The following is a 56,162-nucleotide window of genomic DNA, read 5'->3' as shown; positions in this document are numbered from 1 at the left end:
ATCAAGGCGACGGCCGCCGGCTCGTGCGCGGGATCGCCCGGCTTGACACCCCCCGGTCCGTCACCGCAGCCGCCGTCGGTACACGTCACGAGAACCGTGCGGATGCCCTCCGCCGCGTACCGCGCGAGGACCCCTCCGGTTCCGGTGGCCTCGTCGTCGGGGTGGGCGTGTACTGCCATGAGCGTCAAGGGCCGGTCAGTCATGAAGCGTCCTCCTGTAGACATGCGTCTTGGTCCGAGTCGGCAGTGGGCGTACCGCGATCCTGGGGCCCGGCTCCTGGCAGGGCGGACGACCTTGTGGCCTCCGTCTTCCCCGTCCGTGCGGGCGCCGGTCCCTCGGTCGATGCAACCGTGCCGACCGGATCGGTTGTTCCCGGCGCGACCGCTGAAGCGAGTGAGACGGGGCCGGCTCGGCGATTGCGTTCAGTCGACGACTGCGCCGCCGGTGACATTGAACTCTGTGGCGGTCATGGTCGGCGCGCGGTCGGAGGCGAGGAAGGCTGCGGCGTGGGCGACGTCGTCGAGACGAGGACGGCGGCGGAGCAGAGTCGCGCTCGCCTCAGGGTCGTCCTCGGGCGGGCTGGACGGATCGGGCGAGCCGGGAGAGAGCAACCAGGCTGCTCGGATGCCGTGCGGGCCGAGTTCGCCGGCGAGCTGGCGGCACAGACCCGCGAGGGCGGACCAGGCGATGTGGGAGCCGCCGAGGCCAGGGATGGCTTCACGGCCGCCACCCATGGCCAGGATCACCCCGGTGCGGCGGGGGATCATGTGGCGGGCGACGGCGGTGGCCAGAGTCAAGTGGGTGGTGACCGCCTTGGTGACGGGGCGCAGCACGTCTTCGTGGGCCATGTCGACCAGCGGGGTGCCGTGCAGGTCGTCGTTGGAAGTGGCGTTGAAGGCGATGTCGATCCCCACGGAGTGCCGGGCGACGGCGTCGGCGTGCTGCTCGACCGCGGCGGGGTCCGTCGCGTCGAGGGTGGCGACCTCGACGCGACCCCCGAACTCGCCGATGGCGCCAGCCAGTTCCACCAGAGGTGCGTGGGTACGTCCGACCAAGTGGACCGCGGCGCCTTCGCCGGCAAAGACGCGGGCGACCGCGGAGCCGATCGCTCCAGCGCCGCCGTAGACGATGGCGGTCTTGTTCTCCAGCAGCATGACTTCCCCTACTTCATCGAAGCTCGATCAGCCCGGACCCCTCAACTACACCGCGCTCGCAGGCCAGTGCTCATCAACCGCATGAACTTCCGGGCCGATTCACCTGTCTGGTCCGATCCCGCCACGCCTCCGTCTGCCCCGGCGTCGACGCAGTCGCCCGAACGTCACGGAACGCGGTCCGTCACACCGAGGTTCGCTACGCGCCCTCGGGGCCGAGCAAGGTTCAGAAGCAGGCTCTACCAATTCCACGTGCGCGGGTTGCGGGCAGTCTCGTCGACCTCTTCGATCTCGACCCACTCGGTGTCCGCGCATCCCGCAAGAACCGCGGCAGCGACTGCCCACAGACAGGTGACCGCCGGTCCATGCCGCTGTCGCCACACTCCGGCCGCGGTGCGCCTCAAGGCGTAGCGGGGATCCACCTGTGGATGCAGTTCATCGGCGGGGAGTCCAACCTGTGGGCTCACGCGCCCGGCGGGCGGCGAAATCTAGCTTGGGAGTCATCCAGCTACCGCCCCCGACGAGGACGTTTCGATGATCGAAGCTCACGCGCTCACCAAGCGCTATGGAGACAAGACCGCCGTCGCCGATCTCAGCTTCACCGTAAGGCCCGGCGCCGTCACCGGCTTCCTCGGGCCGAACGGCGCCGGGAAGTCCACCACGATGCGGATGATCCTGGGCCTGGACGCCCCGACCGCAGGTCACGTCACGGTCAACGGAAAGCACTACGCCGCGCACCGCGCACCGCTGCACGAGGTCGGCGCGATGCTGGAGGCACGCTCGGTCCACACCGGCCGTTCCGCGTTCCATCATCTGCTCTCCCTGGCGGCGACCACGGGCATACCCCGTAGCCGGGTGGAGGAGGTGATCGACATCGTCGGCCTGCGGGAGGTGGCCGCCAGACGCGCCGGCGGCTTCTCGCTGGGCATGGGCCAGCGGCTCGGCATCGCGAGCGCCCTGCTCGGCGACCCGGCCACCCTCGTCCTCGACGAGCCGGTGAACGGCCTTGATCCCGAAGGCATCCTCTGGATCCGCAACCTCCTCAAGCAGCTCGCGGCCGAAGGCCGCACCGTGCTGGTCTCCTCGCACCTGATGAGCGAGATGGCGCTGACCGCCGAGCACCTCATCGTGGTCGGGCGCGGGCGGCTGATCGCGGACACCTCGGTCGAGGAGTTCACGCGGAACGCGGCGCACAGTTCGGTGCACGTACGCACCGACGAGACGGATCGGCTGCGCACCTTGCTGGCAGGTCCGGAGGTGACCGTCGCGTCGTACGCCCGCGGAGCACTGGAGGTGACCGGTCTGAGCGGCGAGCGGATCGGCCGGATCGCCGCCGACAACGGGATCGCACTCTCCGAACTGACCCCGCGGCAGGCCTCGTTGGAGGAGGCGTTCATGGAACTCACCCGCGACGCCGTCGAGTACGCGACTGCCCGGCCGGTCACGGCTGGGGCGACACGCCGGACCGGCGCCGAAGCAGGTGCGGCATGAGCACGAGCACCGGTGCGTTCCCCCGCCCCCGGCCGGCCCACGGCCATGTCACCCAGGCACGGATTCTGATCTCCGAATGGGTCAAACTCCGCACCGTGCGCTCCACGTTCTTCACGCTCGTCGCCGCGACGATCGCGATGATCGGGCTGGGACCTCTCTTCGCGAACGTCACCGCCGGCCGCTGGCCGGACCTGACCGCGGCGGAGCGGGCAGCGTACGAACCGGCCGCACTGAGCCTGATCGGCTACTACCTCGCCCAACTCGCAGTCGGCGTACTGGGTGTTCTCGTGATCACGGCCGAGTACTCGACCGGCATGATCCGTGCCACGCTCACCTCGGTACCGCGCCGTCTGCCGGTCCTGTGGGCCAAGGCCGCCGTGTACGGAACGGTGGTCTTCGTCCTGATGACCGCCGCTTCCCTGGCGGCCTTCCTGGTCAGCCAGGACCTGCTGAAACCCACGGGCATCGGGGTCTCACTGGGCGATCCCGGTGTCGCCCGTGTCGTCCTCGGCAACGGTCTTTATCTGACGATGCTGGGGCTGCTGAGCGTCGGCATCGGCGCGCTGATCCGCAACACAGCGGGCGGCACGACCACCGTCTTCGGATTGCTGCTGGTGGTGCCGGAAGTCGTCAAGACGCTCCCGGCCTCCTGGGCCGACAGCATCGGCAAGTACCTGCCGAACAACGCCGGACGCGCTGTCGCCACCCTTGATCCGGGCCCGGCGTCGCCGGCCCCGTGGGCCGGCTTCGCGGTCCTGTGCCTGTACGCGGCCGTGGCGCTCGCCGCTGCCGCCGTGGTGCTGAAACGGCGGGACGCGTAATGACGGCCTCGGCACCGCACCTACTGTCGCGGGGCACCCTGACCAGGTGTCTCCATCTGCTGCGGGCGCGTGCCCGGCTGTCGCCGACGGCGGTGGACGCGCTGCTGGTTGCCCTGCTCTTCGTCCCGACCGCCGTCGTCATCCGCGACGACCTGAGGGACCAACCGTGCATCCTGGCCCTCCTGGCGGGGCTGCTGGTGCCCCTGGTGTGGCGGCGACGGGCACCGCTGGCCGTGTTCGGTGCGGTGGCCGCCACGGCGTTCGTCCAGTGGCTCACCGACGTTCAACTCTCCGCTGATGTCGGGCTGTTGATCGCCCTCTACTCGGTGGCCGCGTACTGCGACCGGCGCCGCACGTTGCTGGCCGGTGCCGTCCTCGAAGTGGGCATCGTGCTGAACTCCCTGAGTTGGGCGCCCGAGGACGGAGTCGTCGGCGACATCATCAGCCTCACCGCCATGGCCGTCGCCGCCGCCGTCATCGGTACGAACGTCCGGACCAGGCGTGCCTACCTCGCGTCCGTGGAGGACCGAGCCGTACGTCTGGAGCGTGAACGCGACCAGCGGGCCCAACTCGCTGTGGCGGACGAACGGGCCCGTATCGCCCGCGAGATGCACGACATCGTCAGCCACAACCTGTCCGTGATGGTCGCACTTGCCGACGGCGCGGTCTTCGCCCAGTTCCGCTCCCCCGACACGACGACCGCCGCCATGCGGCAGATCTCCCGTACGGGACGGCAAGCCCTCACCGACATGCGGCGGTTCCTCGGAGTCCTGCGGGCGGACGAACCGGACTCACTGCGCCATCCGATGCCCGGCATCGCGCAGTTGGAGTCTCTCGCCGACCAGGTGCGGGCCGCCGGACTGCCGACCCGTCTCGATCAGACGGGTGATCCGTCTCCCGTCTCCGCCGCCGCGCAACTGACCGTCTACCGCCTGGTGCAGGAGGCGTTGACCAACACCCTCAAGCACACCCCGGTAGGCACCCGCGCCGAAGTCCGGGTGCGGTGCTCCGCCGAGGCCGTCGCCGTCGATGTCACAGACGACGGCGCGGGCACCGACCGCAACGCGGAGGCAGACGGCTCACCGTCCGGGCACGGCATCCCGGGTATGCGGGAGCGCGCGGCCGCGTACGGGGCGACGTTGGAGGCGGGCCCTCTCCCGCACGGCAGTGGTTGGCGGGTGTCGGCCCGCCTCGGTCTCGGCACGGCGGGAGCCGGTGCCGCGTGACGATCCGCATCCTGCTCGCCGATGACGAACCGCTGCTGCGCCTGGCCTTCACCATGGTGCTGGAGGCCCAGCCGGACATGGAACCGGTCGGCGAGGCCGGTGACGGCGCCGAAGCCGTACGCCTGGTACGGCAGTTGAACCCCGATGTCGTGCTGATGGACGTGCGCATGCCCGGCACCGACGGAATCGAGGCGACAGCACGCATCACCCGGGACTGCCCAGAGACCCGGGTGCTCATCCTCACCACCTTCGACCTCGACGAACACGCCTTCGCGGGACTCAAGTCCGGGGCGTCGGGCTTCCTCTTGAAGAACGCACTGCCCGAGGAACTGCTCGCCGCGATCCGCAGCGTCGCCGCGGGGGACGCGGTGGTCTCCCCGCGGATCACCCGCCGTCTGCTGGAGACCTTCGCCCACCAACTGCCCGCCGACCGCGGCACGGTGGAGGACGACCGGCTGGAGAGGCTCACGACACGCGAGCGCGAAGTGCTCATCGAGGTAGCGAGCGGCTTGTCGAACGCCGAGATCGCCGCCGCGCTCCACCTGGCCGAGGCCACCGTCAAGACCCATCTCAACCGGATCCTGGCGAAGTTGGAGCTGCGCGACCGGGTGCAGGCCGTGGTCCTCGCCTACGAGACGCGGCTCGTCCGCCCCGGATGACAGCGGACGGACCGCCGCGCGGTGTCAGCACCTTCCGTCAGCCCACCACCCATGGGTCGCCCAGCCACTGGGCTTCCACCAAAAGACCCTTACCGGGCGGCCCTTGAGGCCGTGCACTCTGGAGCCGTCATGCCAGCATCGAGCAGCAGTACTCAGCCGATCTCCCTTGCCACCGCCTCTGTGAACGAGACGATCGGCGGAATCGGCATGACCCCGATCGAAGCAGTCCTTGTCGTGAGCGCACTCGCGCTGGTGTCGGCCCGCTGGCTGCCACCGCGATTCCGGCGCCGGGTCGCGATCGGTGCTACAGCAGTGTCGTTGGTGTCCGCGGCGGTGCTCGCGGTGGCCGGTCTTCGCTGGCAGATGGTCCCGGTGCTGGTGGCGGTCGTGGTGGTGCTGCCGTTCACGGCCCGGACCATGTCGGGGAAGCCCGGCGGTCGGCGCATGCGCTGGTGGCTGGCCGGACCAGGTTCCGCGGCCGGCGTCCTGGCGATCGTCGCCGGTGTGGGCACGGCGATCACCTTCCCCGCCCCGGACTTCCCCACGCCGACCGGAAAGCACGCGGTCGGCACCACCGTCATCGAGTGGACCGACCCCGACCGGCCCGAGAAGTGGACGTCCGATCCCGATGATGGGCGTGAGCTGCAGGCCCAGATCTGGTACCCGGCCCAGGCAAGCCCGGACAAGGTGGAGCGGGCGCCCTACCTGGGCCGCTCGGAGGCCGAGGTGAACGCCGTCGCCGAGGGCTTCGGAGACTTTCTCGGGATCCCCCGATTCGTTCTCGACGGCCAGGCGAAGGCCCGCACCAACTCGGTGCCCGACGCGCCGGTCGCCTCCGGCAAGGAACAGTTCCCGGTGGTGCTGTTCTCCCCGGGTGGAGGCATGGGGCGCACCACGAACACCGCCTGGGCCGAGGAACTGGCCAGCAAAGGCTACGTGGTCGCCGCGCTCGACCACCCCTACGTCTCGGCAGCGGTCAGGTTCGCCGACGGCCGGACGGTTCGCTGGGCGGAGCAGAAATTCAGCTCCGATGCCGAAGCCCGACAGTTGAGCGAGAAGTTGGCAGCGGTGAAGGCCCGCGATCTCAGCTCGGCCCTCACCCACCTCGGCCGCCTCGACAGCGGCCAAGTGAAGAGCGTCCTCACCGGCCGGCTGGACACCGACCGCGCCGCGGCCGTCGGCATGTCGGCCGGCGTAGGCGGCGCCTTCCAAGCCGCCCGCACCGATGAACGCTTCTCCGCGGTGATCGCCCTCGACGGCCGTCCGTACGACGCCCATCCCGGGCCATACGACCAGCCGGCGCTGGCGATGACCAGCCAGATCGGGCTGGAGGACAACCCCACCTATCTCCCCGAGCTGGGACAAGGGCTCGAGCGCAGCACGACGACCGCCTACATGCTCACCATCCCCGGCACCACCCACCCGACCTTCACCGACGCGCCCCTGTGGATGCCGCCGGTGCCGTCGCTGGTCGGCACCCGCGGACGCACCGAACCCAACCGCATCATCACCGAGCTGACCATCGGCTTCCTCGACGCCGAGCTTCGCAACCAACCGACGGACCTCCCCCGCCTCTTCTCCAGGCACGGCTTCTCCAAGCATCGCGAGCTGACCGTCTACGACGCCGACGAATAGCCTTGGCACGACGGGAGCGAGCCGGCCCCGTCGTTGCCGCATCCTCGTTGTCTCGCACGCTGTCCTCGGGGCGCTCGTGCCAACTGGCCGGTGGGTCTTGTTCGATGACTACCGGTCGGCCAGTGCGATCGCGACGATCGAGCCGGCCGTCGAAACGCCGTCGCCACTGGCGAGACCGACGCCCTGCAACGTCCGGCGCGGTCGACCAGTAGCGCCTCCTGGCTCACCCCTGGAGGGGTGGCAGACCGCGTTCCGAGGTCTACACGATCCGGCTGCTGGACGTCCTGGAGGACAGCGGGCCGCATGTCCGCAGCCACGACGGACGCCGCCTCCTGACGGCTTGACCAGTACCTTGAGCTGAATCACTTGCGTGGTTTGACGGTTGTCGGGCCGAACAGCCGAAGTAAACGGAAGGGGCCGGGCGAAGATGCACGCCTCAGAGGTTCAGCGTGCGGTGGCCGCCGCCATGTCGACCGCCTCATCACTCGGCCTGGCAGTCGACGACGCCACCGTTCTTCATGACTCGAACAAGCTCACTCTGCGTCTGCTGCCTTGTGACGTCCTGGCCCGGGTGGCACCTGTAGCGCATCAGGTCGCACAGTTCGAGATCGATCTCGCTCAACGGCTCGCCGAATCCGGGTGCCCTGTGGCTGCTCTCGAACCTCGAGTGGAGCCGCGCGTCCACGAGAGCGACGGCTTCGAGGTCACGCTGTGGACCTACTACCAACCCGTGACACCGCGAGAGGTCTCACCTGCCGACTACGCCAGCGCGCTCGAGCGGCTTCATGCCGGCATGCGCAGGCTTGATGTCCCGACGCCGCGATTCACGGATCGAGTCGAGCAGGCTCAGCAACTCGTGGCGAACCGCGACCGCACTCCGGCGCTCGCCGGCGCGGACCGGGAGTTGCTCGGCGACACGCTACGAAGCCTGAGACGAGTGATCGGCGAGCACGACGGAGCCGAGCAGCTGCTGCACGGCGAGCCTCACCCGGGCAACGTGCTCGCCACGAAGAACGGGCTGTTGTTCATCGACCTTGAGACGTGTTGCCGTGGGCCCGTCGAATTCGACCTCGCCCATGTGCCCGAAGAAGTCAGCGGGCACTGTCCGGGCGTGAATCAGGACCTGCTGCGCGAGTGCCGGGTCCTCGTGCTGGCGATGATCACGACGTGGCGCTGGGATCGAGGCGACCAACTCCCGAACGGGCGCCGGCTGGGCACGGAGTGGCTCAGCCAGATCCGGGCGGCCCTCGATCGCAACGGCCCGGGTACCCAGGGCTGAACGCGGACTTCGAGTCGGGTGTGGTGGCCGCTAGGTGCCCGTCCCGTCGCCGCGCTCCTCACGGCAGGCGACGGCGCGGCGGGTGTTGCGTGGCGACGGTGACCGCCGGTCCGGTTGGCTCGCCCCCTTCGCTACGACATCCCCCGCATGCGATGGATCTCGCTCGTCTGCTGCGCGATCACGTCGTTCGCCATGTCCCCGACGAAGGCGTTGCGGCCCTCCATGGAGACCTCCGTGGCCATGGTGACCGCGCCTTGGTGATGGGTGATCATCAACTTCAGGAAGAGCCGGTCGAAGTCCTCGCCCTCGGCGTCACGCAGCTCATCGAGTTGCCGTTCGGTCGCCATGCCGGGCATCGACCCGTGGTCGTGCGCGCTGCCGTGCTCGTGCCCACCGTGAGAGCCGGACTTGTGATCGCCGCCCTGCTTCTTCAACCAGGCGCGCATGGCTTTGATTTCGGGCCCTTGCGCCGCATCGATGCGGCCGGCCATCCGCTTCACCTTGGCGGAGTCCCCCTGCTTCGACGCGAGTGAGGTCATCACCAGCGCCTGCCCGTGATGCTTGATCATGCTCTGGACGTAGCCGAAGTCCGCCGAGTTGGGGCTGTCGTCCCCCACGGACTTGCGGGCCTCCTCAGCCGACAGCTTCTTGGCCGCTTCCCCGGGCTTGCCCGGAGCCACCACCGAGGCTCTGTCGGAGTCCGACTGAGCAGCCGGCTCCGAGGTGCAGCCTGCCAGGGCGAGGACCGCCGCGGCCGCGATCACGGTCCTGGTCGCGGCCATGAGGGCGGGTGTAAGCGGTGTTGTACTGCGGTCGAGCACGAGACCTCCTGGGCCCTGGAACCGACAAGAACCTGTCCTGGCACGCGCTGACACAGCCGACCCTGTCAGCGTGACTCCCCATCACAACGTCATTTCATCTTCTGCTGCGCCCATAGTGTGGTCATACTTGGCGCGATCCAACCGTTCACCCCGAAACTGAACAGAGGAGTAGGTCGTGGCGTCATTTCATAAGATCCGCAAGCGACGTAGACGTCTCGTCGTCGCAGCGGCCGCTGCCGGGCTGATCGCTTCGCTCCTCGCGGCCGGGCCCGCAGCTGCGATACCCGAACCCGGGGGTTCATCAGCCGAATCCGGGGTGAGCAAGAGCGATGAGGCCGAGGCCAAGGCGGCCATCAAGAACGGCGACATACCTGGCGTGGACGAAGAAGCCCACAGCGCCAACGTGAAGAAGCTGGCCAGTGTCCCCAAGGACGCGCTGAAGGGCTTCAACTCGGACCTCGCCTTCCAAGGCAAGTACGCCTTCGCCGGCAACTACGACGGTTTCCGGATCTTCGACGTCAGCGACCCGACGGACCCGAAGACGGTGAGTCAGGTGCTCTGCCCCGGCTCGCAGAACGACATATCCGTCTCCGGCGACCTGCTCTTCCTGTCCACCGACTCCTCGCGCAGCGACAACTCCTGCAACAGCACGACCCGGCCCGCGAGCGAGAAGTCGTCGTGGGAGGGCATGAAGATCTTCGACATCAGCGACAAGAGGAACCCGAAGTACGTCTCTGCCGTCGAGACCGCCTGCGGCTCTCACACGCACACCCTCGTGCCGGAGAAGCGCAACGTCTACGTCTACGTGTCGTCCTACTCGCCGAGTGAGGCCTTCCCGGACTGCCAGCCGCCACACGACGGGATCTCGGTCATCAAGGTGCCGCGTTCGGCGCCTGAGGCCGCCGCGGTCGTGGACTTCCCGGTGCTCTTCCCGGACGGTGGGAACCCAGGTGCGCCGACCAACCCCGGCGTGTCCACGACCTCGGGCTGCCACGACATCACCGCATACCCGAAGTTGAAGCTGGCCGCGGGCGCCTGCATGGGTGACGGCCTCCTGATGGACATCTCGAACCCGGTGAAGCCACGGGTGATCGACCGGGTGCAGGACAACGTCAACTTCGCCTTCTGGCACTCCGCGACGTTCAACCAGCGAGGCAACAAGGTCGTGTTCACGGACGAGTTGGGCGGCGGCGGTGCGCCGACGTGCAACGAGGCGACCGGCCCGAACCACGGCGCGGACGGGATCTACCAGATCGTCGGAAAGGGCGACAAGAGGCAGCTCGCGTTCCGCAGTTACTTCAAGATCCCGCGGCACCAGGCCGAGACGGAGAACTGCGTCGCCCACAACGGTTCGCTCATCCCCGTCCGGGGCCGCGACATCATGGTCCAGGCGTGGTACCAGGGGGGCGTCTCCATCTGGGACTTCACCGACTCCCGGAAGCCCAAGGAGATCGGCTACTTCGAGCGCGGCCCGCTCGCCACGGACACCCTCCAGGTCGGCGGGTCGTGGTCGGCGTATTACTACAACGGCCACATCTTCTCGAACGACATCGAGAAGGGCTTCGACGTACTGCGCATCGACGACCCCCGGACGAACGGAGCCAAGCGCGTGCGCCTGGACGAGCTCAACGTGCAGACGCAGCCCAGGTACCGATGAACCGGTCGCAGGATCCGCCAGGTTGACCGGCTCGACCCGGCCCTGTCGCCGGTGATCGGTCCCGCACGGCCGGACGCCGTCGTCCGGTCCGTCTGACCCCTGGCACTGACCCGCCGGGCGCTCGTCGCCCGGCGGGTCAGCGGCTTTCCACGCCACCTCCGGCGACGACGTCACGGGAGCCCGAGGTGAGCCGGGACGCGCAGGATGGCCCGGCACAGTCCATGCCCCGTTTGCCCCTCCGGGGGGCGCACCTGGACGACTCCCTCGCCGATGGGTCAAACCTGATGCTGCACCGGTGAGGATCGGCCTTGAGGTCACGGATACCCCGCGTCCTGGCAGCGCGCCGCAGCCCATCGACTCGATGGTGCGTCACGCCGGCCCCGCTCGGCGCGGTCAGGTGAATCCAGCCGCTCGATGGGCGGCGGCCGAGGTCAGAGCGGGAAGGCGCTTGTTCACACCGGTCGAGCGATGGGCAGGGAGCGTCCGCATGCCGAAGTTCCTCATTCAGTCCACCTACACAACCGAGGGCACGAAAGGACTGCTCAACGAAGGCGCGAGTGGCCGCCGCGCCGCCGTCGACCAGGTCGTCACCGGCCTCGGCGGCACGGTTGAGGGCATGTACTTCGCTTTCGGTGAGGACGATCTCGTGCTCATCGTCGACGTCCCCGACCCGGCGTCCATGGCGGCCATCAGCCTCACCGCCAAAGCCAGCGGTGCCGTCCACACCCGGGCCACGCCACTCCTCACTCTGGAGGAGATCGACGAGGCCGCCCACCGGCAGGTCCCCTACCGCGCCCCCGGCGCCTGAGCGGGCTCCCGGACTGCACGAGCCCGGACCGCTCCGGCGACCGGGCCCGCTCCTGGCGGACGGGCGATCTTGGTCTTGACCCGTCCACCAGGAGCTTCCTCACGTCCGGACGCCTGCTCACTGTCACTGTCCGGACCGAGAACGCCTACTCCCGGGCCTGCCTGGGATCGATCGGAATCTCTCGCGCCGTGTTCTCGGCGCGCTGTTCGGCAGTCAACTGCCGGCCCGCGGTCCCGCAGCAGCGGTCGTACTGGTTCTGCCAGTCCCCCATGAACGTGTCGTAGCTGGCCCCGCCGACCAGCTTCAGGTCCGACTCGTCGTTGTGCCAGACGCCGTTGCTCGTCCAGTTCGACGAACCGACGAACACGACCCTGGAGTTGGCGGCACCGGCGTAATTGCCGCTGACCATCATGTACTTGTCGTGCGTGTAGTGCTTGGCGTAGCCGTTCTCGTCGGTGTAGCGGGTGGTGTCGTGCACGTTGATGTTCGGACGGTTCTTCAGGTAGTTCTGCACGCTGTCATCGACCATTCCAGCGGTGATCAAGATGTGGATCTTGACGCCGGTTCCTGCCAGGCTCACCAGCTTCTTCGGCAGCTCGAGATAGTTCCGTTCGCCCGGCTTTCCGTGAGAAGTCCACTGGAACATGGCGATGTTGATCGTGGCCGGTGCCTTGATGTTGCTCAGGAAGTCGACCCAGGTGTCGCTCTTGGTGCGCGCCTTGGGCCACTGGTAGGAGGGCGGGGACAGTTTCCTGGCGGCCGTGGCGCTGGTGGAGTTGTAGTAGTCCTTCGCCAGCGGGCCCGGGCCGTTGATCGCCCCCCTGGCCATGGCGGTGAAGTAGCTGACGTAGGAGTTGTACAGGGCGACGTTGCCCTTGACGGTGGCGCTGCTGTTCCACGCGGTACTGGCCTGGGCGGAGGTGGGGTTGGCGCTGCTGACGGTCACCGTCCTGTTCGCATCTTGCCCGCCGCTGAGCATGTAGTACTTCGCGTGCAGGGAGGAGCCGGCGTAGTGGGTCAGGCAGCCGCCCGGGCACATCGCGGCGAAGCTGGAGGCTCGCGGGTCGTTGCCCAACTCGGTGACCATCGACTGCCAGATCGAGTTGTCGCTGTGTGCGTCCATCAGCGCCTTGACGATGACGCCGCGCTGGTGCGCGGCGATCAGGGCGTTGGCGAACTCCGGCCCCGGATGTGCGCTGCTGATCGAGTACATGGCGACGCGGATGGTCTGCCCGCAGCTGGCGCTGTTGATCGACTCGATGATCGGGCCCATGACCTTCATCTGGGCGGCGGGGTCCTCCGGGTCGTTGAAGCGCGGACCCGGGCTGGAGGTGAACGTCCGATACTCGCAACTGAGCGGCGGCTTGGCCTTCTTGACCGCGGCGTGCGCCGGTGTCAGCGACAGCACGGTGACGACCAGCGCGGTGATCAGCGTGAACGTTCGCTTCATGGGCGGCCTTTCGCTGGGCTGTTGATGGTGAAGAGTCGGGTCGCCGCAAGAGACCCACTGGGCTGTGGGAGCCGACGCCAGGAAGGTGCCGATTTGAAACAGAACGACAAGGAAGCTCCCACAACATCGAGTTAGTTGACTCATGTACCGACTTGCGACATGTGGGAGCTTCGAATGGTTGCAGGGTGATCCGAACCGTGACATTGCACTTGCACCCGCAATATGCGGAAGGCGGCCGGTATTGGTACTGCCATGGGGATGGGCCTGGGGAGCGGGGTTGCGGTGCCCGTCCTGGCGCTCCGCGTCATCAGCGGGCGGTCCCAGTGGCCAACGCGGCTCCGGCGACCGGCCCTCCCGTGGTTCACAACGAGCGGGCGACGGACCGGGGTTCAGGCCATCACCCTCCTTGGGGCTCAGTGGGTCACAACAGCTACGCACTTAGCCGCGTTGGCCGAGAGGTCCCATGACCCCGATACTGGCCGAATGGTGATTCTTGGGGTGGATGCATACAAGAAGGGGTGGGTCGCCGTCGAACTCACCGATGGCGCCTATTCCGGCGCGCGGTTCAGTGACGACCTACGCACACTGCTCGGTGGGGCCCCGAAGGCCGAAGTTGTCGCAGTGGACATGCCTCTCGGGCTTCTGGAAGAGGGATGGCGGCAGGCAGACACGGCGGCGAAGGCCGTCCTCGGGCCCCGCGCGAACTCGGTATTCCGGGTCCCGCCGCGAGGAGTGTGGCAGCAGAAGGACTACACGGCCGCCAGCCTGCTGTGCCAGAGGCTCACAGGTAGCGGGTTGAGTCAGCAGACTTGGGGACTCGCCGCCAAGCTCAAGGCAGCCAACGAATGCTTGAAGGACGTTGAGGGCCGCCTGTTCGAGGTCCATCCTGAGGTGTCCTTCTGGGCGCTGAACGGCAGTGCACCGCTCCCCCACACGAAGAAGACCTGGGCGGGTCAGATGCAACGACGCTCCCTGCTCCGCAAAGGCGGCGTCGTCCTCCCCGACGACCTGGGCGCGACGGGACAAGTACCACCCGACGACATCCTTGATGCGGCGGCAGCGGCGTGGAGCGCGCATCGCATCGCTCAGGGGCTGGCGATCAGTTTGCCCGGCACCCCGCAACTCGACCGCCACAAGCAGCCGATCGCGATCTGGTACTGACATCGCCCTTCATCAGAAGGATTGCAGCACTCCTTCATCCGCTGTTCGGCCGTTCCCTCCTGAGCTGTTGACGCCCCTTACTGACGCCCACGACCCAGGACCATGGCGGCCCTGGGCCGTCATCAACAGCGGGCAGGCGCCTGCCGCCGCGCCGCCTGAGGCCCCTGGGGTTCGGACGACCGGAGCCACCCGGCCGCGTTCCTTTCTGCGCTCCGAAACCGAGAAATCCGTCACACCGTTCGCTGTGAAACCGTTGTGGGACTCTCGTAACCATCTCCAGGGGTCTGCAACCGCGCAACGCGGTCACGGCGTAGTTCGCACAGTGCGTGGAACAAGGCACAGCCGGAGCCGGGATCATGCGTAGGAGGAGGCGATGGGCCTGCTGAAGCAGAGAGGCCGACTCATCGCATTCGCCATGCCTTAGCCCTGCCGCGCCAGGAATTCGCACCCCAGAGATCGGAGCGTCATGAGTCACGTCCAGGAACGTGGCCCCACCAGCCATCGACAGGGCGGACCTCGCGATGAGTCGCCCTCAAAATGGACAGCCTTCGTGGTCCACACGATCGCCGATATCGCGGCCGCCTTCGTGGGTCTGTGGATCATTCTTCACCTGACCGGCGCCGACCGAACCGCCTTGTTCGTCCAGTACGTGCAAGACATGGCGCACTGGCTCGCGGGCTGGTCACAGAACATCTCCACAGTGGAGAACGAACACCTGCGCCTCGTCCTCAACTACGGCCTGCCTGCTCTCGTCTACCTCCTCATCGGGCACGGCATCGCCGCGAAGATAAGACCCGATCGCGCAGCCGGGGACCAAGAGCGAAGCAGCTATGGAGAACTCGGCAACCCGAATGACTCCGTCCCGCATGGCGCCGACGGAAACAGGGAAGTGCCGGCCGCGGTGACGACACTGAAGCTCCGCAGACAGTCGAAGAGACTCCCTGAAGAGTCAACTCGCCTGCCCCGCGTCGGAGTTGACGGTGAGGTTCATCACTGAGCAAGGTATCGACAACGCCCAGCCCATGTGGTGAAAGTCGAGTCAGACAGGTGATCAGATCCACGAACCTGGTTCACGCATTGGTTCGTTGGCGGTGCGATCGTTCCTGCGTCTGTATTTTGAATTCCGGTGGTCCTTAAATCTGGATCGGGTGGCCATTCCTCGGCCACTTGTTCAGGATGTGCCACCGCAGAAGTATCGACGACCTTCCGCGCCATTGCCTGCACGACGACCTCTGGCCGTTTGAAGGAGAGCGCCGCCCCATGAACCGCAGGAGTCTGACGTCCCCCGCCCTGGCAGGGCTGCTTGCCTCCGCACTCGTTGCATGCAGCGGCGCCGTGGACGGGAAGGAGGACGCGAAGAAGCCCATCGTGGTCGGTACGACCGAGCGCGTCGCGGTCACCGAGGACACTCCCGCACCCTTCGATCCGGCCGGCTCCTACGACGTCAGCTCCTGGAACATCATGCGCAACACGTTCCAGACGCTGCTGCGGCCGCCCCGCTCGGGCACCGAACCGGTACGGGACGCGGCCGAGAAGTGCGGCTTCACCGACAAGCGCAACGATCAGTACAGCTGCACTCTGCGGGACGGGCTGGCCTTCTCCAACGGGAACGAACTGACGGCCGAGGATGTCGAGTTCTCCGTCGAGCGCCTGCTCCGCATCAACCACCAGGGCGGTCCGGCCTCGCTGCTCAGCAACGTCGACAAGGTCGAAGCAGAACAGGGCAACGAGGTCGTCTTCCACCTGAGGAAGCCGGACGCCACCTTCCCGTTCAAGCTCGCCACCCCCGCAGCCTCGATCGTCGACAGCGAGACCTATCCCTCCGACCGCCTCGCCAAGGGCTTCAAGGGGACCGGCTCCGGGCCGTACGTACTCGACGACTTCCGCCCCAAGGCGCGCAAGGTGCTCCTCGACAGGAACCCGGACTACCGGGGCGGCCCCAGGGCGAAGCACGACAAGATCGAGCTGCGGTTCTTCACCTCTCCGGACGCCGTCCAGAAGGCGCTCGACTCCGGTGACATCGACCTGATGAGTCGCGGCATCTCGTCCCGCTACACCGAACGCCTGGAGTCGGACCCGGACGATCACATCGAACTCGTCGAGCAGCCCGGACAAGCAGTACGCCACCTCGTATTCGACACCAAGGACAAGACGGTGGGACGGCGCGCAGTCCGGCAGGCGTTCGCCCAGGTCGTCGACCGCAAGCAGTTGGTCGGTGAGGTGTACCCGCGTACCGCGGAGCCGCTGTACACCGCTGTCCCCAGCGGCTTGACGGGGCACACGAACTCCTTTTTCAACAAGTACGGCGAGCCGAGCGCCAAGGCCGCGAAGCGCACCCTGCATGACGCCAAGGTGAAGGCCCCGGTGAAGATCACCCTTCACCACCCTCAGTCCGGCCGAGGCAGCTCGTCCGCCAAGGAGTTCGCACTGCTGGAGAAGCAGCTGAACGACACCGGGCTCTTCGACGCGACCGTCAAGACCGAGTCCCCGACTTCCTACAGCTCGGCGGCCTCGAAGGGGAAGTACCAGGTCTACGCCTACGCCTGGCTCCCGGACTTCCCGGACGCGGAGAACTTCATCGCGCCCTTCCTCGGGAAGAACAACGTCCTCAACTCCCCGTTCACGAACAAGGAGATCAGCAAGGAGCTCATACCGCGGACCCGGACCGAGCCCAACCGTGCGGACACCACGAAGAGTTTCGCCCGCGCCCAGAACATCGTCGCCGGCGAGGTGCCGGTGCTGCCGCTGTGGCAGGGCAAGCAGTACGTCGCGGCGCACGACGACATCACAGGCGTGGCCTGGGCGCTCAACTCCTCGTCCCTGCTGCAGCTTTGGGAACTCGACCGCGGGGTGAGCAGCTGACGCATGCCGCACAGCCCACGTCGGGACGTACGCGACCGGGCCGACAGCTGACCATCGGAGTGGCTACGGCAGCCGAAGCATCCGCTGACAACCAGGAGCGCAGCGAGGTCAGTTGCGTGTGTTTCGAAGTCAGTCGCCCGGGCGTCGGGGTCAGCTCGAGCGCTCGACCCGCGCGAGCCACTCAGCGACGAGGGCGCGCAGGATCTCCGGCTGCTCGTGGGGCAGGGCGTGTCCCGCGTCGTCGATCACGGCGAGCGAAGCGTGCGGGTACTGGTCGACGAGGTCGGTGGCGGCGGCATGTCCGACCGCCGAGTCCAGCCGCCCCGCCACGACTGCTGTCGGGCCCGCGTAGGCCGGCCCGTGATCGGGGGTGAGCGCCCACCGTTCGCCGATTCGCTCGAGAGCTGCCTGGTCGACGAGCGCGGCGGCCGGGGCGACATGACGTTCGTACCGTTCGAGCATCTCCGGGGTCTGGATCACGAAGTAGCTGCGGAAGACGTCGTCTCCGACCTCACCCGATCCGGCGACGACGCGGTGCTCCGGGACGTCGCGCGCTCCTGGCAGCAACGGACAGACGAGCGCCAGACCAGCGACCTGCGCCGGGCGCCGCGCTGCCATCGCCTGCGCGAAGTAGGCGCCCGCCGAGTGACCGACGAGGAGGTGCGCCGCGCCGCCAAGGACCTCGTCGACGAACTCGAGCAGTGTGTCGAGGACGTCGTCGGCGCTTCGCAGCGTCTCGGGAGCGATCGACCGGCCCATTCCAGGGAGGTCGGGATAGATCCGCCGCAGCCCCGCAACGCCCTCGAAGGCCGGCTCGAAGCAGGCCTCGGCCTCGCGGTGGTCGACGCCTGCGCCGTGGAGCACCAGCACGGGTCGACCGGCCCCGTGCTCCACGTAGTGGACCGTCGCCTGGCCCACGCGGATCTCCATCCCCGCATGCTAACCGCGCACGGGTCGCGACCACGCGGCCTCAAGCGGGGCAGCCGAGGTCGGCCGCTCTCGATCGGGGATCTGCTGAGCGCGCGTCTCCGTCGATGCTGATGCCGCGCCGCAGGGCGGGCCCTGCCGATATCGAACGTGACCCGGCATGGGCAGATTGGGCAGACTGAATCCCTGGCACTCGTGGGTCCCAGACCGAATCGATGTGCGGAGGAAGCCGTGGCTCCAGTGAAGTTCTGTCTCGTCGCCCTGGACTGTCCCGACCCGAAAGCCCTGGCCGACTTCTACGCAGCCGTCCTCGGCGGCGAACCCCGCAAGGGCGACGACGACTGGTACGACCTCTACGTGCCGGGAGGCCCCCGACTCGCCTTCCAGCGAGCCCCCGGTTATCAGCCGCCCAGCTGGCCCAGGGCCGACGGCAACTCCCAGCAGATGCATCTCGACTTCTATGTCGAGGACATGGAGGCCGGGCAGGAGCACGTCCTGAGCCTCGGAGCGACCGCGCTCGACCTCGACGACGCCGGTGGCACGAGGGAGTTCAGGGTCTTCGCCGACCCTGTCGGCCACCCGTTCTGCCTCTGCAGGGAGCAGGCCACGTAGGCCATGACGGGCGGCGGCGAGCAGGAGGCCGAAGCCTTCCCCGGCCGGGCTGTGGGGGCACCCCGGCCGGCGAGGGGCCCGTACGCCGCCGGACGTAGTCCGCACGCCGGATGCGCACCCGCCTTGGAGCTGGGATAACAGGAGTCATGAACGGCCTTCCGATCGACTCGTCCAGCACCCGCGCCTACCTGGCCCGCATCGGCGCGCGGCACCCCGGACGACAGGACGAGGAAGCGCTGCGCGACCTGCACCGGCGGCATCTGCTCACCGTTCCGTTCGAGAATCTGAGCGTGCACCTGGGCGAGGACATCGTGCTCGAGGCCGAGGCGCTCACGCACAAGATCGTCGAGGGTCGTCGCGGTGGCTTCTGCTACGAACTCAACGGCGCGTTCGCCGCGTTGCTCAGCACTCTGGGCTTTCCCGTGACGCTCCTGGCGGCGCGGGTCTTCGGCGACGACGGGCCCGGGCCGCTCTTCGACCACCTCGCACTGCGCGTGGAGACGCCCCGGCCCTGGCTTGTGGACGTCGGATTCGGCAGGCACAGCGAGTATCCGCTGCGCCTGGACTCCCGGGACGAACAGGCGGACCCCGGCGGCCTGTTCCGCATCGAGGAGACCCAGCAGGGCGACCTGGACGTCCACCGGGACGGAGTAGCGCAGTACCGGCTCGAGCAACGTCCGCGCACACTGGACGACTTCGAGCTCGGCTGCTGGTGGCATCGCACCTCGCCCAAGTCCCACTTCACACAGTCCCTGGTGTGCTCCTTGCTGACGGAGGACGGCCGGATCACGCTCAGCGGCCGCACCCTGACGGTCACCGGCCCGGACGGACGGCGCGAGGAGGAGCTCGCCGGGGATGCCGTACGGCCCGCCTACCGCGAGCACTTCGGCATCGAACTCGACCGCGTCCCCGTACTCAAGGAGCAGGGCACGGCCGTCTAGGCTGCGGCGTTTGGATCTTCGTGGATCGCGCGAAGATCCAAACGGCGTGCCCTCGGCCAGTGACGGGCAGCCCGCAAGCTTCAGAGACGCTCGGAGGCAAGACGGGCGCCGTCGGCCAGTGCGCGCAACTTGGCCCACACGACTGTGGGGTGAACCGTGGGCCGGGCGGCGAAGGTGGCGAAGCCGCAGTCGGAGCCGGCGAGAACGTTCTCGCGGCCCACCAGATTCGCGTAGCGAGCGATCCTCTGCCCCACGAGCTCCGGATGCTCGACGTAGTTGGTGGTCGAGTCGAGAACTCCGGGGATCAGCACCTTGTCCTGCGGCACTTCGACCTCCTCGAACACCGTCCACTCGTGTGCGTGGCGAGGATTCGCCGCCTCGAACGAGATCGCCGCCGGGCGCGCCCGCATGATGAGGTCGACGATGTCGGACAGCGGTACGTCGCGGGTGTGCGGGCCTTCGTAGTTGCCCCAGCACAGGTGAAGGCGCATGTCGTCGGAAGGCACGTCGCGTGTGGCGTGGTTGAGCGCCTCGATGTGCAGGCTGATTCGCCGGCGGAACTCCCCCAGGTCCTCCCCGAACCGGTGACGTGCGGCTGCCAAGTCCGGACAGTCGAGTTGGAGGACGAAGCCCCCGCGGTGAATCGCGTCGTATTCGGTCTTCATCGCCTCCGCGAGGGCCCAGATGTACTCCTCATGGCTGGGGTAATGCTGGTTCTCCAGGAAGATGGAGATCACTCCTGGCGATGCAGCCGTCATGAAGGCGTCTGCGCAGTCCGTGTCTGCGGTGGCCTCGCGGAGGTTCGCGATGTCCGAACGCACCGGATCCAGGTCCCCGTACGCGACGGGCCCGATGCACGCAGGCGTCGCCGCTGCCTGTGGTTGCGAAACGCTCCGCACGTACTCGGGAAACTCCTCGAGGTCGGGGGAAGGGGCGGGTGAACCGCCCTCGCCTCCGAAGCCTTCGAGCCGGTCCTTGACATAGGTCGAGTAGCCGATCTTGCTCGCCTCGCCGTCGTTGACCACGGCGATCCCGGCCTGCAACTGCTGCTTCACGATCGCAGCCGTAGCCGTTCTCGTCTGCTGTGCCAGCTCCTCCTCGACGTCCAGCCCTCTGTCCCGCTTCTCAAGAACACGCGTCAGCTCGGGGGGCCGGGGCAGGCTGCCGGTATGCGTGGTCAGGATGGTGTCCGTCGATCGCTTCACAGTTCCTCGCGGTGTGTGTCCAGAGCGATGGGAGCCCTCGTGTACCCCGCCGTCCACGGCTGCGAAACCGGGAAGCGGTACAGAGCGAAATGGTGCAGGCCGCGCCTGACGCGCATCCCTGTTGCGAGGCCGCTCCCCCGGCGACATCACTCATCCCGCGCGTGACCCGCATTCCCGCCCATGATCCGGCAAGCGATGGCCTGGAGGCCCCCCCCATGCCGACCCTGAACCGCGGTGCCGCCGTGATCCACTACACCGATACCGGTGCGCCCCCGGAGAATCCCGAGGCCCCGACGATCGTCTTCGGGCACGGCCTGTTGTTCAGCGGCTGGATGTTCGAGCCACAAGTGCGGGCGCTGGCACGGGAGTTCCGTTGCGTGACGGTGGACTGGCGCGGGCAGGGCGAGTCGAATGCGCCGGCAGGCGACTACGACATGGACACGCTGACCCTCGACGCCATCGCACTCGTCGAGCAGCTGGACGTGGGCGCCGTGCACTTTGCGGGGCTTTCGATGGGCGGCTTCATCGGCATGCGGATGGCAGCACGCCGGCCTGAACTCATCCGGTCTCTCACGTTGCTCGATACGAGCGCGGGCCCCGAGGACCCCGACAAGGTGTCGCGTTATCGCCTGCTCGCGCACGTCTATCGGCTGGTGGGCATCAAGCCGGTCAAGAAGCAGGTGCTGCCGATCATGTTCGCGCAGAGTTCCCTGGCCGACCCCACGTTCGCCGCGGTGATCGACGAGTGGTTGGCGCGCCTGGCCAAGGTCAAGAGGTCAGGAATGGCCAAGGCGGTCTTCGGTGTCGCCGACCGCGATCCGATCGACGGCGAGCTCGATGCCGTCACCGCGCCGACGCTCGTGATCGTGGGCGCTCAGGACGGCGCGACCCCGGTGCACAAGGCCGAGTTCATCGCCGAGCGGATCGACGACGCCCGTCTCGAAGTCGTCGAAGCCTGCGGACATTCGAGCAGCCTGGAGCAGCCGGATGAGGTCAACCGGCTGCTCGGGGACTTCGTTCGCGACCGCTGACGCCTCAGCGGGGTGCGGCGCACCGGCGGTCCGGGCGGGGATGCGTGACCGGAGCCCATGCGGAGGCCGCTGGGCCCGGGACGTACGGCAGCCGCGGGGCGTCACCGCCGTCCCGCGGCTGAATGGTGCGGTGTCGTCGACGCATTCGTCGCAACCCGACAGTGGGTGACGGCAAGTCCCCCGACGTCGTCCCGTCGTTGGCCGCGTGGCGCCCCTCAGAGGACTCGGCAGGTGAGCTGCGGAGTGCGGTCGCCGCTGCCGGTGGCTTCGAGTCCGAACGAGGCCTCGCCGGTCGTGGCGATCTCCGCGTTGGTGTCGACGTTGCCAGCCGTGACGGTGTTCCCCGACTGCCGTACGTCGGCGTTCCAGTACTTCACCACGTGCTGGTCACCCGGCCAGGTCCAGCTGACCTCCCAGCCGTTGATCCGCTTCCCCGAACTGTTGGTGATCCTCACCGTCACGCTGAAGTGCTCCCACTGGCTGTCGACCTGCCAACTGGGATCGCAGCCAGGGCTTCCCGCCTGGTCGCCGCCGACTGCGCCCCCTCCGGGCACGGGAGTCTCCGGCGGGGAGGGCGGAGCGCTCGTCGGCGCTTCGTGCTTGACCGCGTCCTTCTTCGCTTCGGCGGACTTGGACGGCTCGGGGTCCTTCTTGTCCTTCGTGGGACGGTCGGACGGTGACGCGTCGGTGCCGGTGGCGGGCGGAAGAGGCAGCTTCGCATCGGGAACGGGAGCGGCGGAATTCGCGTCCCGTGAGAAGGGCCATGTGCCGAACTGATGGAGCAGGACCCCGGTGAACAGGAGCATCGCGACCGCGGCACTCCCCAGCACGAGGCGCGCGGCGTGAAGGCGACGGTACTCGGCAGCACCGGCCAACCACCGCCGCAGCGGCGAGAACCGGGGCCCGGACTCGCCCGCGGCATCGGCCTCGGACTTGTCCGCCCCGGCGGTCGGACGGTCCAGAACCTCGCGCACCGACGCCGTCAGCACGGCCGGCGCCTCCACCATGTGCGCCGGAATGTCGGCGTACGGGCGCACGAGTGGCGGCTCAGGGGTCTCAGGTGACGTCGATCCCTCGTCGTTCCCGGAACTGTCGGCGGGGACTTCGGGCTCTTCAGTGCTCAATGGGGGGCTCCCTGCAATGACGCTCACAGAACACCGGCGAGGAACCTGCCGCGATGTCGCGAGGAGACTCCCATCGGATGGAGCAGGCTAATCGCAGTTCCCCCATCGCTGGCTAGTTACCGATCAGTGTCCACGCCACGAACTTCTACGCGGCCACGGACGACGCCGACCACCGCGAGGTCGCCGCCTCGTTGCAGAGCTGGCCGCAGGTCGCCTTCGGGACCCATGCGGTTTCCCGGAGCGTTTTCCCTCGTGAGTCCTCACGGCAGCCACACTCCGGGAGGCCCACGGCAAGTGCCGTGTGCGCGGGCGGGATTGAAGGCAGGCCGTGGCCTTCGTGTGCACCTTCCCACGCCGTGAGCGGAGGGGCGGGGGCCGCCAGACCTCCCACGGAACGGCGGCCCCCGGGAAGCACCGTTCCCTCCCGCCAGGCCAGTGTGCGGGGGGTCAGGGCTCCGCGGCGCAACGGACGGCCAGTTGAGGCGAAACGCAGCTTGAATCCCGCCCTGCCCGTTCATCCGCCCGGCAAGGAGTGGCGTCTTCCACGCGAGGAATCGCCGGCCTCACCTGGCCGCGGCCTCCCAGTAACCACTGCGCACAGAACAAAACCGCCTGTCTGCAATCAGGGCGGAGTTCCTGCCGGTTGAGGTGCCGACGTGAGGCTCAGAGGAGACCTCCGATCGGGCCGACCAGCACTTCCTCGGCCCGCGGGTCTGCAAAGGTCGCCTCCCCAGGGGCTCTTCACTGCGGTGGAGGCCGTTCTGGAAGGAGGCATCGAGGCGGGCCGCACCGCAAATTTCTGCTTCTCGCGACGAATAAGACGGGGGCAACCCGGAACTCCGTCTGGAGCAAAAGCACCTGAACTGCCTGAAGGGAGCGGTCCGTGGACTGGCTACACCACGCGGCCTGCAAAGACGAGGACCCCGAACTGTTCTTCCCGATCGGCACGACCGGCCCGACGTCTCTGCAGGTCGAGGAGGCCAAAACGGTCTGCCGGCGCTGCCCTGTCACGGACCGTTGTCTGAGCGCGGGCCTCGATCAGCACTACGGAGTCTGGGGCGGGGTCTCCGAGACGGAACGGCGGTCCAGCAGGCACCGCGCCCACAAGGCGGCTCTTCGACGTCGCCCCTGAGTCGTCGAATTTCCGGCGCACAACACCAGGACGCGCCCCCAGCTCTGCGTCGATCCGGCCGGCCCCCGGAGCAGCACTGCTCCCCCTGGGGTCTTTCGTCCTGCCTCGCACAGCCCTTCTGCGGCACTCTCTGCTTGCCGAACTCCGTGCCGTCGGGCCCTCGAAAGCACTCCGCCTCCCGCGCCTCGAAGGGCCGGTCACGACCCCTTGGACGCCGTGCCCAGGGGCGCCGCCATCGCGGTTGCTACGCTCGGCAGAGCGTTACGGCCGGTGAAAGGGACTGCTCGCGGAAGGTGGATGACGTGCCGAGCATGGGCAGCCGGGCCTTGAAGCTGGTCATGTCCGCGGTCGGGAAGAAGCTCGGATACCGCGACCTCACAGAGGTTCGACGCAAGGTCGAAAAGCAGCTCCTCCGCCCCGCCTCGTACAAGCCGCCCAAGCATCTGGACAAGAGCTGCGTCGTCCACTTGTCCTTCGAGCACGGCTGGCCCTGCTACCGCATCAGTCCACGGGGACGCGACCCGAAGGTCCAGGTGCTCTACCTGCACGGTGGTGCCTACATCGAGGAGATCGGGAGCAACCACTGGGCCCTGATCAAGGAGTTGGCCACGAATGTCCCGGCAGCTGTGACGGTGCCGGTGTATCCCCTGGCGCCACGCGGCACGGCCAGCCGTTTCCTTCCCGCCGTCACGGCCCTCGCAGGATCGCTGACCACGGATTCCGCCCTGCCCACCGTCTTCATGGGGGACTCGGCGGGCGGTGGGCTGGCTCTGGCCATCGCTCAGCGACTACGCGACGCCGCCACCGCCCCTCCAGCGCGGCTCGTGCTGATCTCACCGTGGCTGGACGTGGCGCTCGGCAACCCGGAGGCAGCTCGGGTCCAGCCGAGGGACCCGATGCTCTCAACGGAGTCGCTCCGCTACACCGGCGCCCTCTGGGCAGACGAGCGGGAATTGTCGGACGCCGCGGTCAGCCCGATCAACGGGACGATGACCGGGCTTCCGCCAACGACGGTGTACGTCGGCACCGACGACGTCCTCTGCCCTGATGCCCGCCGATTCCGCGACATGGCGACATCGGCGGGCGTCGCGGTTGATTTCCACGAGGCGGCCGGCCAGATCCACGTCTATCCGCTGTGGCCCATTCGAGAAGGGCGTCACGCCCGTCGCTGCATCCTCGACGACGTCGGCCATGCGACGACACGATGAGCCCGCGCAACCGGCGCCACGGCTCACGCTCATCCCGCACGGATTCAGCTCGGCATGGGCCGGCTCGGCCGACTCCGGAGGTGGGCACGGTGACGGCTTCCCGCCCAGGCGGCGGTCGCTGCGGTCTCTGACGGTGCGGTCTCCGACGGTGCTATCGGACTTCTCGGCCCGGGGAGGCCGGGCCCGTGTCCGTCAGTCCCTTGCCGGAGGGTGCTGCCAGTGCGTCCCTCGCCCGGTCCACCAGTGAGGCGAACGGGCCGACGGCCCACTGGGCGGCAGGAGATCCGGCTGAGGTCGGATGCGGATGCGTCGGCGCCGCCTTCTCGGCCATCAGCAGCCTCTTGCCCATCTTCTGCAGCTGCTCCGACGAGCATCGGGCACGGAGGTGCGGGAATTCATCCCGTTCCTCGTGATCGGCGTGCTTCCTCACGGCCTTCTCAAGCTCCGCCAGTTTCAGTTCGAACTGGGAACCGGCCAGGTCCATCTTCTCCAGTTCCGCGAGCACCTTGTTCGCCTCTGCTTCTTCCTCGTTGCGGGCGGCCGCTTCCTTCTCCCCGGCCTCCTTCTTCGCGACGGGACGCAGAATCATCTCCTCAGCCACCTCGTGGACGGCCAACAGGGCCCGTAGTTCGTCGAACTTGGCCCTCTTCACGTCACTCTGCGACTGGTGCACCTCTGCGAACAGCTCCCGGATACGGGCATGTTGGCTCAGCAGAATCCCGATGATGTCGTCCTCCGGAAGCAGAGCTGCTTCCGCGCGTTCCTGGGCTGCGTTGCTCACGGGCACTCCTTCGCTTCATCCTGCTTTCCGGCCGTACAACACCGGTTCGGTGAGCCGGATCTGCGTCCTCGAGTAGCTCGTGTGCTTGAGGGCAAACCGTCCACTGGTGGCTGATGGTCATTTGGCGAAATTCCCACCCCCGCCGCCCGAATGGCTTGTCGCTCGCGGGGGTCTCGGTCTCGGCTCTTCCTCTGCGGCTCGACGAATGCGGCCCCCAGTTCCTGAGGCGGCCTGGAGCGCGATGCGCGGCCTTCATCCTCACGTTGCTCCTCCCGGCTCCGCGTGATGTTTCCGCAGCGTGCGGCCGGTAACTCGCGGCGCATGACGACACCCCAGGCGATGACCTACGGATATTTCCTGGCCAGTGAGGACTACGGCCCGCGGGCGCTTGTGGAGCAGGCACGAATGGCTGAACAGGCCGGGTTCACGTCGCTGTGGATCTCGGACCACTTCCATCCGTGGACCGGCGCCCAGGGCCACTCCCCCTTCGTGTGGTCGGTCATCGGTGCGCTGGCTGAGGCCACCTCGCTTCCGGTGCAGACCGCGGTCACCTGCCCGACGGTCCGTACCCACCCCGCGGTCATCGCACAGGCAGCGGCGACGTCCGCGGTACTGCTGGGCGAGGACCGTTTCCGGCTGGGTGTCGGCAGTGGCGAGGCGCTGAACGAGCACATCCTGGGGACCGTCTGGCCGGAGGCTCCGGTGCGTCTGGAGATGTTGGAGGAGGCGGTCGGCGTCATCCGGCAGCTGATGACCGGGGAGCAGACGAGCCACTACGGCAAGCACTACACGGTGGAGAACGCGCGCCTCTACGACGTGCCGGACCGGCCCGTGCCCATCGACGTCTCCGGATTCGGTCCGGCTGCCGTCGAGTTGGCCGCGCGGATCGGGGACGGCTTCATCACCATGGACCCGGACGAGGAAGGCGTAGCCCACTTCCGGCGGGCCGGGGGCGGCCAGGCGCCCGCCCGCGGCGGGGTGAAGGTCTGCTACGACGTGGATCGTGAGGCTGCGGTGCGCACCGTACGTCAGCGCTGGCCGAACATGTTCCTACCCGGCGAGCTGGGCCAAGTGCTGCCCACACCGGCCCACTTCGAGCAGGCCGGCCAGCTGGTGACCGAGCAGCACGTGACCGACGCGGGCCTGGCCTGCGGAGACGACCCCGAGGAGCACATCCGCGGTCTGACGGCCTACGCGGATGCCGGCTTCGACGCTGTCTTCGTCAACCAGATCGGCCCCGACCTGCATGGCTTCTTCGACTTCTACCGCACGAAGGTGCTGCCGCAGCTGACCCGCTGAGGTGAGCGGAGGCCGAGTCCTGCAGATCGTTCAGAGGAGCGCACGTCCATGCCCGAACGGGCTTCACGCGGCACTCACCAGGTGCCACCGGTGACACTCGATCATTCTCAGACGCCCGTGCTCGACGCACTGGCCGACTACAAGCGCAACCAGCGAGGACGTAACTTCTCCCCGCCCGGCCACAAACAGGGCGGCGGAGTCGACCCGCGAGTCGTGGAGGTGCTCGGGGCCGACGTCTTCGCCTCCGACGTGCTCGCGATGAGCGGGCTGGACGACCGGCGGATGTCTCAGCAAGTACTGGGGCGCGCACAGGAGTTGATGGCCGACGCGGTCGACGCCGAGCACACCTTCTTCTCCACCTGCGGCAGTTCGCTGTCGGTCAAGTCGGCGATGCTGGCGGTCGCGGGCCCGCACGAGAAGCTCCTGGTGGCCCGCAACGCGCACAAGTCCGTGGTGTCAGGCCTGGTGTTGGCCGGCATCGACCCGGTGTGGGTCGAGCCGCGCTGGGACACCGAACACCACTTCGCACATCCTCCGGGGCCCGACGAGGTGGCCGCCGCGTTCGACCGCGAACCGGACGCGAAGGGCATGCTCCTGATCACTCCGACCGCATACGGCGCATGCGCCGACATCCGGGGCGTCGCGGATGTCTGTCACCGACACGACAAGCCGTTGATCGTCGACGAGGCGTGGGGCGCGCACCTGCCGTTCCATCCGGAGCTGCCCAGCTGGGCGATGGACGCGGGCGCGGACGTGTGCGTGACCAGCGTGCACAAGATGGGCGCGGGTCTGGAGCAGGGGTCGGTCTTCCATCAGCAGGGAAACCGTGTCGACCCGGCCGTGCTGAAGCTGCGGGAGGATCTGCTGGGCACGACCAGTCCGTCGGTGCTGATGTACGCGGCGCTGGACGGCTGGCGGCGGCAGATGGTGGAGCAGGGACAGCAACTGCTGGACGGAGCCCTGTCGTTGGCGCGGCGACTCCGCCGCGACATCGCAGAGCTGCCCGGACTGACGCCGCTGGCCACCGAGTTGTTGGGGCCCCGCCTGGCCTACGAGCACGACCCGCTCGTTCTCGTACTCGATGTACACGGCCTGGGCACAAGTGGTTACGGTGTCGCGGACTGGCTGCGCGAGCAGAGGAACATCAATGTGGGCCTTGCCGATCACCGCCGGGTCATCGCCAACCTCACGCACGCCGACGACGACACCTCAGCCGCCTTCCTGCTGGACGCGCTGACGGAACTGGTCAGTCGACGCGACCAGCTCGCTCCGCCCGCCCAGGTGCGGCTGCCCTCGCCTGAGGGGCTGCGACTGAAGACGGTGATGTTGCCGCGCGACGCGTACTTCGGGCCGGCCGAGCATGTGCCCGTCGAGGCGGCGGTCGGCCGTATCGCCGCGGAGTACGCCAGCCCTTACCCGCCGGGAGTGCCGGTGGCGGTGCCCGGCGAACGGATCGAACACGAGGCGATGGAATACCTGCGGACGGGCGTGGCCGCCGGGATGTACGTCCCGGACACGGCCGACCCGTCCCTGCGCACACTGCGAGTGGTAGTGGAGGACTGATGCGAAAGGCATTGCTGGCGCGCCGTCGCGGCGCCTTCGGCGGGCACGATGTCGAGGAGGCGACGGTCCGCTACCTGATGTACGGGCTGCTGCCTGCGTGGGTTGTGCCGGGGCTGGTGGATTGGTGGCTGCACAGGCGTACCCGCATCGAGGACTCGCCGGGCACCCGGGAGTCGCTGATCCACTCGCTGATGATGGCGGAGGTGGGTGCGCCGATCGCGCTCACCCTGCTGTGCGAGATGAATCCGCTGCTGCTGGCGGTGCAGTTGGGCGCCACGGCGGCGCACGAGGCGACGGCCGTGTGGGACGTACGTACGGCGCACCACAGTGACCGCGAGATCAAGCCGTTCGAGCAGCACGTGCACAGCTTCCTGGAATCGCTGCCCTTCAGCGCGCTGACATCCCTGGCATGCCTGCACCCCGGTCAGGTCCGGTCGCTGCTGCGGGGCGGGCGCGGTGACCGAGACGCGTGGCGGCTGATCCCGCGCAAGCGCCCGCTGCCGCGCACCTACCTGGCGGGGATCGGCGCCGCCGTCTTCACGTGCGTGGCATTGCCGTACGCCGAGGAACTGCTGCGCTGCATGCGGGCCGAGCGGCAGCGTGCTGAACAAGAGCAAGTGACCGTGAACGACGGCCCATGACGGACGTTCCGAGGGCTGGGCCGCCCACACGAGGCCCAGCCCTCCTCGGTCCCGGTTCTCATCAAGCTTCGGGAAGCGCCGACGTCTGACACCTCGCGGCATTCCGCCTCACCGACGTGCCTGTGCGAGTTGCTTGGTCATGAACACACGGCTGGCACCCGGCGGTCGGCAAGGAATCGTGCCGAAGACGGTCCATCCGTGCTTCCGGTAGAAATCCGGTGCTTGAAAGCTGAGCGTGTAGAGGACGGCGTTGAGACATCCTCGTCGGCGTCCTTCCTCCTCTGCCGCCCGGAGGACTTCCCCACCGAGGCCAGAACCGCGCAGCTGTGGCGGAAGGTGGAAGGAGTCCACGAAGAGGAGCCCCAACGACGTTCGTCCCGTCAGGCCGCCGAGCACCTGATCAGTGGTGGCGTCCACGACCAGCACGGCCAGTTCCCGCTCGTCCTCCGCGCCGGCTTCCTGCACGTTGAACTCGCTCAGTGAGCTCGCAATCGAGGCGGATGCCTCTCGCCCGGGCGTATCGGTGACGCGGAGCCTTGTTGAGGGTGCCTCGTGGCCGGCCCCTGGCTGATCCTGAGAACTCATGCAGCCCGGGTTCCACGCAGGTTGCGTCTGAAGCCGCATGTCACAGGTCAGGGGGCACGGCTGTCACGCCTCGGCCGACCGGGACTTCGCCCGGACGGCCGCCCCCTGATGCGAGCCCGCTCTCAGCGCTTGTCGGGGCGCGAGAGGTAGCGGCCGCTCGGCGTGCCCTTCACCTCACCGCCGGCGTAGATCTGCCGGCCGCGCAGGAACGTCGATTCGACCGTGGCACCGATCTCAAGGCCCTGCAGCGGGGTGTACTCCTGCGTCGACTCGGAGGCCGCCGCGTCCGCCGTCCAGGAGCGGGTGGGATCGACCAGGGCCAGATCGGCGTCGTATCCCTCGGCGATGAGGCCCTTGGCGCCGAGTCCGAAGCGCCGGGCGGGAGTCCAGGACGTCAGCTCCGCGACCTTCTGTAGCGGAAGGCCGTGGGAGGCGGCCGCGCCGGCCAGGCCGGGAAGCAGGTACTCCGTTCCGCCGAAGCCCGACTTCGCCGCGAACACATCGCTCTTCGGGTCGCCGAACTTCGTCTCCTCCTTGCAGCACGCGTGATCGCTGACCACCCAGTCGATGTTGCCCGCCACGAGGTGCTCCCACAGCGCGTCGACGTCCTCCTGCGGGCGCAGCGGCGGGTTGACCTTGCCGCCGATGCCGGAGGCGGTCTCGATGTTCGCCAGCAGGTGCCCGATGGTGACCTCGCGGCGGAAGTCGACCTGCGGGAACGTCCTCGCCATGCGCATCGCGGACTCGATGGCGTTGCGAGAGGAGAGGTGCAGCAGGTTGATGTTGGGCAGTTCCGTCTCCGCGGCCAGGAAGCTCGCGATGGTGACCGCCAGGCCCTCCGAGTGCGGCGGGCGAGAGGCGCTGTACGCGGCGAGGCCGGACAGGTCGCCCGCCTCCTCGACCAGCTTGGTGTACGCCGTCATGATCTCCGCCGTCTCGCAGTGCAGCGACAGGGAGATGGAGTCCGCCAGCTCCGGGTACTTCTCACGCGCCGCCTGTACGCCCCGCATCACGAACTCGAAGTGCGCCAGGTCGTACCGCTCTTCCGGCGGGATCATCAGGAACGAGTTCTGGTCGGCGGAGCGGCCGTGCAGGCCGTGGCTGCCGTAGAACATGAACACCTTGAACGAGGGGACGCCGAAGCGGGCGATGAGCTCCGGGATCTCCTCGATGTGCGACTTCTGCATCGGCGCGAGGTGGAAGCCGTAGTCGACGTGGCTGCGGCCCTCGGAGGCTTCGAGGACGAGGGGGAAGACCTCTTCGTAGCTGCCGCCGCGGTTCATGTAGTACTGCCCGGTGCGCATGTACGTGAGCGCGCTCGTCACGCCGCCCTGTGCGCAGGCGCGGCTCTCGCTCGCGGTGTCGTCGGGCAGCGGGTTGTAGATCCCCCAGTGCTGGTGCGCGTCCACGACGCCGGGGAAGGCCAACAGGCCCTTGCCGTCGATCACTTCGCGGGCGTCCTCGGCCGGGATGTCGGGGGCTGTGCGCCGGAAGACGCCGTCCGCGATGCCGATGTCCGTCGTGGGGATGTCGGCGGCGTCGTGCCTCACCAGACGCACGTTCTTGATCAGCAGGTCCAGTTCCGGTTGCGTCATCGCGCTGTGCCCTCTCCGTGTGCGTCGGTGCGTGACAGGGTGTTCGCCGCCTGCCACGCGAGGCCCAGCGCCGGCAGCAGGCCGTTGCCCGCGAGATAGCCGTCCGCGCCGTGGCCGGAGATACCGTGTGCTGCACCGCCCGAGGCGTAGAGCCCCCCGATCGGTGCGCCGTCCCCGCCGCGCAGTACGCGCGCCTCGCCGTCCACGACGAGGCCGCCCTGGGTGTGGAACAGGGCGGGTATCACCTCGACGGCGGCGAAGGGTGCCCGCAGCGGCTCCTCGAAGAAGCTGCGGCCGAACTCGTCGTGCTCCGCCCGGCCGGAGGCGAGTGCCACCTGCCCCGCGACGGAGGCCTCGAGCGCCTTCGCGTGGCATCCGGTACGTGTGGCGAGCGTGTCCAGGTCGTCCGCCCAGAGCAGCGCGCCGGCCTCGACGGTGAGGCGGAAGTCCGTGAACGAGCGGCACAGGTCGTGGATGCGTTCGTCGAGGACGATCCAGCCGCGCGCGCCGGGACGGGCCGCGAGCGCAGCCGCGTATTCCGAATAGCCGGTGGTCTCGTCACCGAACCGTTCGCCGTCCGCGTCGACCATGATCGCGCCGTGCATCACCGTGGCCCAGCCGACCAGCGTCCGGGAGCGGCGGGCGAGGGCGGCGTGTCCCTGGTAGGCGTCCATGAAGGCGGATGCCGCCCCGTGCCGCAGCCCGATCTCCAGGCCGTCGCCGAGTGAGAACTGCCCGCCGTGATAGTCCGCCGTAGCGATCTCGGGCATGTGCCGGGCCACCAGGGCGCGGTTCGCGCCGTATCCGTTCGTGGCCAGCAGCACGCCGCGGGTCGTGATGGTCTCGCGGTGGCTGCTCGGGTACTCGACCACCGCTGCGGACACGGACCCTGCCGCGTCGAGCGTGACGTCCACGAGGCGGGCCGGAGTGAGCAGGTCGATGGAGGGCTGGGCCCGCACCCGCTCGTGCAGGTGCCGCAGCAGCGCCGACCCGTGCCGTCCTTCGACGGTGTGCAGTCGGTCCGCGGAGTGCCCCGGGTAGCTGAAGTCCCGTACGAGTTGGAGCGGCAGGCCCGCGCTGTCCGCCAGCCACTCCACCAGCGGCGCGCTGAGTCCGGCGAGCGCGGCGGCGAGCAAGGGGTCGGCCGCGCCGTGCGTCTTGGCGGTGATGTCGGCGAGGAAGCGCTCCGGACTGTCCTCGACGCCCGCCTCGCGCTGCCAGCGCGTTCCCGCTCCGGGAATCATCGCCGTCGACATCGAGGTGTTGTTGCCGTGCAGGAACTGCTCGTCGGGGTCGACGACGAGGACGCCGAGCCCGGCCTCGGCCGCCCGCAGCGCACCGGCCAGGCCGCCGCCCGCGCCGGCCACCACCAGGTCGACTTCAGCGTCGTCCGTCGTGCCGTCGGTCCGGTCGGTGGGCACCGGCTCACCTCCCTCCACTCGTTCCAGTCAGCGGAACACGATTGCTGGACGATGATTCCAGCGCTTCCAGGGACCGTCAATGCCCGTCAGCGAATCCCGGGCAACAGCGAGGCCAACCACTGGCCGACCCTTGACCTCAACCGGAACCGATGCTTCCCTGATGTTCCATTGAGCGGTACGGAATACTTCCAGGCATGCGGATCGAGCGGGAGGGGGCAGGTGAGAATAGGGCCATGACGACTCAACCCGGAACCGAGACCGCAGGCCGCGTGATCGACGTCCTGCTGCTGTTCACCGACGGGACGGACGAGCTCGGGGTGTCCCGTATCGCTCGCGAACTCGGCCTGAGCAAGGCCGTGGTGCACCGCATCCTGCAGACGCTCGTCGCGCGCGGCATGGTGACGCTGGATCAGCAGACCCGGCTCTACCAACTCGGTCCCACCACCGCCGCGCTCGGCGCCCGCGCCTTGCGCGACCTCGACCTGCGGGCCGTCGCCGCGAGCACCCTGCGGCGGCTGCAGGAGGAGACGCACGAGACGGTGACCCTCACCGCGCTGGTGCCGGGCGGACGGGCCTACGTCGACCAGATCGTCAGCACCCACGAGGTGAAGATGACCGTGGAGTTGGGCCGCAGGTTCCCGCTGCACGCCGGCAGCTCCGGCAAGTCCGTACTGGCGTTCCTGCCGGAGCAGCGACGCGAGGAGATCCTCGCCGACGGGCTGACGGCGCTCACGGGCAGCACGCCGACCGACCCCGTCGAGCTCCGCGCGGAGCTGTCCGCGATCCAGGACCTGGGATACGCGAGCTCCGCCGGCGAGCGCCAGGCGGACGCCGGGTCGGTGGCCGCACCGCTCTTCGGGCTCGACGGCGACGTCCGCGGCGCGGTCTCCATCTGCGGGCCGCGCTCCCGGTTCACGGCGGAGTTCGTCCGCGACTGCGCGCCGCGCGTGGTCGAGGCGGCCCACCACATCTCCAAGGCGCTCGGCTGGACCGGCACGACGGAAGGATCACGATCTCCATGACCGACACCGAACCCGCGACCACGGCCGGGGCGGCATCCGGTGCCGCTCCCGCCCTGGCCGGCGTCAAGGTGCTGGACATCGCCACGCTCTTCGCGGGCCCGCTCGCCGCCACCCTGCTCGGCGACTACGGCGCCGACGTCGTCAAGATCGAGCACCCCAAGGGAGATCCGGTACGCAGCCACGGCGCGAGCAAGGACGGCGTGGGCCTGTGGTGGAAGATGCTCGCCCGCAACAAGAAGGCGATCACCCTCTATCTGGGCAGCCCTGAAGGCCAGGAGACCTTCCGCCGCATGGTCGCGGACGCGGACGTGGTCATCGAGAACTTCCGGCCCGGGACGCTGGAGCGCTGGGGCCTCGGCTATGACGTGCTCTCCGAGATCAACCCCCGCCTCGTGCTGGCCCGGGTCACCGGCTTCGGCCAGTTCGGCCCGTACGCGAAGCGCCCCGGCTTCGGCACCCTCGCGGAGGCCATGAGCGGATTCGCCGCCATCACCGGCCAGCCGGACGGGCCGCCGACGCTGCCGCCGTTCGGACTGGCCGACGGAGTCTCCGCGCTCACCGCCGCGTTCGGCATCATGACCGCGCTGCACGCACGGGAGCGCACCGGCCGGGGCCAGGTGCTCGACCTCGCGATCATCGAGCCGATGGTGACGCTGCTGGGTCCGCAGGCCATCACCTACGACCAGCTCGGGGAGCTTCAGCCACGCACGGGCAACAGGTCCGCGAACAACGCGCCGCGCAACACCTACCGCACCAAGGACGGCAGTTGGGTCGCCGTCTCGACCAGCGCGCAGTCGGTCGCGGAGCGGGTGATGCGGCTCGTCGGACGTCCCGAGTTCGTGGACGAGCCGTGGTTCGCATCGGGAGCCGAACGGGCCGAGCACGCGGAGGAGTTGGACGAGGCGGTCGGTTCCTGGATCGCCCGGCACACCCGCAGCGAGGTCACCGACGCCTTCGAGGAGGCACAGGCCGCGGTCGCGCCGATCTACGACATGAGTGACATCTTCACCGACCCGCAGTACCAGGCGTTGGAGACGATCACGACGGTCGACGACGAGGAGCTCGGGCAACTCCGCTTCCAGAACGTGCCGTTCAGGCTCAGCGAGACGCCCGGCGAGGTCCGCTGGCCGGGGCCCCGCAAAGGCCGCGACAACGCCGAGGTCCTCGGTGCGTACGGCATCGGCGCCGCCGAGCTCGCCGACCTGGCGGAGCGGGGCGTCGTATGACCGGCGCCAGCTCAACCGACGGCGACAAAGCGGCTGTTGCGGCCGTGCGGTCCTGGCTGTACGTGCCCGCCACCAGGCCCGATCTTCTGGAGAAGGCGATGCGCGGCGACGCCGACGCCGTCGTCCTCGACCTGGAGGACTCGGTGCCCGCGCAGCGCAAGAACGAGGCACGCGACCGGGCCGTCGAGGCCGCCCGCCGCACGTGGCCGAAGCCCCTGTGGATCCGCATCAACCAGGTGCAACTACCGGACGGTGCCGCCGACTTGGCCGTCCTCGGCGACGTCCCCGTTCAGGGGCTGAGGCTTCCCAAGTGCGAGTCGCCGGAGCAGATCGCGACCGTGCTGCGGCATCTCGATGCACCCCTCCACCTGCTGATCGAAACGGCCCTCGGTGTGGAGCGCGCCTACGAACTCGCCACCGCCGCCCCGCAGGTGACGCTCCTCTCGCTCGGCGAGGCGGACCTCGGTGCGGATCTGCGCGTACGTACCGGTGAAGCGCTCGACTGGGCGCGCGACCGCATCGTCAACGCGGCGCGGGCCGCCGGGCTCGCCCCGCCCGTTCAGAGCGTATGGACCGACGTGGCCGACCTGGACGGGCTCGCCACGAGCACAGGACGCGCCCGGGAACGGGGATACCACGGCCGTTCCGTCGTGCACCCGCGTCAAGTCGCCCCCGTCAACGCCGCATTCACCCCGGAGCAGGCGGAGGTCGACAGCGCCCGCCGCCTCGTCGACTCGCTGCAGCAGGCGCAGGCCGGAGAGGCGGGCAGCGCCGCCTGGCTCGACGACGACGGCCGGCTGATCGACCCAGCGGTCGTCGCTCAGGCGTACTGGGTGCTCGAACTGGCCACGGGCCGCGTACCGGCCGGCTGAAGCGTCCCCCCGCACTCCCCCGTCCGTCCCCCCGCACCGTTCCACGCAAGGCAGGCCATGACTGCAGTACCGAACTCCCCGAACCCGCTGCTCGACGCGCTTCCGGCCGACCCCCACATCGTCGAGCTGGGACAGCCTCTGTTCACCGGCATGCCCTGTTCGCCCAACCATCCGGGTTTCCGCATGACGTTGGCGCGGCGTCACGGCGACATGGTCCGCCCTGACGGAGGCTCCGCCTCCAACGAGGTCATCATCACCGGCGGTCATGTCGGCACCCACATCGACGCCCTGTCCCACGTCAGCCACGACGGCAAGCTGCACGGCGGCGTCGACGCCGCCGAGGCGCAGTCCGGCGGCTCCTTCTCGCAGCACGGCGCCGAGCAGACCCCGGCCATGGTCACGCGGGGCGTCCTCCTCGACGTGGCCGCCGCGCACGGGACGGACACGCTGCCCGGCGGATACGGCGTCACCGCCGAGGACTTGGAGCGCGCAGCAGGTCTCGGCGGTGCGGAGCCCCGGCAGGGCGATGTCGCTGTCGTACGTACGGGCTGGGCGCGCCACTTCGAGGACACGGTCGCCTATCTGGGCAAGGAGTCCGGCGTTCCCGGCATCACCGAGGACGCGGGCAGGTGGCTGGCCGAGCGCGGTGTGCGGGCCGTGGGCGCGGACACCACCGCCTGCGAGCAGATACCGGCGGGCGCGGGGCACAGCGTGCTTCCCGTCCACCGGCTGCTGCTGGTCGAGTCCGGCATCTACATCATGGAGCACCTGGCGCTCGAAGATCTCGCGGCCACCGGACAGCACGAATTCCTGTTCGTCGTCGCGCCGTTGAGGATCGTCGGCGGTACCGGCTCGCCCATCCGTCCGCTGGCGGTGATCGCGTGACGGCCCGGACCCCCGCGGAACTCACTCCCGCGCAGCAGCTCGCGCGCTTCGCCGTGGACGTGTCCGCGGACGGCCTCGACCCCGTCCTTCGCGAGAAGGTCACCGGGCATCTGCTCGATCTGATCGGCAACAGCCTCGCGGCACTCTCCGAACGGCCGGGCGCAGCGGTGCGCGAACTGACCGAGGAGTGGGGCGGCGCCCCCGTCGCCACGGTCATCGGCTCCGCCACCAAGCTGCCGGCGCCGTCCGCGGCGCTGGTCAACGGCACTCTTGCGCACAGCCTGGACTTCGACGACACCCATCTGCCGTCCGTACTGCACCCCTCCGCCTCCGTGCTGCCCGCCGCTCTCGCGGTCGCGGAGGCGGCCGGCGCCACCGGTTCCGAGCTGCTGGCCGCCTCCGCGGCCGGCATCGAGATCACCTGCCGCCTCGGAATGGCCCAGTACGACGCCGAGTTGGGCAACTCCGTCTTCTTCGACCGCGGTCTGCACGCCACCGCCATCTGCGGTGCGATCGGCGCCGCGGTCGCCGCAGCCGTGCTGCGCGGACTGGACGCCGATGGGGTCTGCTCCGCGATCGGCATCGCCGCCAGCATGGGGTCCGGCATCATCGAGGCCAACCGCACCGGCGGCACCGTCAAGCGCGTCCACTGCGGCTGGGCCGCTCACGCGGGTGTGGTCGCCGCCGACATGGCGCGGCTCGGGCTGACGGGTCCGCCCACCGTGCTGGAAGGCCGGTTCGGCTTCTTCCAGGCGTACTGCGGCGAACGCTTCGACGAGGAGACGACCGTCGACGCCCTCACCGCGGACCTCGGTCAACGCTGGGAACTGTCACGGCTGTTCATCAAGCCCTACCCCTGCAACCACTTCACGCACGCCGGAGTGGACGCGGCGATGCGGCTGCGGGACCGGGGCATCGACCCGGGCTCGCTGACCCGACTGACTCTCGGCGTACCCGCGCCCGTCCTGCGCACGATCGCCGAACCGGCCGCGGAGAAGGCCCGTCCGCGTTCCGGCTATCACTCGGCGTTCAGCGGCCCGTACACCGTGGCGGCCGGATTCCTCTCCCCCTCGGCCTGCGGCCAAGGGGGCACCCCCGACGGATCGGCATCCCCCGCCGCCGGACTCGGTGTCTTTCACGAGGACTTCACCGACGAGGCCGCGGCCGACCCCGCACGACTCGCTCTCGCCGCTCGCGTGACCTGCGTCGCCGACGACGAGTGCACTGCTGCCTTCCCCCATCAGTTCCCCGCCGTGCTCACCGCGGAACTCGACGACGGCTCGACCGTCACCGAGCGGGTCATGGTCAACAGGGGCAGCCCGGAGAACCCTCTGCACGCCGGAGAACTCACCGCCAAGTTCACCGCCAACGCGCTCGGTTCGGGTGGAGGCACCACCCGGGTCGCGGACGCAGGGCGGGAGCAGGCCGTGAAGGACCTGGCCGACGAGGTCTGGAACATCGGCAACTCCCATGACACCGCGGGTCTCACCCGTGCGCTGTCCAACGTGGTGACCGGCACATGAGGCACCAGGAACTCTCCACCACACCAGCGTGAGGTGAACCCCATGCGTACCCAGCCCCAGACCCAGACCCGGACCCAGTACCGATGGCTGACGCTCTCGTTGATCGTCACCCTCATCGTCATCAACTACATCGACCGGGCGGCGATCAGCTTCGCGATCGATCCGCTCACCAAGGCGTTCGGCATCAGCAAGTACGAGTACGGGCTGATCAGCAGCGCTTTCTCCATCGGGTACATGGTGTTCGCGTTCCTCGCGGGCCCGCTCGTCGACCGCTACGGCTCGCGGCGCATCCTGCTGGTCGGTGTCGCCCTGTGGTCGGTCGTCACGGCGGTCACGCCTGTCAGCGGCACGTTCATGGGACTGTTCGTGGCCCGGATCATTCTCGGCGCTGGTGAGGGGCCCGGCTTCCCCGCGGCGACCCGCACGGTGAGCCGCTGGATACCGCAGAAGGAACGCGGCATCGCCCTCGCCATGGTCGGCGGCGTGGCCGTGTCCGGTTCGCTGCTGATCGGCGGGCCGCTGATGACCCAGCTGATAGCCGGAGTCGGCTGGCGCGGCATGTTCTGGGTGCTCGCCGGGGTCGGTGTGCTGTGGTTCGCCGTCGCGTACGGGCTGCTGTGGAACACGCCCGAGGAGCACGGGAAGGTCTCCGAGTCGGAGCGCGCGTACATCGCCGCCGGACAGCTCGCCGAGGAGCGTCCGTCCAAGAACAAGGTCCAGTGGCGTCCCCTGCTGACCAACCGGAACCTGTGGATCATCGCTGTGGGCTATTTCGCCTGGGGCTTCATGTTCTGGGGCTTCATGTACTGGCTGCCCGGCTACCTCACCGACGAGTACGGCCTGAGCATCACCTCGGTCGGCCTGTTCACCATCGCACCGTGGGCTGCCGGCGTGATCGGTGCGCTCATCGGCGGCCTGCTCACCGACAGGATCTTCAAGCGGACGGGCAGCCCCAGGAGCCGGCTGACCATCATGGGCGTGGCGCTCCTGGCGTCCGGCGCCGCGCTGATCCCGATCTTCGCCGCGCCTTCCCTGACGGTGTCGGTCACCTTCATCTCGATCGGGGTCGGAGCCGGGTTCGTCACGGGCGGCATCTGGTGGGTGGCGTCGATCGACGCGCTGCCCGCGCAGCCCGGTGCGGCGGCCGGCTTCGCCGACGCGGCGTTCGCCGCGTCCGGGATCGTCGCGCCGTCGGTGATGGGCTTCATCGTCACCACCACCGGCAGCTACTCCAGCGGCTTCGTGGTGATGACCGTTCTCGCCGTGATCGGTGCGGGAGCGATGCTGCTGCTGCCCAAGCGGGAGCAGCCGCACTCGGTGCCCCCCACGGACAGCCCTCAGACCCAGGCGGACGGGCTTACGGCCAAGTCGCCGCAAGAGTCCCCGTAAAGCACTGCCAGCTCGCGAACGGGCCTCTTCTCTCAGATGGCGGCGATGGTCTCGGGGGCCCGTTCGGCGCGGCTGAGGGCCCGGAGGACGGGAGTTGCGCCGTGGCGGCGGACCGCGAGCCTGGCCGGCAGCTCACCGAGCACGAATCCGATGCTCGTTCGTCCCGGCTGCATCTCACGCCCAAGGCCCGCGAGATTCTGCCGGCGGCCACCGAGGCGGCGGCCGAAGCCAACGCTGAAGCCTTCAACGCACCGACCCCCGAAGAGGTCCGCCGACTCACGGACTACCTTCGCCGCCTCGTCGACTGAGAAGGCGCCTGTCCGGGCATCAACGACCGACTCCCCCACGCCGACCCTGCCGAAGCGTGGCGCTGACCACCCGTCAACAAGCAGCTCCATCACGGGGGCTGGGGTTCGCCAAGCAGGCGCGACGCTTGGGAGCTTCAGGCGCCTGCCGTTCACCCAGCCCGGCCATGGACCCCCAGGGCAGAGAGGAGCCTCAACTCACGGCCGAACAGCCCGCATTGAGCCCGATTGCTCAGCGTGCACTTGCGGCGGCGCGTGCCACGTCACCCCCCGACCGGCCCTTACCGCGGCTTGATGACGATCACCGTCCGTGCAGCCTCCCTGACTGATTGTCAGTGCCTGATGTCACGCTGGCTGTTGTCGGGAGATTGCTGGCGAAAGGGGTGGGGGCCGATGCCGTGGATCGGCAGGTACGCGAGGAAGGACGGCACCGAGGTGTCGGAGCACGCCCGGTCGTCGCCGGGTTCGCGCCGTGAACTGACCACCTTCGGGATGGCGATGTTGATGATCTGGGCCATCGGCAGCGGCCAGTTGCACATCACCGACGCCGAAAGGGAAGCAGCGCCGGCGCCACGTCCGCACGCCTCCGCTCCGGCCGTTCCGGGGGAAGGGGAGGGACGATGAGCGCTCGGCGGGCACCTCGACGGCGAACGCGCAGGCGACGCAGCAAGAAGCAGCAGGAGCAGCAACTGCTCCTGCTGCTCGGCGCCGCAGCGAGCCTCTTCGCGCTGGCACTCGCCGTCGTCCAGTGGCTGCTGACGCATCGGGTGGTGCTGATCGTCCTCAGCACCCTGGCGGTGCTCGCGGTCTACACGTGGTGGACCACTCGCACCGAACGCGCCAAGTGGGAAAGAGTCGCCGCACAGAGACTGCGGTACCTGCTGCCGCAACTGGACGCCCTTCATCACCGGCAGTTCGAGCACGCGATACGTGACCTGATGCTGCGCGACGGATGTTCAGACGCGCTTCAGGTCGGCGGGGCCGGCGACAACGGCGCGGACGTCAAAGCCACGGATCCGTTCGGGCGGCGCTGGGTAATCCAGTGCAAACACCGCCGCGGAGGGCCGGTCGGCTCCCCCGTCGGCACTCCCGACCTGCACGTCCTCAACGGGACCGCACGGCAGTTGCACGGTGCCGATGTCGTCGTTCTGGTGACCAACGGCCGGTTCTCCGCACCGTGTGCTCCGCTCGCCGAGTCCCAGAAGCTCCATCTGGTCGACCGACACGTGTTGAGCGAATGGGCCGGTGGCTCACGACCCCTGTGGGAACTGCTGCAGCGCCTTCCACCGCCGCGGAAGCCATCCGCACTGAGCTGAGACCAGGTCCGAGCAGCGGCCCGACCCGAACTGGCCACTGCCCCGCCCGTTGTTGATCGCTGAGCCGGCCGCGAAGCACAGCCGGGCGGCCTGCGTGTGCACCTCGCGCGGCCCGCCTGGCGCACACTCTCCGCCTGCCGGCGGAGACTCCAGCCGGCCCGTTCAGTAATCAACGCGAGCGGCATCAGCGCGACAGGCCCTGGCGCCGCACAGAACAGCAAGAGGCTCGAAAGGCCACTATCTGACACAGAATCAGATAAAGCGGCGTGTTACGGCATCAAGCGCCGATCTACGCCAATAGCTTCTATGGCATCAGCGATCTTGGAGATCGCGATCTGGATCTCATGGAAGTGGAGAAGTAATGCGCAAGCTTCGCGAAGCAGCGGTTGTGGCCGCCATGGTCGCCGGCGTCAGCATGCTCGGTGCCGGTGCTGCGTACGCCGGCGGTGGGGAGCCCCAGGAGCTCCCGCCCGTCAACTGCGTGCAGGACGCGGACAGCAACACCCTGACGTTCGACCTCATCGGCACGGGCGCTCCGGTGACCATCGGGGACGCGGGCGACGCCGACTCCAGCGCCACCCAGCAGCTCTGCGGCATCGGCAACGAGGACAACGAGAACACCGCTGGTGACGCCACCGGCGGCACCGGCACCTCGGCGCTCGCCGCGTAATCACTGCGACCGGCCTTCGCCGGTACGACTCAGGGGCCGAGCCCTCAAGCTCGGCCCCTGAGTCTTGCCGTCCTCCGAGCGGGCCGCGGATCACCCGCCGCCCCGGCACGCATCAAGTCCCCTGAGACAGAACAAGGCCCCCGCCGGAGTGACGATCCGGCGAGGGGCCCATTGCATTCGCCCAGCCAGCTCCTCACCCGGCACCCTGGTCCGTCAGCCTTCACGATCTTGTGAACACGATGCTCACGGCGTGCATCGGCCATACGGACAAAGCCCGCCCCCGTCTGGCCCGTCGAGACCAGGCGAAGGCACGGACGGACTGCAACACCGAATGATGCTGCCGCCGGCGAAGCCGAGGGGGTCTGGATCGGCGCCGCGATTCGCGCGTCCCGTCACCACCGCACACCTTCGTGCCGCGGCAGCGCACTCAATCGGCGGGTGCGCCGAACCACCGGGGCATATGGCTGAGCAGATCTGCCTGGTCCTCGCCGGCCCAGGCCACATGACCGTCGGGCCGCAGCAACACGGCGGGCGCGTCCAGTTCTTCGCTGACGTCGACGACATGGTCGACCCGGTCCGCCCAGCCTGTGACCGAGAGTCGGCCGGTCTGGTCGAGCAGCAGTCCGCGACCGGCGTGCAGCAACTCGTAGAGGCGCCCCTGCTTCAGCTTCATGTCCCGCAGCCGCCGGCCGAGCAGTTGATGCCCCTCGCCGAAGTCGTAGTGAACCCCGATCGCAGTGATCATCTCTGTGAGGTACCGGTTCACCTCCTCGAAGCTCATCAGTTCGGACACCAGCCGGCGCAGCGCGCGGGGGCCCGGCTCGGACGACATCAGCTGCGTCTGCGCACGGGTGTTGTCCAGCACGTCGGCGGCCACCGGGTGCCGTTCGCCGTGGTAACTGTCCAGCAGCCCCTCCGGTGCCCAGCCGCCGACCTCGGCGGCCAGCTTCCAGCCGAGGTTGAACGCGTCCTGGATGCCGAGGTTGAGTCCCTGCCCGCCGACCGGCGGGTGGACGTGCGCCGCGTCACCGGCCAGCAGGGCCCGGCCGGTCCGGTAGCGCTCGGCCAGACGGGTGCCGTCGCCGAAGCGGGAGATCCAGCGCGGTGAGTGCACGCCGAAGTCGGTGCCGGCGAAGACCTGCAGCTGTCGCTTGACCTCCTCGATGTCCGGCGGGACCGTGCGGTCCTCGGCCACCCCCTCGGCAGGCACGACGACGCGGTACACGGCGCCCCCGAAGGGCCCCACGCCGAACCACAGGTGTGTCTTGCGGACTTCGGCCACCACGGCGGCCACCGTCTCCGCCGGCACGCCCACCTCCATCTCGCCCAGCAGCGTCTCGGCCCTGGTGGGCTCGCCGGGGAAGCCGACGCCGAGCAGCTTGCGCACCGTGCTGCGGCCGCCGTCGCAGCCCACGAGGTAGCGCGAGCGCAGCTGCGTGGCTGCCCCTCCCCCGGCGGCTACGCCCTCGTTGCCGGGGGCGCCCCCACCGGCCAGCTCGACGGTCACGCCGTGCTCGTCCTGGCTCAGCCCGACCACCTCGCAGCCGCGCCGGATCTCGGCGCCGAGCTCGGTGGCACGCTCCGCCAGCAGGCGATCGGTGGTGGGCTGCGGGATGCCGAGGACGTAGGGATGCGCGGTGTCCAGCCGGCCTGGCGAAGGCTTGGGGATGCCCGCGAAGAAGCCACCGACCGGGTGCTGCTTGCCGTGAGCAAGGAACCGGTCCAGAAGGCCGCGCTGGTCCATCACCTCGATGCTGCGCACGTGCAGGCCCAGCGAGCGGACGTACGGCGTCGGCTCCGCCTCCTTCTCCAGCACGAGGACGTGCACGCCGTGCAGCCGCAACTCGCCGGCCAGCATCATGCCGGTCGGTCCGCCGCCGACCACGATCACGTCGATCATGAAATCCCCCATTCAACGAGATTGAACTCAGGCCATCGCTCCGCGGTCCGTCGGTGCTCACGCTCGTGCTTCGTGCCGCCGAGCGCCTGCAACCGCACCGCGGGACCGACCGCGGTTGGACGTCAGTGCTGGACCCATATGGCAATGAAACGCGCGTATTTCGCGAAGGCCTGTTTTCCCCAGGTTCTGGCTTCGCCCGGAGATTCTGCAGCACGACCCGGATCTTGCCGCAAGCCCCGGGGTGCGCTATATGTTGAAAAGGGAAGGGAGTATGACTCTCCTTGCCCTTTGTCGTTCGCCTCGTTCGTCGTGGACGGACGGCCTCTTACCGCTCAGGGCCTGAGCAAGCTCCGTTACGTCGTCGGGCAGACCTGTGCCCTGCTCCGTCAGTTCAACGACCCGCCGTCCGTTGGGGAGTTGCACACGGGACTCCAGGACGCCTGCCTTCATCGCTCTCGTCTGCTGACGCCCCTCAACGAGCCCGGCCATGACGCGCTTTGAGCTCGCAGGAGCCGAAGGCGCCTTTCTCCAGGGCGCGTTCAGCCGTACGCCGCACCATTCCTCTGTTCGACAGGTGGGCAACAGTCGTTCGACCCCGCTGACCCGGCACACCGCGGGATGTGAGGTTCGAGCGCATGAAGTCTCGTACGGTCATCACCTTCCTCGCTGCTTGTGCGGTGCTTGCCCCACTCACCGGATGCAGCGACGGGGGAACAGCTCACGAAGTCCCGCTGCCCGGGGCGCCCGAGGCGAGCCACGCGCCGGCACACGGAAAGGGGTCGAAGGACCCCGACGACATCAACGGCGACGGGTACCGCGACCTCGTCATGCCCATCCCCGAGGACGGGCGAGTCGCGGTGCTCTACGGCTCGGCCAAGGGGCTCGATCCGTCGACGCGCAGGGTCTACGGCCGCAGCGAACTGGGCCTGGCCGACCCGCCGGACGATGCAGCAGGGAGCGGGAGCGCCGCCCCGGACACGGTCGCCGATCTGGACGGCGACGGGTTCCCGGACTTCGTCACGACCGTCGAGGACAAGCACGTGGAGAACCAGGCAGAGGAGGATCGTCGCACCGCTCCGTACGTGACCTGGGGTGGGCCCGGCGGGCCGGAAGCGGGGGGCGAGGCCACTCCGGTGCGGCTGCCGAAGAGCGTGTCCAGCCTGGGACTTGGGTCCGTGATGCGCGGCGACTTCGACGGGGACGGGCACCATGACCTCGCGGCACGCACGGGGACCGAGTTGTCCCTGGGCGATGCCTCCCTGGCGGTGCTCTACGGCCCGTTCACGCGGTCCGGAGTGCCCGCGCGCACCGGTACCGACCTGTCGTTGTCGGAGGGTGAGCTCGTCGTGGACGACATCGACCCGTCCGGCAAGCCGCGCGCGACCTCCGTGCTGCTGCACGAAGCAAACGACGGCGAGCAGTCCGGCAACCTCCTCTACCCGGCCCGTCGCGGCACCGGCCTGTCGGCGGTCAGCAAGCAGCTGCGCGAAGGCAACGCCCACGCGTTCGGCGACTTCGACGGGGACGGGAAGCGTGATGTGGCCGTCGGGGACGACGGCAGCCGCAACGACGAGCCCGGCTACGAAACGGAACCGCACGAGGTCGACGGATCGCTCGCCGTGTACCCGCACCGAGGCGCCCCCGTCACACACCGGCTGCCCGCGGCACCCGAGGGCGCTGCCACCGACTACGGGCCCGGCGGTTTCGCGGCTGCCGACCCGGACGGCGACGGCCGCGACGGTGTCCTCGTCGCGACATACGAAGGCGCCACGCTCATGGACGGCGACAGACGCATCGCCCTCGGGCGCAACGTGAAGAAGGGACCTGCGAGTCAGCGGCGCGCCCGCCCCGCGGGAGCCGCCGACTTCGACGACGACGGCAAGGACGAGCTGATCCTCAACTGGGCATCCGACGGGGTGTTCGGCCTGTACGGCGAGGACCCCACACACTGGTGGATCACGGACGGGACGACGTCGCGGGACAAGGCGTCCTTCGCGGCGACGGAACTCGCACGGGGGGCGTCCTAGCGGTTGACCGTTCTCCGAGAGTGAGCAACTGCGCGGCACTCGTTGCGATTCGGGGATCGGCAGCCGCTCAGGGACGCCGGAACGCCGGCGCTCGGTGTACGTCGGCCCAGCAGCACCGAGCGCCGCGCAGGAATCAGAACCCCGTACTTCTGACGTCGTTGCGAATCCCACTCGTCAACTGGTCCACCAGCATGGTCGGACCGTCACGAAGCGCCGGGTCACCCGGCAGCTCGACGTCGCCGACGCCCGCTTTGAACACGACGTGCTGGGCGCACATGGCAGTGCCTTGCCAGAGCGTCAGGGCGCGGAGCCATACGCCTTCGCGGACGCACTCGGCACACCATCCCAACGGCGTGGGAACGGGGCGCGGGTCGTTCGGAGTGGTCGTCATGACGGGCCCTTTCAGCGGGTGTTGGACGTCGATGATGTCTGCACAACGGTCGGTCGGCTCCAGGACCGCTCCGGGGCACCGGCGTTGACGCGTCCGAGAGCGCCCGTCTCCCTGCCGACGTCAGCAGGGACGCTCGTACTCAACCTGCTCGAGGGGGTTGCCGTCGCCGAAGTCGAAGGCTCGCACGGCGCCTGACTCGGCGAAGCCGCACTTCGCGTAGAAGCGACGGGACCGCGGAGTGTCGCGCAGCGTCCACAGATGCACCCGGGCGACTCCGTCGTCGCGGATCCGGCCGAGCGTCTCGTTCATCAACGAGGTGGCGACGCCGCTGCCCCAGCCGTCGGGATGACCGAAGAAGGTGGCGATCTCCGCGAGACCCGGCCGCGTCGACGACGGGACGGTGGCGGACAGGGCCAAGGGACGGCCGTCCAGCTCCGCGAGCAGGATCGACCATTTCACCTCAGCGAGCCGTGCGTGCCATCGCGTACGCCGGCTCTGGACTGCACGTGCGGCGAACTCCCGCTCGAAGAAGGGCGCGTAGGCGCTCTTCCAGGCCTCGGCGTGGATCTCGCCCAGCACGTCCCCGTCGTCCGGCCTTGCGCAACGAACCTCGATCATCCGATCCCCCTGGTGGCTCCTGGCCTCGTCGATGAGACCGGGCTGCTCGCTCGTCTCCCCGGTGCGTCGCATCACCGGCAGAGACCCTACGAGGACCCGCTGACAGTGGCCGATCAGCCGGGACATCCGCAGCTGACGCCCTTTGCTGCGGACCGCTACGAGGAGGGGTCGACCTGGAGCAGCCGCGGGGACACGGCGAAGCCACGGCGCGTGTACGCCGAGACCGCGCGATCGCTGGAATGAACGACCACCCGCTCCCGGGTCGAAAACAGGTTGAGGGATGCTGCGCCGGCCGCGAGTCTGGCAGGCATGCCCAGCGCCGCCGTCCACCGCCGTGACGGGCGCGATCACCATTCGTCCCGGGGCGGCACGCAGTTCCTGGGCATGACCGGTCACACACTCATCGCACGTCCGAAGACCACGACCGACCGCGCCCGGCCTCTTCACTGTCCTCGATCTGCGCCAGGCCGACTCGCCCCGTACGCACGGCTGTTCACCGTGCCGGGAGCTCGTGCCTTCACGGCGGGGAACCTGCTCGCCCGGCTCCCCATGGGGATGCTCAGTGTCTCCGCGGTCATCATGATCGCGACTACACGGGGCTCGTACGCGCTCGCTGGGGCCGTGACCGCGACGGGACTCGCCGCCACCGGCGTGGTGGGGCCGCTGACGGCCCGGCTGATCGACCGGCACGGGCAGGCACGGATCGCTCTGCCCGCGACGCTGGTCGCAGTGGCTGGCGCGGTGTTGCTGGCCGCATGCGTACGGTCCGGGGCGCCGGGCTGGATGCTGTTCGCCTCGTACGCGGCTACTGCCACCACGCCCAACACGGGTGGCCTGTCCCGTGCCCGGTGGGCCCATCTCTTCCGCACGGATCCCGCCGCCCGCCACACCGCCAACTCCTTCGAGCAGGCTGCCGACGAGTTGTGCTTCATGGCGGGGCCTCCCCTCGCGGCCGTGCTGTGCACCCAACTCTTCGCAGAAGCCGGCACGTTGGTCGGAGCCGCGCTTCTGCTGCTGGGGATGCTGATCTTCACGGGACAGCGCAGCACCGAGCCCCCAGTTGCGGCGAGTTCCACCGGCCATGCCGTTCCACCTCTCCGACTGCGCGCCCTCCTGCCGCTGTTGGTGGCGTTTCTGTGCACCGGCGGCGTGTTCGGAGCGATGGAGGTGGCGACGATCGCGTTCGCCGACGGGCAAGGGCAGCAGGGGGCGGCGGGTGTGGTGCTCGCCTGCCAGGCCATGGGGTCGGCCGCAGCGGGGCTGTTCATGGGCACGGTGCGCCCGCCTGCCACACCGCTCACGCGCCGGTTCGCACTGTGCGTCGGCGCAGTGGCCGTACTGGCGTTGCTGCCCCTCACGGCGGCCGCCACCGGGAGCCTGGCGGTACTCGCTGTCGCCCTGCTCGTCGCCGGGATGGGGACCGCTCCGGCGATGGTGACGGGCATGACGCTGATCCAGGAGACGGTCCCGGCAGCGCGGTTGAACGAGGGCATGACGTGCGCGGTGACCGCCCTTCTGAGCGGCATCGCCGCCGGATCGGCCGCCGGAGGCTGGGTGGCCGAGCACGCCCGTCACCTCTCCTGGCCCGCCGCGTTCACCGTGCCGCCAACGGCCGCCGTCCTTGCCGCGATCGCGGCTTTCTCAGCGCTCGGCCTGGCCGAGTGGCGTGCCCGGCAAGGGCGCTGAGCCGTGTGACCGCTGCTCCTCGCCCTGCGCGGGGGGTACGCAACAACGACAGCGAGGCGGAGCAGCACAGGCTCGGCCTGGAATCCGGATGCCTCGGCCTGTTCCATTGGCGGATGACATCGTTCTGGACGAGCAAGCGGATACGGCTGCGCGGTATCGAGCCCGGCGACGGGGCCGCGTTCATGCGCCTGACCGAAGACGAGGAGCGGTCGGGGGACGTGCTGCATCCGCCCCGTTCCGCCGAGAGCTACCGCGTCCGGGCCAACGAGCTGGCCGCTGCCAAGTCCGACGGCGACTGCTTCAGGCTGGCAATCGAAGCCGTCGACACGGGCGAGGTCGTGGGTGCCGTCGGCTCTCACTACGCCGACCCGAATGCGGGCAGGTTCGAATACGGCGTCACCATCGGTGCCGATCACCGACGCGAGGGCTATGCGGCGGAAGCCGTCGTGCTGCTGCTGCGCTACATGTTCGCCGAGCGGCGCTATCACAAGTGCGAAGCGAAGGTCTTCGCGTACAACGAAGGGTCGTTGGCGCTCCAGCGGCGGCTCGGTTTCGTCGAGGAAGGCCGCCTCCGCGATCACGTCTTCCTCGCCGGCCGGTACCACGACCTCGTCATTCTGGGCATGCTCGCCGACGAGTTCACCCGACGGCACCCGGTGAGTGAGCTTTGATCACTGGTGCTTTCAACCGGCCTGCTGTGTCCGGCAGTCGAGGATGCAGGAGGCCTCCTGCCGGCCCCGGTGTTACCTCCACGGCCGGGCACATTCAGCCGGAGGCATCACGCCTCCCTCGGTACAGGCCTGTGCAGGCCTCAGCCGACGTCGCGTACTTCCGTGACGCTGTACGACATCGACAGGCGGAAGCCCGCGCCCATGCGGACCGGAGCCAGGTCCGCCAGCTCCTCGCCGACCGCCGGAGAGAGGGAGATCTCGCCGGTACCGGCCCACATGTCGGCGATCTGCTGGTCTTCGGCAATCATTCTCACCAGCTCGTGAACGACAGGCTTGTCGTACTCGCCTGCGGCCAGGCGCGGGAAGTAGCGCAGATTGATCGTGTCGCGGCCGAACAGCGAAGAAGGCTCGCTCACCGGCTCCTCGAGTTTCACCCTGGCTTCGGCGAGCGTCCGTTCTCCTGACGACATGCTTGCGCCGAAACGGGCGCCGGCGGCGAGAGTCGGAGAGGCCCGGCCGGGGGAGGCGAAGATGCGCGTCTGGTGCACCGCGCCCATCTTCTTCGGGAACCCCTGGACCCAACCACGCGCCAGGGCATGGTCGTTGTCGACGTAGATGTAGGGGCACCAGGAGACCGGCTCGCCCTTCAGGTGTGCGTCGACGAGGACGAAGAATTCATGGTACTGACTGCGCACCGGGTCGAGGTACTCGTCATTCTCTCCGGAGAACTGCCAGTCGAAGAACAGTGCCAGCACACGCCCGGAGGTCTTCGGGTCGGGGTCGAGCCCTTCGGGAAGCGTCGCTTCGGCTGACGCCGGGTCCGTCCAGAACTCGACGCCGACCAGATCACCGGCGTAGTGCCAAGGGGGTGCGGACGCGAGGTTCGCCTCTCCCCGCGGTGAGAGCGGCACGGTGTAACCCTGCAGCATGCTTCCTCCTCCAGTGGTGGTTTCTGCCCTCGCCCAGGGAGGGAAAAGCGACACGACGGAAGATGGCCCGCCGACGCCGGTCAGACCCATGAATCCTGATTCGAGAACCTGGTTCTTCATTCAGGTGACTGGACGTGCCGTCGAGAGCCACCTTCTCCAGCGCTCTAGCGAAGCTGCCGGAAACCCGCTCGAAGCTCTCCCACGAAGAGTTCCGGCTGCTCCCAGGCGGCGAAGTGGCCGCCCTTTTCGAGCCTGTTGTAGTACATGAGCTTGGGATACCCCTCCTCCGCCCAGCTCTTCGGAGCCTGGTAGAGCTCGTCGGGGAAGACGCTGACGGCAACCGGTACGGAGACTCCCTTGACGGAGAAGAACGGGAGGGTGTTCTCCCAGTAGAGACGAGCCGCGGAAATCGCGGTATTCGTCAACCAGAACAGCGTCACGTTGTCGAGAACGTCGTCTCGCGTGAGGCCTCCGGGGCGTCCGGCAAAGGCCCGCGAGATCAGCTCAAGACTGCGCGCATCGTGGTCGAGCAGAAATGCCGCCAACCCGGCGGGTGAATCCGCCAGTCCGGTCAGCGTCTGCGGGCGGTCACCCATGATGAGGCCGTAGGAGACGTGCTGGTAGAAGAAGCCCAACTGCTCGCAGGCCGTCTTCTCCTCTGCCGAGAGGTCTGAGGGCAGCGCACCGCCGGTCTGGAGGGCCATGTCGATGTCGGGCGGGACAACGCAGGCCATGTTGGTGTGGATGCCGTGCAGACCCTCGGGCGCTTGCACACCCATGAGATCCGTGACGATCGCACCCCAGTCACCGCCCTGCGCCACGTACTTCTTGTAACCGAGGCGCGTCATCAACTCTGCCCAGGCGCTTGCCACATGCTCAGGGCCCCAGCCCTTCGTGGTCGGCTTGCCCGAGAACCCGTAGCCGGGCAACGACGGAATCACCAGATGGAAGGCGTCCGACGCGCTCGCGCCGTAGGCCGTGGGATTGGTGAGCGGTTCGATGATCTTCATCTGCTCGATGATCGAACCGGGCCATCCGTGCGTCACGATCAGCGGCAGAGCATTCTCATGCGGCGAGCGGACGTGGATGAAGTGGATGTCGAGCCCGTCGATCTCGGTGATGAAATGCGGCAGAGCCTTCAGCCTCGCCTCGACCTTGCGCCAGTCGTAGTCCGACGCCCAGTAGCGTGCGAGTTCCTGAGTGGTCTCGAGCGGCGTGCCCTGCGTCTGATCCGCGACAGTCTCCTTGTCGGGCCAACGCGTGGCCGCGATGCGCGCACGCAAATCCTCGAGATCGGACTCGGGGAAGTCGAACGTGAACGGCCGTACCGATGGCTTTTCGGGAGAGACAGACATCTGGATCTCCTTACTGTCTGAGCTCGTTCGCAGGTCGAGGCAGAATTCCTGCCCTCACCACCTCATGAACGGAATGCGCCGGCTTCTTTCTCTGCGAAAGGCATCGTGACGGCACCCGATTGTGCTGTTTCAGCATGATTTGCCTGCTTTTCCAGCGTAGTACGGGATACACGGAGCCGTGTCACGCCGGACTGCACGTACGGCCGGCCGCCGGGGGCTTGGCCGATCGGCAACGCAGAGTCGCGGCCGGCCACTGAGGGCGTCGCCCGGGTCTCCCATGAGCGCCGGTCGCACGGCTCGATGCCCCGTCCGTCCGAGCCGGGATGCAGCCGATCTCCCCGCTCCCGCCTGCAGCCGTCACGGCGGTCGCCGACAATGGAACGTGACTTGCCGCTCGGCCTCGTGCCGTTGCCGCACAAGCCGTGGACGCATCACTCACGGATGCCCTCGACGGGGAGCTGACCATGACCACACCACGGGACCTGTTGATAACCGCCCTGGACGTGACGCCCGACCGACCCCTGGAGCGAGGGGACATGGCGCTGGCGCTGGCGGGGGCCGAGCTGATCGACCTTCTCACCGCCCAGGCCGTCGGGCTGGACGGCGAGGACATCGTGCCGGGCCACCGCCCGGAGACGACTGACCGCTTGCTGGACGAGGCCGAGTCGTCGCTGGTCAGGCGAGCGCCGTACGAGACGGTCGAGGAGTGGCTGTGGCGCAGGGGCCGCGGTCTGTCGGCGGAGTATCTGGCCGACCTCGAGTCGGCGGGTCAGCTCACCCGGCGGCCCCGCCGCTGGAGATTCTTCCAGTCCGGTCAGCTGGTGCTGGCCGATACGCCGGATCGCCATGCGGCTGCGGAGCGCCGGGAATCGGATGAGCCCGTCCTGGCCGCCCTCACCGAGGCCCTCGGGGTCCGCAGCGAGCGGAGCGGGGAGTCCGCGACGGTGGACGACGCGGTGGCGACGGTGCTCGCTGCGGTCAACGACGCGTTGACGGAACTGGAGGCCGTGCGGCAACGCCGCGCCATCGAGGAGGCGGCCTTCGACAACGTCTGGCGCGGAGAATGACCCACGCCGCAGGCACGTCCTGAGTACGAATCCGGCGTGAAGTCGGCGACGGCTGACCGGCGATGCTCAAGCAGTCGGCCGTCCACCGCCGCGATCACTGGCGTGACCCGCGCTCCAGGGCTGCTCAAGAGCCCCGAGGTGCCTGCCTGTTCCTGCCGGACCGCATCCGCCGCCCGACGACGGAACGACCGGTCATCCGAACACGGCAGTGCGTCTGCGAAACCCGGCCGAGCTCTACGGGTGCTCCGGGAGCCGGGACCAGAACTGGTTGATGATGTCCTCGATGAAGAGCCGTCCGGCTTCGCCGGAGGCGGTGCTGGCTCGGCTGAGGGTGGCCGCCATGAGGGTCTGGTACTCCTGCTGCATGTCCCGCAGGGGCTCCTGCAGGTCGCGGCGGTCCATGGCGAGGAGCTTGGCGATGGCGCGGACGTGGGCCTGCCAGCGGGTGGAGACGGCCTCGGTGAGCAGACGGGCGAGCTCTTCCTCCAGGCCCGTGATGGCGATGAAGTCACGCGGGGGGAGGTTGAGGACGCTGCTGAGGTTGGCGGACTGCCGCTTGTCCCCCGTCCACCGCCCGGTCCCTTCCATGTGACGGTAGGCCTCGAGGTCGATGCCCACGAGGCGGGCTATGTCCTCGACGGATATTCCGCGTGCCAGCCGGTGCTCGAGCAAGGTGTGGGGACTGCCCATGAGTTCGTCAGGGGCACACCACAGAGCCCCGGCCAGAGCGGAGAGTTCACTGGCGTTGGGCAGGGCGTCGCCGCGTTCCCATGCCGCGATGTGCTCGGGAGTGATGTGAGCCATGCCGTAAGAAGCACGCATGCCATAAGCGACGTGGCCGGGGGCCATCCCGAGCTTCTCGCGCAGGGTGCGGGCAGCACGCGCGTTGAAGGGGATCGGAGGGTGCACGGGCAGAGAGTAAGCAGTTACCGACCGCAACTCCACGTCCGCTGTCGCCTGCATCCCGTTTTGAGTGATAGGTCGGGAGCGATTCTGTAGGAACCGACAGGGCCCGCTTGCCGCCGTCAACCACGGGATGCCCCAACACGATTGTGAATCCCGTTGTGCCGCGTATGATCCGGCTCGCGAGGTGCCGCATGCGTGTTCGCACGACTACCGTCACACGCTCCGAGGCGGCACTGTCCCGCTTCCCCCCTCTTACCCTGTAGGTCCAGGAGACGCAGTCATGCAGACCAGCACGACGAGCACTGCCGAGGCGCCGCCCACCAGAACCGGCGGCTCACTCGACCGGTTCTTCCGCATCAGCGAGCGCGGGTCGACGTACAGCCGGGAGATACGCGGCGGGTTCGCCACCTTCTTCACGATGGCGTACATCCTCGTACTCAACCCGATCATCCTCGGCAGCGCCAAGGACAAGTTCGGCGACCAGTTGGATCCCGCCCAACTGGCCACCGCCACGGCCCTGGTGGCCGCGGTGATGACCTTGATCATGGGCGTGGGCGGTAACCTGCCGCTCGCCCTGGCCGCGGGTCTCGGCATCAACGCCATCGTCGCAGTGCAGGTCGCCCCCCTCATGGCCTGGGACGACGCGATGGGCATCATCGTGATCGAGGGCCTGCTGATCTGCGTCCTGGTCATGACCGGCCTTCGCGAGGCCGTCATGCACGCCATCCCGCAACCCCTCAAGCAAGCCATCAGCGTCGGCATCGGCCTGTTCATCGCCTTCATCGGCTTCGTGGACGCCGGCTTCGTCACCCGCATCCCGGACGCCGCGAAGACCACCGTGCCCGTCCAGCTCGGCACCGGCACGCTCACCGGCTGGCCGATGCTCGTCTTCTGCCTCGGCGTGCTCGTGACGGTCGTCCTGCTCGCCCGCAAGGTCAAGGGCGCCATCCTCATCAGCATCGTCCTGATGACCATCGTCGCCGTCATCGTCAACGAGTTCGCCAAGGTCAAGACCTGGGGCCTGACCTCGCCGTCGCTGCCGGACAAGCCCGTCTCAGCCCCCGACTTCGGCCTGCTGGGCAACTTCGACCTGCTCGGCGCCTTCGGACAGGTCAGCGTCCTGACGGTCGTCCTGCTCGTCTTCACACTCATCCTGTCCGACTTCTTCGACACCATGGGCACCGTCGTCGGCGTCACCGCCGAAGCCGGACTCCTCGACGAGCGCGGCCAGGTCCCCGGGCTGGGCAGGGTCCTGCTCATCGACGGCGCGGCCGCCGTCGCCGGCGGCGCCTCGGCCTCGTCGTCAGCCACGACCTACATCGAGTCCGCCGCGGGTGTCGGGGAAGGAGCCAGGACCGGCTTCGCCAACCTCATCACCGGCGGCCTGTTCGCCTTCGCCCTCTTCCTCACCCCGGTCATGACGATCGTGCCGCTCCAGGCGGCGTCCCCCGCCCTGGTCGCGGTCGGATTCCTGATGATGACCCAGGTCAGGCACATCGACTGGGACCGCTACGAACTCGCGATCCCGGCCTTCCTGACCATCGTCGTCATGCCGTTCACGTACTCCATCACCAACGGCATCGGTGCCGGCTTCGTCGCCTACGTGATCATCAAGGCGTGCCTGGGCAAGGCCCGTGAGGTCCACTGGCTGCTCTGGGGCACCGCGGTGCTCTTCCTCGTGTACTTCGCCATCGACCCGCTGGAGCAGGTCCTCGGCATCAAGTAACACCGCGGAACCCACCGGGGTGGCCTCGCCGTGACTCGGCGAGGCCACCCCGTCACGTGGTGCCACACCCCTGTCGACCGTGGTCGGCAAATCGAGTGCCGGCGCCTCTCCCGCGTCGGGAGCGGCACGGTGGCAGGGATTTCGCCGTGCCCTCGCCCGTCATGGCGACGCTTTGAAGGACCCGGCGCGACAGACCGGGGCTCCGGAACCGTACGCTCGGAGACATGGCTGATCCGAAAAAGTCCGAGCTCGACGCCCTGTACGAGGACGCGAATCAAGGCGTGGAAGAAGCACGCCAGCACGTTCGCGAAGCGGCTGCCGGTATGGAAAGCACCCAGCTCGAGACTGCACTCGACGAATTGGAAGCCGCGCTGGCCCACCGCGAAGCCGCCCGGGCACGGTCCCAGGACGACGACTGGCTGCTCACAGCCCTCGGTGCGGCGAACGCGATCGACCCGCAGTTCCACGGCGACGCGGCAGCCCGCCCCGGCGAGGACGACACCAACCCGGAGCCCACCGGGTAGGGAGCCCGGCCGAAGATCCGCGCTCCTCACACCGGGGCGCCGGATGCCGCCGGCGGTCCTGGCGGCAT

General features: G+C 68.6%; 52 protein-coding genes (1 of these 52 running past the window's edge). 34 read left to right on the top strand and 18 right to left on the bottom strand.

Going from position 1 to position 56,162, the window contains the following annotated elements; all coding sequences use genetic code 11:
• Both H5J26_RS00775 and H5J26_RS00770 read right to left on the bottom strand, forming a co-directional pair.
• On the bottom strand, positions 1–203 hold the beginning of the coding sequence (locus tag H5J26_RS00775; protein WP_181763656.1) for a PIG-L family deacetylase. Its footprint begins 631 nt before the window's first position; the window shows 203 of its 834 coding nt (coding positions 1–203); it begins with the start codon at positions 201–203; the stop codon falls past the left edge of the window.
• 219 nt (positions 204–422) lie between these two features.
• Positions 423–1,154: an SDR family NAD(P)-dependent oxidoreductase gene (locus H5J26_RS00770; protein ID WP_181763655.1), complete on the bottom strand. Its 732-nt coding sequence runs from the start codon at positions 1,152–1,154 to the stop codon at positions 423–425.
• A gap of 531 nt (positions 1,155–1,685) precedes the next feature.
• Between H5J26_RS00770 and H5J26_RS00765 the strand changes: the two genes are divergently transcribed.
• From H5J26_RS00765 to H5J26_RS00740, 6 genes are all read left to right on the top strand, one after another.
• On the top strand, positions 1,686–2,642 hold the full coding sequence (locus H5J26_RS00765; RefSeq protein WP_181763654.1) for an ATP-binding cassette domain-containing protein: 957 nt from the start codon (positions 1,686–1,688) through the stop codon (positions 2,640–2,642).
• Positions 2,639–3,463: an ABC transporter permease gene (locus tag H5J26_RS00760; RefSeq protein WP_181763653.1), complete on the top strand. Its 825-nt coding sequence runs from the start codon at positions 2,639–2,641 to the stop codon at positions 3,461–3,463. The genes H5J26_RS00765 and H5J26_RS00760 overlap by 4 nt, the downstream gene beginning before the upstream one ends.
• Complete coding sequence (locus tag H5J26_RS00755) at positions 3,463–4,689, top strand: sensor histidine kinase (RefSeq protein ID WP_181763652.1); 1,227 nt, start codon at positions 3,463–3,465, stop codon at positions 4,687–4,689. The genes H5J26_RS00760 and H5J26_RS00755 overlap by 1 nt, the downstream gene beginning before the upstream one ends.
• A complete protein-coding gene (locus H5J26_RS00750; protein WP_181763651.1) occupies positions 4,686–5,348 on the top strand; it encodes a response regulator in 663 nt (220 codons plus the stop codon). Before H5J26_RS00755 ends, H5J26_RS00750 begins: the two co-directional genes overlap by 4 nt.
• 129 nt (positions 5,349–5,477) lie before the next feature.
• Positions 5,478–6,983: an alpha/beta hydrolase family protein gene (locus H5J26_RS00745; protein WP_210770861.1), complete on the top strand. Its 1,506-nt coding sequence runs from the start codon at positions 5,478–5,480 to the stop codon at positions 6,981–6,983.
• 427 nt (positions 6,984–7,410) lie between these two features.
• Positions 7,411–8,262 (top strand): phosphotransferase enzyme family protein, encoded by an 852-nt coding sequence (locus tag H5J26_RS00740; RefSeq protein ID WP_181763650.1) that lies wholly within the window; start codon positions 7,411–7,413, stop codon positions 8,260–8,262.
• A gap of 131 nt (positions 8,263–8,393) precedes the next feature.
• Here the strand turns inward: H5J26_RS00740 and H5J26_RS00735 are convergent, their stop codons facing one another.
• Positions 8,394–9,044 carry a DUF305 domain-containing protein gene (locus H5J26_RS00735; RefSeq protein WP_181763649.1) on the bottom strand — a complete coding sequence of 217 codons (651 nt, stop codon included), beginning with the start codon at positions 9,042–9,044 and terminating at the stop codon, positions 8,394–8,396.
• 214 nt (positions 9,045–9,258) lie between these two features.
• Between H5J26_RS00735 and H5J26_RS00730 the strand changes: the two genes are divergently transcribed.
• The gene (locus tag H5J26_RS00730; RefSeq protein WP_181763648.1) at positions 9,259–10,740 is read left to right on the top strand and encodes an LVIVD repeat-containing protein; all 1,482 of its coding nucleotides are present in this window, start codon (positions 9,259–9,261) and stop codon (positions 10,738–10,740) included.
• Between the two features lie 487 nt (positions 10,741–11,227).
• Entirely contained in the window at positions 11,228–11,548 is a 321-nt protein-coding gene (locus H5J26_RS00725; RefSeq protein ID WP_181763647.1) for a GYD domain-containing protein, read from the top strand.
• 145 nt (positions 11,549–11,693) lie between these two features.
• Here the strand turns inward: H5J26_RS00725 and H5J26_RS00720 are convergent, their stop codons facing one another.
• Positions 11,694–12,998, bottom strand: a complete 1,305-nt coding sequence (locus tag H5J26_RS00720; RefSeq protein ID WP_181763646.1) for a phospholipase D-like domain-containing protein — start codon at positions 12,996–12,998, stop codon at positions 11,694–11,696.
• Positions 12,999–13,481: 483 nt separating this feature from the next.
• On the opposite strand from H5J26_RS00720, the gene H5J26_RS00715 reads away from it, so the two are divergent.
• The 3 genes from H5J26_RS00715 to H5J26_RS00705 all read left to right on the top strand — a co-directional run bounded on the left by H5J26_RS00715 (position 13,482) and on the right by H5J26_RS00705 (position 17,021).
• Positions 13,482–14,159 carry a DUF429 domain-containing protein gene (locus tag H5J26_RS00715; protein ID WP_181763645.1) on the top strand — a complete coding sequence of 226 codons (678 nt, stop codon included), beginning with the start codon at positions 13,482–13,484 and terminating at the stop codon, positions 14,157–14,159.
• A gap of 550 nt (positions 14,160–14,709) precedes the next feature.
• Complete coding sequence (locus tag H5J26_RS00710; protein ID WP_181763644.1) at positions 14,710–15,156, top strand: hypothetical protein; 447 nt, start codon at positions 14,710–14,712, stop codon at positions 15,154–15,156.
• Between the two features lie 263 nt (positions 15,157–15,419).
• Positions 15,420–17,021 carry an ABC transporter substrate-binding protein gene (locus tag H5J26_RS00705; RefSeq protein WP_181763643.1) on the top strand — a complete coding sequence of 534 codons (1,602 nt, stop codon included), beginning with the start codon at positions 15,420–15,422 and terminating at the stop codon, positions 17,019–17,021.
• A gap of 150 nt (positions 17,022–17,171) precedes the next feature.
• Here the strand turns inward: H5J26_RS00705 and H5J26_RS00700 are convergent, their stop codons facing one another.
• Positions 17,172–17,951: an alpha/beta fold hydrolase gene (locus tag H5J26_RS00700; RefSeq protein ID WP_181763642.1), complete on the bottom strand. Its 780-nt coding sequence runs from the start codon at positions 17,949–17,951 to the stop codon at positions 17,172–17,174.
• A 228-nt stretch (positions 17,952–18,179) separates the two neighbouring features.
• Between H5J26_RS00700 and H5J26_RS00695 the strand changes: the two genes are divergently transcribed.
• Both H5J26_RS00695 and H5J26_RS00690 read left to right on the top strand, forming a co-directional pair.
• Complete coding sequence (locus H5J26_RS00695) at positions 18,180–18,560, top strand: VOC family protein (protein ID WP_181763641.1); 381 nt, start codon at positions 18,180–18,182, stop codon at positions 18,558–18,560.
• A 146-nt stretch (positions 18,561–18,706) separates the two neighbouring features.
• The gene (locus H5J26_RS00690; protein WP_181763640.1) at positions 18,707–19,501 is read left to right on the top strand and encodes an arylamine N-acetyltransferase family protein; all 795 of its coding nucleotides are present in this window, start codon (positions 18,707–18,709) and stop codon (positions 19,499–19,501) included.
• An 80-nt stretch (positions 19,502–19,581) separates the two neighbouring features.
• Here H5J26_RS00690 and H5J26_RS32155 read toward each other — a convergent pair whose 3' ends face one another.
• Complete coding sequence (locus H5J26_RS32155; protein ID WP_210770860.1) at positions 19,582–20,706, bottom strand: cobalamin-independent methionine synthase II family protein; 1,125 nt, start codon at positions 20,704–20,706, stop codon at positions 19,582–19,584.
• 161 nt (positions 20,707–20,867) lie between these two features.
• Here H5J26_RS32155 and H5J26_RS00680 point away from each other — a divergent pair, with 161 nt between their 5' ends.
• Positions 20,868–21,737, top strand: a complete 870-nt coding sequence (locus tag H5J26_RS00680) for an alpha/beta fold hydrolase (protein ID WP_309237729.1) — start codon at positions 20,868–20,870, stop codon at positions 21,735–21,737.
• Between the two features lie 215 nt (positions 21,738–21,952).
• Here the strand turns inward: H5J26_RS00680 and H5J26_RS00675 are convergent, their stop codons facing one another.
• The gene (locus H5J26_RS00675; RefSeq protein ID WP_181763638.1) at positions 21,953–22,861 is read right to left on the bottom strand and encodes a cellulose binding domain-containing protein; all 909 of its coding nucleotides are present in this window, start codon (positions 22,859–22,861) and stop codon (positions 21,953–21,955) included.
• 883 nt (positions 22,862–23,744) lie between these two features.
• On the opposite strand from H5J26_RS00675, the gene H5J26_RS00670 reads away from it, so the two are divergent.
• Both H5J26_RS00670 and H5J26_RS00665 read left to right on the top strand, forming a co-directional pair.
• Complete coding sequence (locus H5J26_RS00670; RefSeq protein ID WP_181763637.1) at positions 23,745–23,993, top strand: WhiB family transcriptional regulator; 249 nt, start codon at positions 23,745–23,747, stop codon at positions 23,991–23,993.
• Positions 23,994–24,304: 311 nt separating this feature from the next.
• A complete protein-coding gene (locus H5J26_RS00665; protein ID WP_235980133.1) occupies positions 24,305–25,201 on the top strand; it encodes an alpha/beta hydrolase fold domain-containing protein in 897 nt (298 codons plus the stop codon).
• A gap of 151 nt (positions 25,202–25,352) precedes the next feature.
• Here the strand turns inward: H5J26_RS00665 and H5J26_RS00660 are convergent, their stop codons facing one another.
• Positions 25,353–25,982, bottom strand: coding sequence for a hemerythrin domain-containing protein (locus H5J26_RS00660; protein ID WP_181763635.1), 630 nt, complete (start codon positions 25,980–25,982; stop codon positions 25,353–25,355).
• Positions 25,983–26,303: 321 nt separating this feature from the next.
• Here H5J26_RS00660 and H5J26_RS00655 point away from each other — a divergent pair, with 321 nt between their 5' ends.
• The 3 genes from H5J26_RS00655 (at position 26,304) to H5J26_RS00645 (ending at position 29,485) form a co-directional block, all read left to right on the top strand.
• Positions 26,304–27,281 (top strand): TIGR03557 family F420-dependent LLM class oxidoreductase, encoded by a 978-nt coding sequence (locus tag H5J26_RS00655; protein WP_235980092.1) that lies wholly within the window; start codon positions 26,304–26,306, stop codon positions 27,279–27,281.
• A 90-nt stretch (positions 27,282–27,371) separates the two neighbouring features.
• Positions 27,372–28,844: an ornithine decarboxylase gene (locus H5J26_RS00650; RefSeq protein WP_309237728.1), complete on the top strand. Its 1,473-nt coding sequence runs from the start codon at positions 27,372–27,374 to the stop codon at positions 28,842–28,844.
• Complete coding sequence (locus tag H5J26_RS00645; protein ID WP_181763633.1) at positions 28,844–29,485, top strand: diguanylate cyclase; 642 nt, start codon at positions 28,844–28,846, stop codon at positions 29,483–29,485. Before H5J26_RS00650 ends, H5J26_RS00645 begins: the two co-directional genes overlap by 1 nt.
• Before the next feature lie 108 nt (positions 29,486–29,593).
• Here the strand turns inward: H5J26_RS00645 and H5J26_RS00640 are convergent, their stop codons facing one another.
• From H5J26_RS00640 to H5J26_RS00630, 3 genes are all read right to left on the bottom strand, one after another.
• Positions 29,594–29,950: a GNAT family N-acetyltransferase gene (locus tag H5J26_RS00640; RefSeq protein WP_309237727.1), complete on the bottom strand. Its 357-nt coding sequence runs from the start codon at positions 29,948–29,950 to the stop codon at positions 29,594–29,596.
• Between the two features lie 242 nt (positions 29,951–30,192).
• Positions 30,193–31,665, bottom strand: a complete 1,473-nt coding sequence (locus H5J26_RS00635) for a dihydroorotase (protein ID WP_181763631.1) — start codon at positions 31,663–31,665, stop codon at positions 30,193–30,195.
• On the bottom strand, positions 31,662–33,086 hold the full coding sequence (locus H5J26_RS00630; RefSeq protein WP_181763630.1) for an FAD-binding protein: 1,425 nt from the start codon (positions 33,084–33,086) through the stop codon (positions 31,662–31,664). The genes H5J26_RS00635 and H5J26_RS00630 overlap by 4 nt, the downstream gene beginning before the upstream one ends.
• A gap of 233 nt (positions 33,087–33,319) precedes the next feature.
• Here H5J26_RS00630 and H5J26_RS00625 point away from each other — a divergent pair, with 233 nt between their 5' ends.
• The 7 genes from H5J26_RS00625 to H5J26_RS00595 all read left to right on the top strand — a co-directional run bounded on the left by H5J26_RS00625 (position 33,320) and on the right by H5J26_RS00595 (position 40,311).
• Entirely contained in the window at positions 33,320–34,108 is a 789-nt protein-coding gene (locus H5J26_RS00625; protein ID WP_181763629.1) for an IclR family transcriptional regulator, read from the top strand.
• A complete protein-coding gene (locus H5J26_RS00620) occupies positions 34,105–35,334 on the top strand; it encodes a CaiB/BaiF CoA transferase family protein (RefSeq protein WP_181763628.1) in 1,230 nt (409 codons plus the stop codon). The genes H5J26_RS00625 and H5J26_RS00620 overlap by 4 nt, the downstream gene beginning before the upstream one ends.
• Positions 35,331–36,206 carry an HpcH/HpaI aldolase/citrate lyase family protein gene (locus H5J26_RS00615; RefSeq protein WP_181763627.1) on the top strand — a complete coding sequence of 292 codons (876 nt, stop codon included), beginning with the start codon at positions 35,331–35,333 and terminating at the stop codon, positions 36,204–36,206. The genes H5J26_RS00620 and H5J26_RS00615 overlap by 4 nt, the downstream gene beginning before the upstream one ends.
• A 57-nt stretch (positions 36,207–36,263) precedes the next feature.
• Positions 36,264–37,091 (top strand): cyclase family protein, encoded by an 828-nt coding sequence (locus tag H5J26_RS00610; RefSeq protein ID WP_181763626.1) that lies wholly within the window; start codon positions 36,264–36,266, stop codon positions 37,089–37,091.
• Positions 37,088–38,614 carry an MmgE/PrpD family protein gene (locus H5J26_RS32150; RefSeq protein ID WP_181763625.1) on the top strand — a complete coding sequence of 509 codons (1,527 nt, stop codon included), beginning with the start codon at positions 37,088–37,090 and terminating at the stop codon, positions 38,612–38,614. The genes H5J26_RS00610 and H5J26_RS32150 overlap by 4 nt, the downstream gene beginning before the upstream one ends.
• Before the next feature lie 42 nt (positions 38,615–38,656).
• Entirely contained in the window at positions 38,657–40,003 is a 1,347-nt protein-coding gene (locus H5J26_RS00600; protein ID WP_181763624.1) for an MFS transporter, read from the top strand.
• Positions 40,004–40,104: 101 nt separating this feature from the next.
• Positions 40,105–40,311, top strand: coding sequence for a hypothetical protein (locus H5J26_RS00595; RefSeq protein WP_181763623.1), 207 nt, complete (start codon positions 40,105–40,107; stop codon positions 40,309–40,311).
• Between the two features lie 329 nt (positions 40,312–40,640).
• Here the strand turns inward: H5J26_RS00595 and H5J26_RS00590 are convergent, their stop codons facing one another.
• A complete protein-coding gene (locus H5J26_RS00590) occupies positions 40,641–40,847 on the bottom strand; it encodes a hypothetical protein (protein ID WP_181763622.1) in 207 nt (68 codons plus the stop codon).
• An 81-nt stretch (positions 40,848–40,928) separates the two neighbouring features.
• Between H5J26_RS00590 and H5J26_RS00585 the strand changes: the two genes are divergently transcribed.
• Complete coding sequence (locus H5J26_RS00585) at positions 40,929–41,624, top strand: restriction endonuclease (RefSeq protein ID WP_181763621.1); 696 nt, start codon at positions 40,929–40,931, stop codon at positions 41,622–41,624.
• Between the two features lie 361 nt (positions 41,625–41,985).
• Positions 41,986–42,294 carry a hypothetical protein gene (locus H5J26_RS00580; RefSeq protein ID WP_181763620.1) on the top strand — a complete coding sequence of 103 codons (309 nt, stop codon included), beginning with the start codon at positions 41,986–41,988 and terminating at the stop codon, positions 42,292–42,294.
• 427 nt (positions 42,295–42,721) lie between these two features.
• On the opposite strand, the gene rox is transcribed toward H5J26_RS00580, so the two are convergent.
• Positions 42,722–44,194, bottom strand: a complete 1,473-nt coding sequence (gene rox / locus H5J26_RS00575; RefSeq protein ID WP_181763701.1) for a rifampin monooxygenase — start codon at positions 44,192–44,194, stop codon at positions 42,722–42,724.
• Between the two features lie 635 nt (positions 44,195–44,829).
• Between rox and H5J26_RS00570 the strand changes: the two genes are divergently transcribed.
• Positions 44,830–46,221, top strand: coding sequence for an FG-GAP repeat domain-containing protein (locus H5J26_RS00570; RefSeq protein WP_181763619.1), 1,392 nt, complete (start codon positions 44,830–44,832; stop codon positions 46,219–46,221).
• Positions 46,222–46,354: 133 nt separating this feature from the next.
• On the opposite strand, the gene H5J26_RS00565 is transcribed toward H5J26_RS00570, so the two are convergent.
• Both H5J26_RS00565 and H5J26_RS00560 read right to left on the bottom strand, forming a co-directional pair.
• The gene (locus tag H5J26_RS00565) at positions 46,355–46,612 is read right to left on the bottom strand and encodes a hypothetical protein (RefSeq protein ID WP_181763618.1); all 258 of its coding nucleotides are present in this window, start codon (positions 46,610–46,612) and stop codon (positions 46,355–46,357) included.
• 120 nt (positions 46,613–46,732) lie between these two features.
• Positions 46,733–47,302 (bottom strand): GNAT family N-acetyltransferase, encoded by a 570-nt coding sequence (locus H5J26_RS00560; RefSeq protein WP_235980128.1) that lies wholly within the window; start codon positions 47,300–47,302, stop codon positions 46,733–46,735.
• Between the two features lie 312 nt (positions 47,303–47,614).
• On the opposite strand from H5J26_RS00560, the gene H5J26_RS00555 reads away from it, so the two are divergent.
• Both H5J26_RS00555 and H5J26_RS00550 read left to right on the top strand, forming a co-directional pair.
• Positions 47,615–48,916, top strand: coding sequence for an MFS transporter (locus H5J26_RS00555; RefSeq protein WP_419183741.1), 1,302 nt, complete (start codon positions 47,615–47,617; stop codon positions 48,914–48,916).
• A gap of 113 nt (positions 48,917–49,029) precedes the next feature.
• The gene (locus H5J26_RS00550; protein WP_181763617.1) at positions 49,030–49,587 is read left to right on the top strand and encodes a GNAT family N-acetyltransferase; all 558 of its coding nucleotides are present in this window, start codon (positions 49,030–49,032) and stop codon (positions 49,585–49,587) included.
• Positions 49,588–49,727: 140 nt separating this feature from the next.
• On the opposite strand, the gene H5J26_RS00545 is transcribed toward H5J26_RS00550, so the two are convergent.
• Positions 49,728–50,516, bottom strand: a complete 789-nt coding sequence (locus H5J26_RS00545; RefSeq protein ID WP_181763616.1) for an acetoacetate decarboxylase family protein — start codon at positions 50,514–50,516, stop codon at positions 49,728–49,730.
• A 164-nt stretch (positions 50,517–50,680) separates the two neighbouring features.
• Positions 50,681–51,871 (bottom strand): epoxide hydrolase family protein, encoded by a 1,191-nt coding sequence (locus tag H5J26_RS00540; protein ID WP_181763615.1) that lies wholly within the window; start codon positions 51,869–51,871, stop codon positions 50,681–50,683.
• A 464-nt stretch (positions 51,872–52,335) separates the two neighbouring features.
• Between H5J26_RS00540 and H5J26_RS00535 the strand changes: the two genes are divergently transcribed.
• The gene (locus H5J26_RS00535) at positions 52,336–52,938 is read left to right on the top strand and encodes a GOLPH3/VPS74 family protein (protein ID WP_181763614.1); all 603 of its coding nucleotides are present in this window, start codon (positions 52,336–52,338) and stop codon (positions 52,936–52,938) included.
• A gap of 234 nt (positions 52,939–53,172) precedes the next feature.
• Here H5J26_RS00535 and H5J26_RS00530 read toward each other — a convergent pair whose 3' ends face one another.
• Complete coding sequence (locus H5J26_RS00530) at positions 53,173–53,847, bottom strand: helix-turn-helix domain-containing protein (protein ID WP_181763613.1); 675 nt, start codon at positions 53,845–53,847, stop codon at positions 53,173–53,175.
• Between the two features lie 277 nt (positions 53,848–54,124).
• Here H5J26_RS00530 and H5J26_RS00525 point away from each other — a divergent pair, with 277 nt between their 5' ends.
• Together H5J26_RS00525 and H5J26_RS00520 are read left to right on the top strand one after the other, a co-directional pair.
• A complete protein-coding gene (locus H5J26_RS00525; RefSeq protein ID WP_181763612.1) occupies positions 54,125–55,570 on the top strand; it encodes an NCS2 family permease in 1,446 nt (481 codons plus the stop codon).
• A gap of 224 nt (positions 55,571–55,794) precedes the next feature.
• Complete coding sequence (locus H5J26_RS00520; RefSeq protein WP_181763611.1) at positions 55,795–56,094, top strand: hypothetical protein; 300 nt, start codon at positions 55,795–55,797, stop codon at positions 56,092–56,094.
• The last annotated feature ends 68 nt before the right edge of the window (positions 56,095–56,162 follow it).

The sequence above is a fragment of the Streptomyces albidus (ex Kaewkla and Franco 2022) genome, assembly GCF_013870515.1.
Lineage (GTDB): Bacteria > Actinomycetota > Actinomycetes > Streptomycetales > Streptomycetaceae > Streptomyces > Streptomyces albidus.
This window is presented reverse-complemented; position numbering and strand designations above follow the sequence as displayed.

Excerpts from the sequence above, each read along its gene's own strand:
- H5J26_RS00535 (WP_181763614.1), top strand. The coding sequence starts at position 52,336 with ATGACCACACCACGGGACCTGTTGATAACCGCCCTGGACGTGACGCCC.
- rox (WP_181763701.1), bottom strand. The coding sequence starts at position 44,194 with ATGATCGACGTGATCGTGGTCGGCGGCGGACCGACCGGCATGATGCTG.
- H5J26_RS00645 (WP_181763633.1), top strand. The coding sequence starts at position 28,844 with ATGCGAAAGGCATTGCTGGCGCGCCGTCGCGGCGCCTTCGGCGGGCAC.
- H5J26_RS00525 (WP_181763612.1), top strand. The coding sequence starts at position 54,125 with ATGCAGACCAGCACGACGAGCACTGCCGAGGCGCCGCCCACCAGAACC.
- H5J26_RS00590 (WP_181763622.1), bottom strand. The coding sequence starts at position 40,847 with ATGTGCAACTGGCCGCTGCCGATGGCCCAGATCATCAACATCGCCATC.
- H5J26_RS00545 (WP_181763616.1), bottom strand. The coding sequence starts at position 50,516 with ATGCTGCAGGGTTACACCGTGCCGCTCTCACCGCGGGGAGAGGCGAAC.
- H5J26_RS00700 (WP_181763642.1), bottom strand. The coding sequence starts at position 17,951 with ATGGAGATCCGCGTGGGCCAGGCGACGGTCCACTACGTGGAGCACGGG.
- H5J26_RS00760 (WP_181763653.1), top strand. The coding sequence starts at position 2,639 with ATGAGCACGAGCACCGGTGCGTTCCCCCGCCCCCGGCCGGCCCACGGC.
- H5J26_RS00665 (WP_235980133.1), top strand. The coding sequence starts at position 24,305 with ATGGGCAGCCGGGCCTTGAAGCTGGTCATGTCCGCGGTCGGGAAGAAG.
- H5J26_RS00520 (WP_181763611.1), top strand. The coding sequence starts at position 55,795 with ATGGCTGATCCGAAAAAGTCCGAGCTCGACGCCCTGTACGAGGACGCG.
- H5J26_RS00555 (WP_419183741.1), top strand. The coding sequence starts at position 47,615 with ATGACCGGTCACACACTCATCGCACGTCCGAAGACCACGACCGACCGC.
- H5J26_RS00690 (WP_181763640.1), top strand. The coding sequence starts at position 18,707 with ATGAACGGCCTTCCGATCGACTCGTCCAGCACCCGCGCCTACCTGGCC.
- H5J26_RS00715 (WP_181763645.1), top strand. The coding sequence starts at position 13,482 with ATGGTGATTCTTGGGGTGGATGCATACAAGAAGGGGTGGGTCGCCGTC.
- H5J26_RS00565 (WP_181763618.1), bottom strand. The coding sequence starts at position 46,612 with ATGACGACCACTCCGAACGACCCGCGCCCCGTTCCCACGCCGTTGGGA.
- H5J26_RS00745 (WP_210770861.1), top strand. The coding sequence starts at position 5,478 with ATGCCAGCATCGAGCAGCAGTACTCAGCCGATCTCCCTTGCCACCGCC.
- H5J26_RS00600 (WP_181763624.1), top strand. The coding sequence starts at position 38,657 with ATGCGTACCCAGCCCCAGACCCAGACCCGGACCCAGTACCGATGGCTG.
- H5J26_RS00725 (WP_181763647.1), top strand. The coding sequence starts at position 11,228 with ATGCCGAAGTTCCTCATTCAGTCCACCTACACAACCGAGGGCACGAAA.
- H5J26_RS00770 (WP_181763655.1), bottom strand. The coding sequence starts at position 1,154 with ATGCTGCTGGAGAACAAGACCGCCATCGTCTACGGCGGCGCTGGAGCG.
- H5J26_RS00540 (WP_181763615.1), bottom strand. The coding sequence starts at position 51,871 with ATGTCTGTCTCTCCCGAAAAGCCATCGGTACGGCCGTTCACGTTCGAC.
- H5J26_RS00585 (WP_181763621.1), top strand. The coding sequence starts at position 40,929 with ATGAGCGCTCGGCGGGCACCTCGACGGCGAACGCGCAGGCGACGCAGC.
- H5J26_RS00550 (WP_181763617.1), top strand. The coding sequence starts at position 49,030 with ATGACATCGTTCTGGACGAGCAAGCGGATACGGCTGCGCGGTATCGAG.
- H5J26_RS00580 (WP_181763620.1), top strand. The coding sequence starts at position 41,986 with ATGCGCAAGCTTCGCGAAGCAGCGGTTGTGGCCGCCATGGTCGCCGGC.
- H5J26_RS00755 (WP_181763652.1), top strand. The coding sequence starts at position 3,463 with ATGACGGCCTCGGCACCGCACCTACTGTCGCGGGGCACCCTGACCAGG.
- H5J26_RS00635 (WP_181763631.1), bottom strand. The coding sequence starts at position 31,665 with ATGACGCAACCGGAACTGGACCTGCTGATCAAGAACGTGCGTCTGGTG.
- H5J26_RS00765 (WP_181763654.1), top strand. The coding sequence starts at position 1,686 with ATGATCGAAGCTCACGCGCTCACCAAGCGCTATGGAGACAAGACCGCC.
- H5J26_RS00625 (WP_181763629.1), top strand. The coding sequence starts at position 33,320 with ATGACGACTCAACCCGGAACCGAGACCGCAGGCCGCGTGATCGACGTC.
- H5J26_RS00620 (WP_181763628.1), top strand. The coding sequence starts at position 34,105 with ATGACCGACACCGAACCCGCGACCACGGCCGGGGCGGCATCCGGTGCC.
- H5J26_RS00610 (WP_181763626.1), top strand. The coding sequence starts at position 36,264 with ATGACTGCAGTACCGAACTCCCCGAACCCGCTGCTCGACGCGCTTCCG.
- H5J26_RS00705 (WP_181763643.1), top strand. The coding sequence starts at position 15,420 with ATGAACCGCAGGAGTCTGACGTCCCCCGCCCTGGCAGGGCTGCTTGCC.
- H5J26_RS00560 (WP_235980128.1), bottom strand. The coding sequence starts at position 47,302 with ATGCGACGCACCGGGGAGACGAGCGAGCAGCCCGGTCTCATCGACGAG.
- H5J26_RS00655 (WP_235980092.1), top strand. The coding sequence starts at position 26,304 with ATGACGACACCCCAGGCGATGACCTACGGATATTTCCTGGCCAGTGAG.
- H5J26_RS00735 (WP_181763649.1), bottom strand. The coding sequence starts at position 9,044 with ATGGCCGCGACCAGGACCGTGATCGCGGCCGCGGCGGTCCTCGCCCTG.
- H5J26_RS00570 (WP_181763619.1), top strand. The coding sequence starts at position 44,830 with ATGAAGTCTCGTACGGTCATCACCTTCCTCGCTGCTTGTGCGGTGCTT.
- H5J26_RS00615 (WP_181763627.1), top strand. The coding sequence starts at position 35,331 with ATGACCGGCGCCAGCTCAACCGACGGCGACAAAGCGGCTGTTGCGGCC.
- H5J26_RS00740 (WP_181763650.1), top strand. The coding sequence starts at position 7,411 with ATGCACGCCTCAGAGGTTCAGCGTGCGGTGGCCGCCGCCATGTCGACC.
- H5J26_RS00720 (WP_181763646.1), bottom strand. The coding sequence starts at position 12,998 with ATGAAGCGAACGTTCACGCTGATCACCGCGCTGGTCGTCACCGTGCTG.